The sequence below is a fragment of the Pedococcus sp. P2_E4 genome (genome assembly GCF_056403935.1).
Map to the genome: position 1 here is coordinate 1 of NZ_JBFUEO010000006.1, position 57,671 is coordinate 57,671.

At 71.3% G+C, this 57,671-nt stretch carries 51 protein-coding genes, 2 tRNA genes and 1 riboswitch (1 of these 54 running past the window's edge); of the genes, 21 read left to right on the forward strand and 32 right to left on the reverse strand.

The window, feature by feature from the left end:
- Positions 1-2,231, reverse strand: a 2,231-nt coding sequence (locus tag AC1DV7_RS04680; protein WP_477595077.1) for a polyribonucleotide nucleotidyltransferase, incomplete at its 3' end; no start/stop codon positions are given.
- Between the two features lie 161 nt (positions 2,232-2,392).
- A complete protein-coding gene (rpsO, locus tag AC1DV7_RS04685) occupies positions 2,393-2,662 on the reverse strand; it encodes a 30S ribosomal protein S15 (protein WP_477595079.1) in 270 nt (89 codons plus the stop codon).
- Between the two features lie 174 nt (positions 2,663-2,836).
- Here rpsO and AC1DV7_RS04690 point away from each other — a divergent pair, with 174 nt between their 5' ends.
- Entirely contained in the window at positions 2,837-3,205 is a 369-nt protein-coding gene (locus AC1DV7_RS04690; protein ID WP_477595081.1) for a TfoX/Sxy family protein, read from the forward strand.
- A 76-nt stretch (positions 3,206-3,281) separates the two neighbouring features.
- Here the strand turns inward: AC1DV7_RS04690 and AC1DV7_RS04695 are convergent, their stop codons facing one another.
- From AC1DV7_RS04695 to AC1DV7_RS04730, 8 genes are all read right to left on the reverse strand, one after another.
- On the reverse strand, positions 3,282-4,472 hold the full coding sequence (locus tag AC1DV7_RS04695; protein ID WP_477595083.1) for an acyltransferase family protein: 1,191 nt from the start codon (positions 4,470-4,472) through the stop codon (positions 3,282-3,284).
- Positions 4,430-5,008 (reverse strand): GNAT family N-acetyltransferase, encoded by a 579-nt coding sequence (locus AC1DV7_RS04700; RefSeq protein WP_477595085.1) that lies wholly within the window; start codon positions 5,006-5,008, stop codon positions 4,430-4,432. Before AC1DV7_RS04700 ends, AC1DV7_RS04695 begins: the two co-directional genes overlap by 43 nt.
- Before the next feature lie 55 nt (positions 5,009-5,063).
- Positions 5,064-6,458, reverse strand: a complete 1,395-nt coding sequence (gene lpdA, locus AC1DV7_RS04705) for a dihydrolipoyl dehydrogenase (protein WP_477595087.1) — start codon at positions 6,456-6,458, stop codon at positions 5,064-5,066.
- 46 nt (positions 6,459-6,504) lie between these two features.
- Entirely contained in the window at positions 6,505-8,502 is a 1,998-nt protein-coding gene (gene mrdA / locus AC1DV7_RS04710; protein WP_477595089.1) for a penicillin-binding protein 2, read from the reverse strand.
- Positions 8,496-8,990, reverse strand: a complete 495-nt coding sequence (locus AC1DV7_RS04715; RefSeq protein ID WP_477595091.1) for a hypothetical protein — start codon at positions 8,988-8,990, stop codon at positions 8,496-8,498. Before AC1DV7_RS04715 ends, mrdA begins: the two co-directional genes overlap by 7 nt.
- Position 8,991: 1 nt before the next feature.
- Positions 8,992-9,804, reverse strand: coding sequence for a rod shape-determining protein MreC (gene mreC / locus AC1DV7_RS04720; protein ID WP_477595093.1), 813 nt, complete (start codon positions 9,802-9,804; stop codon positions 8,992-8,994).
- A gap of 3 nt (positions 9,805-9,807) precedes the next feature.
- Positions 9,808-10,842, reverse strand: a complete 1,035-nt coding sequence (mreB, locus tag AC1DV7_RS04725) for a rod shape-determining protein MreB (protein ID WP_477595094.1) — start codon at positions 10,840-10,842, stop codon at positions 9,808-9,810.
- 168 nt (positions 10,843-11,010) lie between these two features.
- Complete coding sequence (locus AC1DV7_RS04730; RefSeq protein ID WP_477595096.1) at positions 11,011-12,270, reverse strand: MFS transporter; 1,260 nt, start codon at positions 12,268-12,270, stop codon at positions 11,011-11,013.
- Between the two features lie 68 nt (positions 12,271-12,338).
- Between AC1DV7_RS04730 and AC1DV7_RS04735 the strand changes: the two genes are divergently transcribed.
- Positions 12,339-12,860 carry a MarR family winged helix-turn-helix transcriptional regulator gene (locus AC1DV7_RS04735; protein ID WP_477595098.1) on the forward strand — a complete coding sequence of 174 codons (522 nt, stop codon included), beginning with the start codon at positions 12,339-12,341 and terminating at the stop codon, positions 12,858-12,860.
- A gap of 49 nt (positions 12,861-12,909) precedes the next feature.
- Here the strand turns inward: AC1DV7_RS04735 and ndk are convergent, their stop codons facing one another.
- Entirely contained in the window at positions 12,910-13,338 is a 429-nt protein-coding gene (gene ndk / locus AC1DV7_RS04740; RefSeq protein WP_477595100.1) for a nucleoside-diphosphate kinase, read from the reverse strand.
- A 41-nt stretch (positions 13,339-13,379) separates the two neighbouring features.
- Here ndk and AC1DV7_RS04745 point away from each other — a divergent pair, with 41 nt between their 5' ends.
- Positions 13,380-14,048: a DUF998 domain-containing protein gene (locus AC1DV7_RS04745; RefSeq protein ID WP_477595102.1), complete on the forward strand. Its 669-nt coding sequence runs from the start codon at positions 13,380-13,382 to the stop codon at positions 14,046-14,048.
- On the opposite strand, the gene AC1DV7_RS04750 is transcribed toward AC1DV7_RS04745, so the two are convergent.
- Positions 14,045-14,437, reverse strand: a complete 393-nt coding sequence (locus AC1DV7_RS04750) for a DUF4233 domain-containing protein (protein WP_477595104.1) — start codon at positions 14,435-14,437, stop codon at positions 14,045-14,047. The two genes, AC1DV7_RS04745 and AC1DV7_RS04750, sit on opposite strands and share 4 nt — an antisense overlap.
- A gap of 197 nt (positions 14,438-14,634) precedes the next feature.
- On the opposite strand from AC1DV7_RS04750, the gene AC1DV7_RS04755 reads away from it, so the two are divergent.
- Positions 14,635-14,766 (forward strand): hypothetical protein, encoded by a 132-nt coding sequence (locus AC1DV7_RS04755; RefSeq protein ID WP_477595106.1) that lies wholly within the window; start codon positions 14,635-14,637, stop codon positions 14,764-14,766.
- 28 nt (positions 14,767-14,794) lie between these two features.
- On the opposite strand, the gene AC1DV7_RS04760 is transcribed toward AC1DV7_RS04755, so the two are convergent.
- A complete protein-coding gene (locus AC1DV7_RS04760; RefSeq protein ID WP_477595108.1) occupies positions 14,795-16,183 on the reverse strand; it encodes a bifunctional folylpolyglutamate synthase/dihydrofolate synthase in 1,389 nt (462 codons plus the stop codon).
- Between the two features lie 52 nt (positions 16,184-16,235).
- Positions 16,236-16,868, reverse strand: coding sequence for a TetR/AcrR family transcriptional regulator (locus AC1DV7_RS04765; protein WP_477595110.1), 633 nt, complete (start codon positions 16,866-16,868; stop codon positions 16,236-16,238).
- Positions 16,869-17,103: 235 nt separating this feature from the next.
- Between AC1DV7_RS04765 and AC1DV7_RS04770 the strand changes: the two genes are divergently transcribed.
- The 3 genes from AC1DV7_RS04770 (at position 17,104) to AC1DV7_RS04780 (ending at position 20,715) form a co-directional block, all read left to right on the forward strand.
- Positions 17,104-17,895, forward strand: a complete 792-nt coding sequence (locus AC1DV7_RS04770) for an SDR family NAD(P)-dependent oxidoreductase (RefSeq protein ID WP_477595112.1) — start codon at positions 17,104-17,106, stop codon at positions 17,893-17,895.
- Positions 17,896-17,991: 96 nt separating this feature from the next.
- Positions 17,992-19,119 (forward strand): DUF5938 domain-containing protein, encoded by a 1,128-nt coding sequence (locus tag AC1DV7_RS04775; protein WP_477595114.1) that lies wholly within the window; start codon positions 17,992-17,994, stop codon positions 19,117-19,119.
- 3 nt (positions 19,120-19,122) lie between these two features.
- Positions 19,123-20,715 (forward strand): acyl-CoA synthetase, encoded by a 1,593-nt coding sequence (locus AC1DV7_RS04780; protein ID WP_477595116.1) that lies wholly within the window; start codon positions 19,123-19,125, stop codon positions 20,713-20,715.
- Between the two features lie 45 nt (positions 20,716-20,760).
- Here AC1DV7_RS04780 and ileS read toward each other — a convergent pair whose 3' ends face one another.
- Complete coding sequence (gene ileS / locus AC1DV7_RS04785; protein ID WP_477595118.1) at positions 20,761-24,063, reverse strand: isoleucine--tRNA ligase; 3,303 nt, start codon at positions 24,061-24,063, stop codon at positions 20,761-20,763.
- 366 nt (positions 24,064-24,429) lie between these two features.
- A riboswitch (cobalamin riboswitch) is annotated at positions 24,430-24,555 on the forward strand.
- 101 nt (positions 24,556-24,656) lie between these two features.
- Between ileS and AC1DV7_RS04790 the strand changes: the two genes are divergently transcribed.
- The 7 genes from AC1DV7_RS04790 to AC1DV7_RS04820 all read left to right on the forward strand — a co-directional run bounded on the left by AC1DV7_RS04790 (position 24,657) and on the right by AC1DV7_RS04820 (position 32,689).
- Positions 24,657-26,306: a prenyltransferase/squalene oxidase repeat-containing protein gene (locus AC1DV7_RS04790; protein ID WP_477595120.1), complete on the forward strand. Its 1,650-nt coding sequence runs from the start codon at positions 24,657-24,659 to the stop codon at positions 26,304-26,306.
- Positions 26,306-27,169 carry a hypothetical protein gene (locus tag AC1DV7_RS04795; protein ID WP_477595122.1) on the forward strand — a complete coding sequence of 288 codons (864 nt, stop codon included), beginning with the start codon at positions 26,306-26,308 and terminating at the stop codon, positions 27,167-27,169. Before AC1DV7_RS04790 ends, AC1DV7_RS04795 begins: the two co-directional genes overlap by 1 nt.
- Before the next feature lie 6 nt (positions 27,170-27,175).
- A complete protein-coding gene (locus AC1DV7_RS04800) occupies positions 27,176-28,267 on the forward strand; it encodes an energy-coupling factor transporter transmembrane component T (protein ID WP_477595124.1) in 1,092 nt (363 codons plus the stop codon).
- Positions 28,264-29,898, forward strand: a complete 1,635-nt coding sequence (locus tag AC1DV7_RS04805) for an ABC transporter ATP-binding protein (protein ID WP_477595126.1) — start codon at positions 28,264-28,266, stop codon at positions 29,896-29,898. Before AC1DV7_RS04800 ends, AC1DV7_RS04805 begins: the two co-directional genes overlap by 4 nt.
- Positions 29,898-30,722 carry an ECF transporter S component gene (locus AC1DV7_RS04810; RefSeq protein WP_477595128.1) on the forward strand — a complete coding sequence of 275 codons (825 nt, stop codon included), beginning with the start codon at positions 29,898-29,900 and terminating at the stop codon, positions 30,720-30,722. Before AC1DV7_RS04805 ends, AC1DV7_RS04810 begins: the two co-directional genes overlap by 1 nt.
- Positions 30,722-32,086, forward strand: a complete 1,365-nt coding sequence (locus tag AC1DV7_RS04815; protein WP_477595130.1) for an FAD-binding oxidoreductase — start codon at positions 30,722-30,724, stop codon at positions 32,084-32,086. The genes AC1DV7_RS04810 and AC1DV7_RS04815 overlap by 1 nt, the downstream gene beginning before the upstream one ends.
- A gap of 66 nt (positions 32,087-32,152) precedes the next feature.
- The gene (locus tag AC1DV7_RS04820) at positions 32,153-32,689 is read left to right on the forward strand and encodes an NUDIX hydrolase family protein (protein ID WP_477595132.1); all 537 of its coding nucleotides are present in this window, start codon (positions 32,153-32,155) and stop codon (positions 32,687-32,689) included.
- 4 nt (positions 32,690-32,693) lie between these two features.
- On the opposite strand, the gene AC1DV7_RS04825 is transcribed toward AC1DV7_RS04820, so the two are convergent.
- Complete coding sequence (locus tag AC1DV7_RS04825) at positions 32,694-33,440, reverse strand: lysophospholipid acyltransferase family protein (RefSeq protein ID WP_477595134.1); 747 nt, start codon at positions 33,438-33,440, stop codon at positions 32,694-32,696.
- A 108-nt stretch (positions 33,441-33,548) separates the two neighbouring features.
- Here AC1DV7_RS04825 and valS point away from each other — a divergent pair, with 108 nt between their 5' ends.
- Complete coding sequence (gene valS / locus AC1DV7_RS04830; RefSeq protein WP_477595136.1) at positions 33,549-36,263, forward strand: valine--tRNA ligase; 2,715 nt, start codon at positions 33,549-33,551, stop codon at positions 36,261-36,263.
- On the opposite strand, the gene AC1DV7_RS04835 is transcribed toward valS, so the two are convergent.
- The 8 genes from AC1DV7_RS04835 to AC1DV7_RS04870 form a co-directional block, all read right to left on the reverse strand.
- A complete protein-coding gene (locus AC1DV7_RS04835) occupies positions 36,194-36,895 on the reverse strand; it encodes a hypothetical protein (RefSeq protein WP_477595138.1) in 702 nt (233 codons plus the stop codon). The two genes, valS and AC1DV7_RS04835, sit on opposite strands and share 70 nt — an antisense overlap.
- A gap of 48 nt (positions 36,896-36,943) precedes the next feature.
- A complete protein-coding gene (locus AC1DV7_RS04840) occupies positions 36,944-37,525 on the reverse strand; it encodes a TIGR03086 family metal-binding protein (protein WP_477595140.1) in 582 nt (193 codons plus the stop codon).
- 8 nt (positions 37,526-37,533) lie between these two features.
- Entirely contained in the window at positions 37,534-38,565 is a 1,032-nt protein-coding gene (locus AC1DV7_RS04845; RefSeq protein ID WP_477595142.1) for a sigma-70 family RNA polymerase sigma factor, read from the reverse strand.
- Between the two features lie 122 nt (positions 38,566-38,687).
- A complete protein-coding gene (gene clpX / locus AC1DV7_RS04850) occupies positions 38,688-39,962 on the reverse strand; it encodes an ATP-dependent Clp protease ATP-binding subunit ClpX (RefSeq protein WP_477595144.1) in 1,275 nt (424 codons plus the stop codon).
- 313 nt (positions 39,963-40,275) lie between these two features.
- The gene (locus AC1DV7_RS04855) at positions 40,276-40,908 is read right to left on the reverse strand and encodes a hypothetical protein (protein ID WP_477595146.1); all 633 of its coding nucleotides are present in this window, start codon (positions 40,906-40,908) and stop codon (positions 40,276-40,278) included.
- A 107-nt stretch (positions 40,909-41,015) separates the two neighbouring features.
- The gene (locus AC1DV7_RS04860) at positions 41,016-41,690 is read right to left on the reverse strand and encodes an ATP-dependent Clp protease proteolytic subunit (RefSeq protein WP_477595148.1); all 675 of its coding nucleotides are present in this window, start codon (positions 41,688-41,690) and stop codon (positions 41,016-41,018) included.
- A gap of 11 nt (positions 41,691-41,701) precedes the next feature.
- On the reverse strand, positions 41,702-42,352 hold the full coding sequence (locus AC1DV7_RS04865) for a ClpP family protease (RefSeq protein ID WP_477595150.1): 651 nt from the start codon (positions 42,350-42,352) through the stop codon (positions 41,702-41,704).
- A gap of 115 nt (positions 42,353-42,467) precedes the next feature.
- A complete protein-coding gene (locus AC1DV7_RS04870) occupies positions 42,468-43,802 on the reverse strand; it encodes an MFS transporter (RefSeq protein ID WP_477595152.1) in 1,335 nt (444 codons plus the stop codon).
- 92 nt (positions 43,803-43,894) lie between these two features.
- Here AC1DV7_RS04870 and AC1DV7_RS04875 point away from each other — a divergent pair, with 92 nt between their 5' ends.
- Complete coding sequence (locus AC1DV7_RS04875) at positions 43,895-45,001, forward strand: LacI family DNA-binding transcriptional regulator (RefSeq protein WP_477595154.1); 1,107 nt, start codon at positions 43,895-43,897, stop codon at positions 44,999-45,001.
- Here the strand turns inward: AC1DV7_RS04875 and AC1DV7_RS04880 are convergent.
- A complete protein-coding gene (locus AC1DV7_RS04880) occupies positions 44,998-45,438 on the reverse strand; it encodes a hypothetical protein (RefSeq protein WP_477595155.1) in 441 nt (146 codons plus the stop codon). The two genes, AC1DV7_RS04875 and AC1DV7_RS04880, sit on opposite strands and share 4 nt — an antisense overlap.
- Before the next feature lie 126 nt (positions 45,439-45,564).
- On the reverse strand, positions 45,565-46,938 hold the full coding sequence (tig, locus tag AC1DV7_RS04885; protein ID WP_477595157.1) for a trigger factor: 1,374 nt from the start codon (positions 46,936-46,938) through the stop codon (positions 45,565-45,567).
- A 126-nt stretch (positions 46,939-47,064) separates the two neighbouring features.
- Between tig and AC1DV7_RS04890 the strand changes: the two genes are divergently transcribed.
- Positions 47,065-48,489, forward strand: coding sequence for a dihydrolipoyl dehydrogenase family protein (locus AC1DV7_RS04890; protein ID WP_477595159.1), 1,425 nt, complete (start codon positions 47,065-47,067; stop codon positions 48,487-48,489).
- Between the two features lie 45 nt (positions 48,490-48,534).
- On the opposite strand, the gene AC1DV7_RS04895 is transcribed toward AC1DV7_RS04890, so the two are convergent.
- Positions 48,535-48,608 (reverse strand) — tRNA-Pro (locus AC1DV7_RS04895).
- Positions 48,609-48,693: 85 nt separating this feature from the next.
- Between AC1DV7_RS04895 and AC1DV7_RS04900 the strand changes: the two genes are divergently transcribed.
- Positions 48,694-48,767, forward strand: a tRNA-Gly gene (locus AC1DV7_RS04900).
- A 17-nt stretch (positions 48,768-48,784) separates the two neighbouring features.
- On the opposite strand, the gene trmB is transcribed toward AC1DV7_RS04900, so the two are convergent.
- Positions 48,785-49,468, reverse strand: a complete 684-nt coding sequence (gene trmB, locus AC1DV7_RS04905) for a tRNA (guanine(46)-N(7))-methyltransferase TrmB (protein ID WP_477595161.1) — start codon at positions 49,466-49,468, stop codon at positions 48,785-48,787.
- A gap of 146 nt (positions 49,469-49,614) precedes the next feature.
- Positions 49,615-51,078: a S8 family peptidase gene (locus tag AC1DV7_RS04910; protein ID WP_477595163.1), complete on the reverse strand. Its 1,464-nt coding sequence runs from the start codon at positions 51,076-51,078 to the stop codon at positions 49,615-49,617.
- A 183-nt stretch (positions 51,079-51,261) separates the two neighbouring features.
- Here AC1DV7_RS04910 and AC1DV7_RS04915 point away from each other — a divergent pair, with 183 nt between their 5' ends.
- A complete protein-coding gene (locus tag AC1DV7_RS04915) occupies positions 51,262-51,768 on the forward strand; it encodes a DUF4395 domain-containing protein (RefSeq protein ID WP_477595165.1) in 507 nt (168 codons plus the stop codon).
- A 52-nt stretch (positions 51,769-51,820) separates the two neighbouring features.
- Here AC1DV7_RS04915 and AC1DV7_RS04920 read toward each other — a convergent pair whose 3' ends face one another.
- From AC1DV7_RS04920 to AC1DV7_RS04930, 3 genes are all read right to left on the reverse strand, one after another.
- Positions 51,821-52,924 (reverse strand): PP2C family protein-serine/threonine phosphatase, encoded by a 1,104-nt coding sequence (locus AC1DV7_RS04920; protein WP_477595167.1) that lies wholly within the window; start codon positions 52,922-52,924, stop codon positions 51,821-51,823.
- 157 nt (positions 52,925-53,081) lie between these two features.
- Positions 53,082-53,549 (reverse strand): ribose-5-phosphate isomerase, encoded by a 468-nt coding sequence (locus tag AC1DV7_RS04925; RefSeq protein ID WP_477595169.1) that lies wholly within the window; start codon positions 53,547-53,549, stop codon positions 53,082-53,084.
- Positions 53,550-53,639: 90 nt separating this feature from the next.
- The gene (locus AC1DV7_RS04930) at positions 53,640-54,266 is read right to left on the reverse strand and encodes a mycothiol-dependent nitroreductase Rv2466c family protein (RefSeq protein WP_477595171.1); all 627 of its coding nucleotides are present in this window, start codon (positions 54,264-54,266) and stop codon (positions 53,640-53,642) included.
- 115 nt (positions 54,267-54,381) lie between these two features.
- Between AC1DV7_RS04930 and pepN the strand changes: the two genes are divergently transcribed.
- Together pepN and AC1DV7_RS04940 are read left to right on the forward strand one after the other, a co-directional pair.
- Complete coding sequence (pepN, locus tag AC1DV7_RS04935; RefSeq protein ID WP_477595173.1) at positions 54,382-56,931, forward strand: aminopeptidase N; 2,550 nt, start codon at positions 54,382-54,384, stop codon at positions 56,929-56,931.
- Positions 56,924-57,671, forward strand: the 5' portion of a protein-coding gene (locus AC1DV7_RS04940) for a mechanosensitive ion channel family protein (protein ID WP_477595175.1). Its footprint extends 185 nt past the window's final position; the window shows 748 of its 933 coding nt (coding positions 1-748); it begins with the start codon at positions 56,924-56,926; its stop codon lies off the right edge, out of view. Before pepN ends, AC1DV7_RS04940 begins: the two co-directional genes overlap by 8 nt.

The following is a 57,671-nucleotide window of genomic DNA, read 5'->3' on the forward strand; positions in this document are numbered from 1 at the left end:
GCGGGGGCCGCGGGGGCCTCGTCGCTCGCCTCGGCGTCGCCGCCCTCACCCTCGGCCGGCACCGCGGCCAGCGAGAGCTTGCCCCGCGGGTCGATCTCCTTGAGCTCGACCTGGACCTTCTGGCCGACGGCCAGGACGTCCTCGACGGCGTCGATCCGCTTGCCACCGACGAGCTTGCGCACCTCGGAGATGTGCAGCAGGCCGTCCTTGCCGGGCAGCAGGGAGATGAACGCACCGAAGGTCGTGGTCTTGACCACGGTGCCCAGGAAGCGCTCGCCGATCTCGGGCATCTGCGGGTTGGCGATGGCGTTGACCATCGCGCGCGCAGCCTCGGCCGACGGTCCATCGGTCGCGCCGATGTAGACGGTGCCGTCGTCCTCGATGGAGATGTCGGCGCCGGTCTCGTCCTGGATCTGGTTGATCATCTTGCCCTTCGGGCCGATGACCTCGCCGATCTTGTCGACGGGGACCTGGACGGCGATGACGCGAGGAGCGAAGGGGCTCATCTCGTCGGGCACGTCGATGGCCTCGTTCATGACGTCGAGGATGTGCAGTCGGGCGTCACGGGCCTGGGTCAGCGCGCCGGCCAGGACCGAGGCGGGGATGCCGTCGAGCTTGGTGTCGAGCTGGATGGCCGTGACGAACTCACGCGTGCCGGCGACCTTGAAGTCCATGTCACCGAACGCGTCCTCGGCGCCGAGGATGTCGGTGAGTGCGGCGTACTGCGTCTCACCGTCGACCTCGTCGGACACCAGGCCCATGGCGATGCCGGCAACCGGGGCGCGCAGCGGCACACCGGCATTGAGCAGCGACAGGGTAGAGGCGCAGACCGAGCCCATCGACGTCGAACCGTTGGAGCCGAGAGCCTCGGACACCTGGCGGATCGCGTAGGGGAACTCCTCGCGGGTCGGCAGCACGGGCATGAGGGCCCGCTCGGCCAGCGCACCGTGGCCGATCTCGCGACGCTTGGGCGAACCCACGCGACCGGTCTCACCGGTGGAGAACGGCGGGAAGTTGTAGTTGTGCATGTAGCGCTTGCGCGTCACCGGCGACAACGTGTCGAGCTGCTGCTCCATGCGGAGCATGTTCAGCGTGGTGACACCCATGATCTGGGTCTCGCCGCGCTCGAACAACGCCGAACCGTGCACGCGGGGCAGGACCTCGACCTCGGCGCCCAGGGCGCGGATGTCGGCCAGGCCACGGCCGTCGATGCGGACCTTGTCCTTGAGGATGCGCTGGCGGATGAGCTTCTTCTGGACCGAGCGGTAGGCAGCCGACAGCTCCTTCTCGCGGCCCTCGAACTTCTCGGCGAGCGACTCCTTCATGGAGTCCTTGATCTCGTCGATGCGGTCCTCGCGCTCCTGCTTGCCCGCGATGGTGAGCGCCTCGGCCAGGTCGCCGGCGACGGCACCCTCGACGGCGGCAAACGCGTCGTCCTCGTAGTCGAGGAAGATCGGGAACTGCTGGATCTCCTTGGCGGACTTGCCCGCCAGCTCGGCCTGGGCCTCGCAGAGAACCTTGATGAACTTCTTGGAGGCCTCGAGGCCCTCGGCCACGACCTCCTCGGTCGGCGCCTGCTTGCCCTCGTTCTTGACGAGGTCCCAGGTCGACTCGGTGGACTCGGCCTCGACCATCATGATGGCGACGTCGTCGCCCGCGATGCGGCCGGCCACGACCATGTCGAACGTCGAGCGCTCGATGTCGGAGAAGTTCGGGAACGCGACCCACTGGCCGTCGATCAGCGAGACGCGGACGCCACCGATCGGACCCGAGAACGGCAGACCCGAGATCTGGGTCGAGGCGCTCGCGGCGTTGATGGCCAGCACGTCGTACTGGTGGTCGGGGTTGAGCGCCAGCACCGTGATGACGACCTGGACCTCGTTGCGCAGGCCCTTGGTGAAGGTCGGGCGCAGGGGGCGGTCGATCAGGCGGCAGGTGAGGATCGCGTCGGTGGACGGGCGGCCCTCACGACGGAAGAACGAGCCGGGGATCTTGCCCGCGGCATACATGCGCTCTTCGACGTCGACGGTCAGGGGGAAGAAGTCGAATCCCTCGCGCGGGTGCTTCCCGGCGGTGGTGGTGGAGAGGAGCATCGTGTCCTCATCCAGGTAGGCGGCGACTGCGCCTCCGGCCTGCTTGGCCAGGCGTCCGGTCTCGAACCGGACCGTGCGGGTACCGAACGAACCGTTGTCGATGGTCGCTTCGGCGAACTGGATCTCTGGACCCTCCATTGGGCCCTCCTTCTTTGTGGTCTAAATGACCCTGTGCATCGTCGTTGTGCACGGGCGTGCTTCTTTGGTCGAACCTGTATGCAGTTGTGTCGGCACCGCTTGCGCGGGCCCCATCACAGGAAAAGCGGCCCTCAGTTGTGAGGGCCGCTCCCTTGCGAAGCTTATCGGCGCAGACCGAGGCGCTTGATCAGCGAGCGGTAGCGCTCGATGTCGACGCTCTCCAGGTAGCGCAGGAGCCGGCGGCGCTGGCCGACCAGCAGGAGCAGGCCGCGACGGCTGTGGTGGTCGTGCTTGTGCTGGCGCGAGTGCTCGGTGAGGTCGAGGATGCGCTGGGTCAGCATCGCGATCTGCACCTCGGGGGAGCCGGTGTCGCCCTCGTGCGTGGCGTACTCGGTCATGATCTTCTTCTTGACGTCAGTGCTCAACGGCATGGGTCGACACTTCTCCTTCGTGGAATCGTTGCGCGGTGCGCCAGGGCTGGTTCACCTGGGCTCTCTGGATCCGCGGCCGGTCTACGGCGGGGTCAAGGCTACCAGCGGGTCGGGTGTGCCCCTAATCGCCGCCGCCCTCCCCCCGGCGCCGCGAATCCGGTGTTGGATGGCGGCATGGACATGCCCAAGCACAGTGACGCCGCCAAGGACCACTTCCGGACCCTCATCACGCAGGCGCCGGGGGTCGAGGTCAAGCCGATGTTCGGCAGCCTCGGCGCGTTCGTCAACGGCAACATGTTCGCGGGGCTCTTCGGGGAGTCGGTCGGGGTCAAGCTCGACGAGCCCGGCCTCGAAGAGCTCCGGGCCCTGCCGGGGACGGGACCGTTCGGACCCGCGCAGCGGCCCATGAACGGCTGGCTGTCGCTGCCGGCGGACCTGCCCGACGAGGACAAGTCCGGCTGGACCGATCGGGCCCGCGACCACATCGCCACCCTGCCGCCCAAGCTCAAGAAGCCCAAGGCGGCAGCCAAGCCCAAGAGCTGAGCCCAACAGCTGAGCCCAGGGGCGCCGGGCCCGGTCCCTCGACGGGCCCGGCCGGCAACCGGTCCCGCCGGGCGGCTCAGCCGCGGGCGCCGACCGGCTCACGCTCGCGGTTCCGGTCCGGCCCGGGACCGGGCTCCGGTTCGGGGCCGCGTGGCCGGCTGGCGCGCGCCTGCAGGAACCGGCGCGCGGGCCGCTCGACGAGGACGTGCATGCCCCACGCGGCGACTCCCAGCACGACCACGATGCCGGCGACGGCCAGACCGGCCGACCACCAGGCCCCGTCACCCCACTCCCGCAGCCACCGCACGACGTCCCGCAGCAGGTAGTGCGTCATGTAGAGGCAGTACGACGCCTGCCCCGCGGCCACCATGCCGGCCCGCGACAGGAGGGACCCGAACCAGCCGGCGCCACTGGCGACCACCGCCACGGTGAGGCCGAGGGCAGGCGCCATCCAGTAGTCGCCACCCGCCGCCGCGGGCACCAGCGCGGGCACGGCGACGACGAGCGGCAGGGCCCACGCCAACCGGCCGAAGCGCGCACCGCCCCGCAGCCAGGCGAGGCACAGGAACATCCCACCGACGAACTCACCGAGGATGCGCACGAAGAACAGCTGCTCGAGGTTGCCGTTGGGCAGGGCGAAGGCCGCGTAGACCCCGAGCATCACGGCATACGAGCCGGCCGCGAGCAGCAGGGCGGACCTGGCCCGCCAGACACGGGCGACGAGCACGAAGAGGACCGGTGCGCAGAGGTACGCGAACCACTCGGAGCTGATCGACCAGGCCGGGCCGTTGAAGCTGGGCCGGTCGTTCCACCAGTTCTGCACCATGAAGACGTTCTGGACGTATGCCGCGGGCGTGCGGCGGTGCCCGCCCTCACCGACGCCGAGGGACCCGACCACCGCGGCCATCAGCAGGTCGACGTGGAGCGCCACCACGTGGACCGGCCACACCCGCGCGAACCGGTTGCGCACGAAGGCGACGCTGCGGGACCACGAGAAGGTGCCCATCGAGTCGGCGTAGTTGTAGGCGAGGATGAACCCGCTGAGCGGGAAGAAGAGGTCGACCCCGAGGTAGCCGGCCCCCATGAAGGTGTCGGCGAACGACAGCCACGGCGCCAGCGCGAGCACGTCGTCCCGGAAGTGGAACAGGACGACCCACACGGCCGCGAGAACGCGCAGGCCGGTGAGGGCGGGCAGCGCGGGGCGCCGACCCGTGGTGGGGGAAGTCAGTGTCCAGACACCGCCGTCGGGGAGCCGACCGTGTTCCACTCGTCGGCGCGCAGCCCGTAGACCGCGAGGTCGGTCCACTGCTCCTTGAACCACGACGCCTTCTCGAACAGGGCCTCGCGACGCATGCCGAGCCGCTCGCAGATGCGCGCGGAGGCGGTGTTCTCGGGCTCGAGCTGGGCCCACACCCGGTGCACCCCCAGCTCCTCGAACGCCGCGCGCACCAGCGCGCGGGCCGACTCGGTGGCGTAGCCCCGGCCCTGCACGTCGGGTGTGAAGACCCAGCCGATCTCGGCCTGCCGGCCGTCGGCGCCGTCGAGCCCGTCGAGGTGGATCAGCACGTCACCGACGACGCGACCGTCGAGCTCGACGGCCAAGGTCAGGATGCGGGACGTGTCGTCGACCCGACCCGCCGTGGCGCGCTCGGCCACGAGGTCCTCCACCTGCTCCCGGGTCTTGGGCTCCCCGGGGATGTACCGCACGACGTCAGGGACCGACCGGTACGCGAAGACATCGTCCTCGTCGCCCGGCCGGAAGCTGCGCAGCAGCAACCGGTCGGTGGCGATGGGAAGGCGCACGCGCGGCATACAGGGGGCTCCGAACTGTCCGGGAGCGGACGGTGAGGTCGTGGGGTCAGAGGTTGATCATGTGGCCGGCGATTCCCTCGACGGCCTCCTTGACGGCCTCGGAGAGCGTCGGGTGGGCGAACACGTTGCGTGCCACCTCGTCGGCGGTGAGGTCCCACTTCTGGGCGAGGGTCAGGGCCGGCAGCAGCTCGGTCACGTCGGGCCCGATGAGGTGGGCGCCGATGATCTCGTTGTGGGTGGCGTCGGCCACCACCTTGACGAAGCCGACCGCGTCGCCGAGACCCATCGCCTTGCCGTTGGCGGAGAACGGGAACTTGGCGACCTTGACGTCGTAGCCCTTGTCCTTGGCCTGAACTTCGGTGTAGCCGAACGAGGCGATCTGCGGCTGGCAGTAGGTCGCCCGCGGGATGAAGTCGTAGTCGACCGGCATCGTCTCGGCGTCGGCCATCGTCTCGGCGGCGACGACGCCCTGCGCCTCGGCGGTGTGCGCCAGCATGAGCTTGCCCGTGACGTCACCGATCGCGTAGACGTTCGGGACGTTGGTGCGGCAGTGGTCGTCGATGACGATGGCGCCACGCTCGGTGGCCACGCCGAGCGCCTCGAGGCCGTAGCCCTCGAGCCTCGGGGCGAAGCCGATCGCCTGGAGCACCTTGTCGGTCTCGATGACCTGCGACTCGCCACCGGCGGCGGGGGACACGGTCACGCGGACCTTGTCGCCGCTGTCGTCGATGGACTCGACCTTGGTGGACAGCATGATGGTGATGCCGAGCTTCTTGTAGTGCTTGAGCAGCTCCTTGGACACCTCGGCGTCCTCGGTGGGGACCATGCGGTCGAGGAACTCGACGATGGTGACGTCGACGCCGAAGTTCTTCATGACGTAGGCGAACTCGACGCCGATGGCCCCGGACCCGGCGATGACGATCGAGCCGGGCAGCTGGTCGGTGAGGATCTGCTCCTCGTACGTCACGACGCGGTCGGACAGCGACGTGCCCGGGATCAGGCGGGTGGTGGCGCCCGTGGCGATGATGAGCTTGTCGAAGGTGACCGTCTGCTTCTCGCCGCTGTTGAGCGCCACGTCCATCGAGGTCGGGCTGGTCAGGGTGCCCCAGCCGTCGATCTCGGTGATCTTGTTCTTCTTCATGAGGAAGTGGACGCCCTTGACGATGCCGGCCGACACGGTGCGCGAGCGTGCGTGCGTCGGACCGAACGACATCGTGGCGTCGCCGACGATCCCGAACTTGTCCTTCTCGTGCTGGAGGATGTGGCTCAGCTCGGCATTGCGCAGCAGCGCCTTGGACGGGATGCACCCGACATTGAGGCAGACGCCGCCCCAGTACTTGGACTCGACCACAGCGGCCCTGAGGCCCAGCTGCGAGGCGCGGATCGCCGCGACGTACCCGCCAGGACCTGCACCGAGAACGACAACATCGAAGTCAGCCATGCGCGCCAGCCTACTGACTGAGGGCCGCGCACCCCACTTCGCCTGCTCACGGCAGCGTGCGCAGCACGTCGTACACCGAGCGTGCTGCGGGTGCCGCCGTCTCGCCGCCCGTGCCGCCCTGGGAGACCACGACGGCCACGGCATACCTCGGTCTGGTGGCGGGCGCGTAGGACACGAACCACGCCGTGTCCTGGGCCCCGAAGGCCTCCGCGGTCCCGGTCTTGCCCGCCACGGGCCAGTCGCGCAAGGGGAAGCCACGGAACGCACCGGCAGCCGTGCCCTCGGACACGACCGCGCGCAGCGAGTCGCGCAGGAACGCCAGGGTGCCGGGAGGGAAGGAGACCTTCCCGGCCGCCGTCGGGGCCAGCTGCTGGTGCCCGCCCGGGCCCTGGAAGCCGCTCGCCACCTGCGGCGTCCACAGCGTCCCGCCGTTCGCGATGGCCGCGTAGGCCCTCGCCATCTGCAGCGGGGTCACGGCGATGTCGCCCTGCCCGATCGCGAAGTTCGCGGCGTCCCCGGCGCGGAACGCGAACCCGCTCTGGCAGTTCTCGACCGCGAGCGCGGAGAGGTACTTCGCCCGGGCGGGGTCGGTGCGGGCCACCTCGGGGTACCCGCTCCTGGCGCGCCGGCAGGTGTCCTCCTTGGTGTCGCGCCAGGTGGCGGCCTTCCACTCGCGGTCGGGGATGCGCCCGGCCTGCTCCCCCGGGAGGTCGATTCCGGTGGGGCGACCGAGCCCGAACGAGTCCGCCATCCGCACGAACGGGTCCTTGGCGTCGGACTTCGCGGCAAGGCCACCCTGGGCCACCCAGGACCGGTAGGCGAAGTCGTAGAAGATGGTGTCGCACGAGATCGCCAGCGCCTTGCGGAGGCCGATCCGCCCGTACGCCCGCGACTCGTAGTTGGCGAACCTGCGGTTGCCGATCGTGTACGACGACGTGCAGTCGTAGGTGCCGGTGAGCGAGTTGCCCGCAGCCACCGCCGCAGGCAGGCTCACGGCCTTGAAGGTCGAGGCGGGCGGGTAGGTCGCGGAGGTCACCCTCGAGATGAGGGGCGTCCCGGCCTGCGGGCGGGTCAGCCCGGCGAGGGCGCTCTCGCTGATCCCCCCGCTCCAGACATCAGGGTCGTATGCCGGGTAGCTCGCTGCCGCGAGCACGGCGCCGTTGGTGGTGTCGAGGACCACGGCGGCAGCTCCATCGGCCTTGAGGCCACGGCGGTGGGCGCTGGCCACGGCCGACCGCAAGGCCCCCTCCGCCGCCCGCTGGACCCTGACGTCGAGGTGGGTGACGAGGTCGCGACCGGTGACGGGGGCCTGCTGCGAGACCTGGGCGGTGACGACCCCGCGGGGGTCGACCGCGACCGTGGTGCGTCCCGGCGTCCCGCGCAGCTCGGTGTCGTACTGCTGCTCGAGACCCGACCTGCCGACCAGGTCGAGGTCGCCGACCAGGCCCTGGGTGGACTCGACCTCCGCAGCCGTGGACCGGCCGAGGTAGCCCAGGACCTGGGCGGCGTTGACCGTCGACTGCTGGGGGTACTCGCGGACCGGTGCGGCGACCACCGCGATGCCCGGGTAGACGTCGGGTCGCTCCAGCAGGCTCAGGGCCCGCGTCGGGTCGGCTCCGGTCACCAGGGGCACCGGGACGAACGGCGAGCCGCCCCAGCAGGCCGGAGCCGGTGGCGCTCCCGGCGTGCCGCAGACGTGCACCTTGTCGACGAGCTGCTGCACCGGGACCCGGAGCACGCCCGCAACCCGCTGCAGCAGCGCCCGGCCACCGTCGGCAGAGTCAGCGATCACGGCCCGGTCGAGCGTCACGACCGTCTCGGAAGTGTTGTCCACCAACGGGATCCCGATGCGGTCGAGGATGCGCCCGCGCAGCGCCGGCTCGCTGACCGTGCGCGTGTTGACGGTCTCGGCCGCTCGCTGGTAGTCGGCGTGCTCACCGATCTGGACCTGGCCGAGCCGGCCCAGCAGGGCGCCCATGAGGCTGACCACGACGAGGCCCAGCACCCACAGTCGCGCCGACTGGTCGCGGGGTCGCCTCACCATGCCCGGCGCCGCCCCAGCCACTGCTCGAGCCGCACCAGCCACGGCACCATGAGGACACAGCACCCGCTGGTGAGGACGAACCAGGCCCCCACGGCCTCCAGCCGGACCGGGGCACCCGAGAGCAGCGCCACGAGCACCCGACCACCCCCGAGCGCCGCCGCGCAGCCGACGCTCACGACGGCCAGCCAGCCCACCGGGCTGATGCCCTCACGGCGTCCCGCGCCGGCGACGAGGCCCACCACGGCATACAGCAGGGCGCTGGTGCCCAGCACGGGCGAACCGGGCGGGACCAGGTCGGTGAGCCAACCGGCGGCCAGCCCGACGAGGGCGCCGCGCGAGGGGCCCACGAGGAGCCCCGCGGCCACCACGACCGGCAGCGCGAGGTCGGGCAGCAGGACCGGCGAGCGCGACGCCACGGTGACCGTCGCGAGCACTGCGACGAGCAGGAGCAGCCCCCGGAGTACGACCACGGCCCTGGTCCGGGGCACGTCAGCCACCACCCGTCGCACTGGGGCGCGGGGTCGAACGCGCCGTCGTGAGCAGGACCCCGACGACGTCGAGGGCGGTCACGTCGACCGCGGGCCGGACGGCCGCTGACGGGGTGAGGTCGCCGGGCGACTGGTCCGTGGCCATGACCTCCCCGACCGGTATGCCGGCCGGGAAGGGTGCGCCGCCCACGCTGCCGAGGGTCTCGAGCCGGTCGCCGGCGTGCAGGGCCCCGCGCTCGACGACGCTCAGGCTGAGCTGGCCCGCCGGCCGGCGGTGGGGGCCCTTGGCTCCGCTGCCGACCGTGCCGAGGACCCCGGCGCTGCCGACCCGGACACCCACGGCGAGGTCGGCGCTGCCGAGGAGGAGCACGTCGGCCGTCCACGGGGCGACCGACACGACCCGCCCGACGAGTCCGTCAGCCGCCACGACGCACTGGTCGAGCCCGATGCCGTCGCGGGACCCCACGTCGATGGTCACGCGCTCCGGCCCGGCTGCCCCCTGACGACCCACGGCGACGACGCGTCCCGGGACCAGGGCGCGGCCGCGGGCGGCGGGTGCGGCGAGCAGGCGCCGCAGCTCGCGAGCGGCTTCGGCGTCCCGGGCGTCGACCTGGGCCTCGACCGCCTGCTCGATCTGCTCCCCCTGGGCCGCGTCCCCGCCCGTGGACATCAGCCTCTGGAGCGGGCCGAACGTCGCACCCCCAGCACTGCGCAGGACACCCGGGCCCGCGGCCCCCGCGAGGTCGGCGACCATGACGACGAGGGTCAGCGCCAGCAGGGCGGTGAGCAGGCGGCGGCGGGACGGTCGGGGCATGGCTCAGTAGCGACGGGTGTCGACCAGGACGCGCTCGAGGGTGCCGAACTCCTCGACGCAGCGGCCAGACCCTCGCACGACGGCGCGCAGCGGGTCGTCGGCGACACGGACCGGGACGCCGAGCTCGTGGCGCAGCCGTTCGTCGAGGCCGCGCAGCAGTGCGCCGCCACCGGTGAGGGTGATGCCGCCGTCGAGGATGTCGCCGGCCAGCTCGGGCGGGCAGACGTCGAGCGTCGCGCGGACGAGGTCGACGATCTGCAGCACGGGGCCCTCGATCGCCCGACGCACCTCGGCGCTGGAGATGGCGACCGTCTTGGGCAGCCCGGTGACGAGGTCACGTCCGCGGACCCGGGTGCTGCCCTCCTCGCGGAGCGGGAAGGCAGAGCCGACGGCGATCTTGATGTCCTCGGCGCTGCGCTCCCCCAACAGCAACGAGTACTCGCTCTTGACGTGCGCGATGACGGCCTCGTCGATCTCGTCGCCGCCCACCCGCACCGAGCGGGCGGTCACGATGCCGCCGAGGCTGATGACGGCGACGTCCGTGGTGCCACCGCCGATGTCGACCACCATCGACGCCGCGGTGTCGTTGACCGGCAGGTCGGCCCCGATGGCGGCGGCCATGGGCTCCTCGATGACGTAGACCCGCCGCGCTCCGCAGCGGACGGCGGCGTCCTCGAGGGCTCGTCGCTCGACCCCGGTCACCTCGCTGGGGACGCAGACCACGATGCGCGGACGGACCAGCCGCGAGGGGCGCACCTGGTCGACGAAGTACCGCAGCATCCGCTCGGTGACGTCGGCGTCGGAGATCACGCCGTCCTGGAGCGGCCGGATCGCCCGGACGTGCCCCGGCGTGCGGCCGAGCATCTCCTTGGCGCGGGTCCCGGCGGCCACGAGCTTGCCGGTGCCGGCCTCGATCGCGACGACGGACGGCTCGTCGAGGACGACCCCCCGGCCCTTCTCGTAGACGAGGGTGTTGGCGGTCCCCAGATCGATCGCGAGGTCCCGACCCAGCGACAACCAACCCCGTGCAGCACCCACGCCGCGATGCTAGGTCGGCCCTCGGCGCAACCGGTGGAGCCGCGCCCGGAGCCCGCCGATAGTGGTGCGCGAGTGACGGGTGTGACGTCGTCGGCGGCGGGTGACCCACCTCGGTGCGTCCGGCCCACGACGGTTCGTGGGCCGGGCGCACTGCGGCAGGCCAGCCCGTCAGGCTGCCAGCGACGCCTCCACCGGTCGCCGAGCCGCGGCGGGCTTGGCGCGCATGGCACCTCGCAGCCGCCACGCCCCGAAGACCGCGAGCAGGCTGATCGCGACGTGCACCCCGATGAAGAGGCTGCCGAGCCCGGCGCCGAGGATCACCCCGGCCACCAGCGGACCCACCGCCGAGAAGCCGGTCTGCAGCGCCGTGAACAGGCCCAGGGTCGTGCCCACCAGGCCCGACGGCGCCAGGCTGGCGGTCAGCGGGTTGAGCACGGGGGCGTACATCGTCTCGCCGACCGCGAAGATGCCGAAGGTGGTCACGAACAGCACGGCCGCCAGCTCGGGCGCCAGCGACGAGGCCGCGAGCACCAGCCACGAGACCGTCCAGACCAGACCCACCCCCATGAGCAGGGTGGCACCGGACCGGTTCGCGGTCACCTTCACGACGACCATCTGCAGGGCGATGATGACGACGCAGTTGACTGCGGCGGCGAGCCCGATGGTGGTCTCCTCGACGTGCAGCACCGTGAGGGCGTATGCCGGGAGGCCGGACTCGAACTGCGCGTAGAAGCCCAGCGCGAGGGTGACGGTGACGAGGGCGGTCCAGCGCAGGGCGGGGATGGCCCAGATCGCGCGGAGGGCCTGGCGGGGGCTGCCGGGACCGACCCCCTGGTGGGCGGGTCCGGCCACGTCGTCCGCGCGCACCGGGGCACCCCAGCGCTGGAGCCCGGCAGCGACGAGCAGCAGCGCCGAGATCACGAACCCGGCCCCAGCCGTCGCGAAGGCCGGCCACATGCCGTCGGCCCGGTCGAGGTCGACGACGTACCCGGCCACGAAGGCCCCGACCGCCATACCGAGAGCCTGTCCGGTGAACTGCCACGCGAACACGCGTCGTCGGTCCGAGCCGCCGACCCAGCGCAGGACGAGGACCGACTGGGCGGGGCCCGCGGCCGTGATGCCCAGGCCGAAGACGAACATGCCCAGCAGGAAGGACGTCGGGCTCCCGGCCCAGACCAGCGAGACGGCGCCTGCGGCGGCGACGAGCTTGGCAGCCACGGCGACCACAACGGGGTCGAGCCGGTCGGCCAGGCGTCCGCCCACCGGAGCCGCCAGGAGCGCGCCGACGGAGAACAGGCTGGACGCGGCCGCCGCGACCAGCGAGCCCCAGCCGCGCGTGGTCGCGGCGTAGGCGTACTGGTAGGGCAGGACGGTGCCCCAGCCGAGCATGGCGACGGCGGAGGCGAGGATCAGGAGGCGGGCGCGCATGAGGAGGTCAACAGTTCTTCGAGTCCGAATATTTCGATATCGAAATCTTAGCATGCGAAGATGCAGCTATGCCCCCGCGGTCGAAGCGCGCCAAGAGCGCCGAGGAGCAGTACCAGGAAGCCGTCGCGACCTATGTCGCCGCCGGTGGCGACGAGTCGGTGCAGCGGGTCATCACCGCCGTGAACTCCGTCAGCCGCAAGCTCGAGCAGTGGTACACCCGGCAGCTGGTGGACCTCGACCTGTCGCACGGCGAGTGGTCGGTGGTGGCCCAGCTCGCCACGTCGGAGGGCAGGCCGGTGACGCCCAGCCGGCTGGCCGACGCCACCAACGTCGCCGCCTCCTCGATGACTCACCGGCTCGACAAGATGACCGAGCGCGGACTGGTGCGCCGCTCCCCCGACCCCGACAACCGGACCCGCGTGCTCGTCGAGCTGACCGACCAGGGGTGGGAGCTGTTCGAGGCGGCCGTCCGCGAGGCGAACGTCGTCGAGTCCGACGTGCTGGCGGGCCTCACACGCAAGGAGCGCGGCCAGCTGGCCGCGCTCCTCGAAGTGGTGATCAGCAGTCTCGACGACCTCGAGACGCCCTAGCGGTCAGACGGCCAGAGGGTCAGAGGTCAGCCGGTCAGGCGGCTTGCGGTCAGAGGTTCGGGAACCAGATCGCGATCTCGCGGGCCGCCGACTCCGGGGAGTCCGAGCCGTGCACGATGTTCTCCTGGACCTTCTTGCCCCAGTCGCGGCCGAGGTCGCCGCGGATGGTGCCCGGCAGCGCGGCCGTCGGGTCCGTGGCGCCGGCGAGTGCACGGAAGCCCTCGATGCAGCGGTTGCCCTCGATGACGACCGCGGTCACCTGGCCGCTGGACATGAACTCGACGAGCGGCTCGTAGAACGGCTTGCCCTCGTGCTCGGCGTAGTGCTCGGCGAGCTGCTCGCGGGTCGGGGTGGTCACCGCCAGGGCGGCGAGGGTGTAACCCTTGGCCTCGATCCGGCGGAGCACCTCGCCGGAGAGGCCGCGGGCGAACCCGTCGGGCTTGACCAGGACAAGGGAGCGTTCGGTCTGCGTCGTCACGGGGCCACCCTACCGAGCCGCCCCTGGGCTACGGTCGCCGAGTGACGGCGAGCGGCGGGAGCGAGCAGCGGTCACCGCGCTGGGCGGTCTGGGCGTGGGCCGCGCAGCCGGCATACCTCGTCGTCGAGGTCGGGGCCGCCGTGTCCACCGGCGTGCTCTACACGCTGCGCGACGACACCATCAGCGCCCTCGGCACCACGTGCACCTACCCGGCTGCGGTCGTGGCGTCGGCGAGCACGGTCGGGGCGGGCGAGGGCTGCTCGTCCGCACCCTGGGTGATGAACGCGGCCTTCGTCGCCTTCGGCGTCCTGCAGGCGATCGGCGCGCTGCCGTGGGTCGCCGGTCGCGGCCGACGGGCATTCGTCGGCTGGCTCTGGCTGGTGGCGGGCCTGGCCTCCGTCGCGGTCGGCCTCCTGCCCGTCGACGTGCACCCGACGGCCCACGCGCTGGTCGCCCTGCCGGTCTTCGTGGCCCAGCCACTGGCCCTGCTGCTGCACCCCCGGCTGGTCCGCGGTCGGGCGTTGCGCGTGACGGGCTGGGCGCTGGCCGCCGTGAGCGTCACGGGAGCAGTCGTCTTCACCGCCCTCCTGGGGCGGTGGGAGTGGGTGGGCGTGGCCGAGCGGGCGGCCATCTGGCCGGCCAAGCTCTGGCTGGCACTGGCGGCGCTCGCGCCGCTGTTCGCCACCCGGGCTCGTCCTGGGGCCGGCTAGGAGGCGGACGCCTGGCGCTCGCGCTCGGCGACCTGGTCCTCGACCCGGCGGCACAGGACCAGGGACCCCACCCACAGGATGAGGAACATCGCGCCGACCACGAGCATCAGCGGAACCACGAACGCCGTCGCGAGAGTGACCGCCTGGATCACCCAGCCCAGGGTCACACCCCAGGGCCGGCGCATGAGGCCGGCCGCGAGGAAGCACAGCACGGCGAGCCCCAGCCCGGTCCAGAGCCACCGGGCGCCACCGCTGTCACCCTCGGCGTCGGCCAGCCCCCGCGCCACCAGCGCGGCCAGGAAGATGACGAGGCCCTGGCTGGCGAGGACGGTGGCCAGCATGCGCCAGGTGAACTTGCCCAGCGCGCCGTAGAGGACGACTCCCCTCATCGGCCACCGCGACCGCTGTCGCGAAACCTGGTGAGCAGCCAGAAGACGACTGCCACCACGAGGACCAGGACGACCAGTTTGCCGATCATGGTCCTGAGGGTATGCCGCGTGGTCCCGTTCGCGGTCCTCCGGGGCGTCCTGAGGGCGTACTGTCGGCATACGGAGCCATTCAGGCTTCCTAGCGCTGGGAGCGCACCATGGCCGACAAGTCACCCCGACAGCACCTGGCCAAGAAGGCCGGCAAGTCCATCAAGGAGAAGCGGGCCGAGAAGCACGCCAAGGCCGACGCCAAGAACCACCTGGACGTCGGGCAGCTGGGCAAGAAGTAGGCACGCAGTACCGGTCGGCCCCAGGGCCTCAGACGTCGGTCGCGCCGAGGAGCATCCTGACCTCGGCCGCCGTCGTCACCGACCCGGTGGCCAGCACCCCGCCGCCGACCCCGCCCTCGTCGGCCAGCCCGGCCGCGGTGTCGAGCGCGTCCGGCAGGTCCTGCACGATCGTGACCCGGTCCTCGCCGAAGATGTCGACGGCCAACTCGCCGAGGTCGTCGGGTCGCATCGCCCGGGGTGAGGTCGTGCGCGAGATGACGACGTGGTCGAGCACCGGCTCGAGGATCTCGAGCATCTCGGTGGCGTCCTTGTCCTTGAGGATCGCGACCACCCCGATGATGCGGGCGAAGTTGAAGGACTGCTCCAGGGCCGTGCGCAGGGCCAGCGCCCCCGCAGGGTTGTGGGCCGCGTCGACGATGACGGTGGGCGACCGCCGGACGATCTCGAGCCGGCCGGGCGAGGCCGCCGTCGCGAGTCCCGCGCGCACGACCTCGGGGTCGAGCCGCTGCTCGGCCCCACCGAGGAACGCCTCGACCGCCGCGACGGCCGTCATGGCGTTCTGCAGCTGGTGCGGCCCGTGCAGCGGGAGAAACAGGTCGTCGTACTCGCCCGCTAGGCCCTGCATCGAGAACTGCTGACCCCCGAGGGCGACGTCCGACGCCCGCACGCCGAAGTCCACCGACTCGACGACCAGCCTGGCGCCGACCTCCTCGGCGCGCGCTCGCAGGATCTCGAGGACCTCGGGGTGGGGTTGCAGCGCGGAGACGACGATCGCGCCGTCCTTGATGATGCCGGCCTTCTCGGTGGCGATCAGCTCGACGGTGTCGCCGAGGAAGTGCTGGTGGTCCAGGTCGATCGGCGTGACCACCGCCACGGTGCCGTCGGCGACGTTCGTGGCGTCCCACCCACCGCCCAGCCCGACCTCCACGATGGCGACGTCCACGGGCGCGTCGGCGAACGCGGCATACGCCACTGCCACCAGGACCTCGAAGTAGGTCATGCGCGGGTCGCCTGCGGCCACCGAGCTCGCATCGACCATCTCGATGAAGGGCAGCACCTCGTCGTAGGCCGCCAGGAACTTCTCCGAGCTGATCGGCTCACCGGACAGGGCGATCCGCTCGGTCATCGAGTGCAGGTGGGGCGACGTGAACCGGCCGGTCTTGACGCCCACCTCACGCAGCAGGGAGTCGATGATGCGGGTCGTCGAGGTCTTGCCGTTGGTCCCCGTCAGGTGGATCACCGGGTAGGTGCGCTGGGGGTCGCCGAGCAGCTCCATGACGGCCCGGATGCGGTCGAGGCTCGGCTGCAGGTCGTGCTCGGGGGCACGGGCGAGGATGGCCTCCTCGGTCTCGCGCATCCGCTTGATGATCTCGAGGTTGTGGGCGGCCTCGCGCTGGGCGGCATCGGGGGCTGGCATGCGCCCGATTGTCCACCACGCCCGGCGCCCCGGACGACTCGCGGTCGGGCGGTCAGGCCCGCATCAGCGTCGCGATGAGCCAGGCGGACTCGGTGCGGAGCCGCTCGGCGGCCCCGGCGTCGCCGGCCAGGTGACGGATCAGGCAGTTCTCGAAGAGTCCGTCGAAGACGGAGTATGCGGTGACCGACGAGACCGCGGGCTCGGTGCCGCCGAGCTCGGCGTGCCGTGAGACGACCCGCCAGATCATCTCCTCGAGCTGGCGGTCGAGGTCGACCACGGTGGGTTGCAGGGCCTGCTCGAACATGGCCTGAGATCGCATGTCGTACCAGAGCCGGTGCATCGCGGTGTCCTCGAGCATGGTGCCCACCAGGGCCTCGGCGAACAGGCCGGCGAGCTCGTCGGCGGTGGCCGACTGCGTGACGATCTCGTCGTAGCGCGTGACGCAGTGCTCCTTGTAGCGGCGCACGCAGTACGTGATGAGCTCGATCTTGTCGCGGAAGTAGTAGTGCAGGACGCCGTGGGAGAAGGCGGTCTTCTGGGCGATCTCGCGCAGGCTGGTGCGGGCGAAGCCCAGCTCGCCGAGGGTCTCGAGGGTCGCGTCCGCCAGCTCGCCGCGGCGTGCCTCGAACTTGTCGACGCGAGCACGCTCGAAGCGCTCGAGCCTGGGCTCCACGACCTGCGTCACGCCGACCTCCTCCTGGGCTCTCGTGGGGGGTCGTGTCGGGTGCTGACCCTCCTCCTGGCGTGCCGAGCATACCGACCACGGCTGTCTTGACGAGTGTCAAGGAAAGTCTTGACAGATGTCAAGATTCGAGAGCACGCTGACCTCACGCCGGCCGGCTGCCGTGACAGCAACGCAGCCGGGCGGCGCCCCAGGCGGCCGACAGGTCCCGCCACCCCCGCCGGCAAAGGAGCCCGCCATGACCTCGATCGACCTCACCGGCCGCAAGGCACTCGTCACCGGAGGGGCCCAGGGCCTCGGCGAGGGCATGGCGGCCGCTCTCGCCGCGGCCGGGGCGACGGTGATGATCGCCGACATCCAGGACGAGGGCGAGCAGACCGCCAAGCGGCTCGGTGACCAGCACGGGTTCGTCCGGCTGGACGTCACCGACGACGAGAACTGGGAGTCGGCGGTAGCCGAGACGGTCGAGCGACTCGGCGGGCTCGACATCCTCGTCAACAACGCGGGCATCGAGATCACCAGCCTCATCACCGAGGTCTCGGCCGACGACATCCGCAAGATGCTCGAGGTCAACATCCTCGGCACGACCCTCGGTCTCAAGCACGGGCTGCGCGCCATGCGACCCGGCGGCGCCGCCGGTCAGGGCGGCAGCATCACCAACGTCGCCTCCGTCGCGGCGACCATCGCGTTCCCCGGCATCTCGGTCTACTCCGCCACCAAGTCCGCGGTCGACCGGCTCACCCGGGTGGCCGCGATGGAGTCCGGCAAGCTCGGCTACGGCGTGCGGGTCAACTGCATCTATCCCGGTCTGGTGCCGACGGCGATGGGCGCGGGTCTGGCCAACGACGTCGCGGCGCTGGGGCTTTTCCCCTCCCCCGAGGCAGCGGTCGGCGCGGTCATCGAGCTGACGCCCTCCGGTCGGCTCGGCCAGGTCGACGACATGGCTGACGCCGTCGTGTTCCTCTCCTCCGACGCCGCCAAGTTCATCACCGGGGCCGGGCTGCCGGTCGACGGCGGCATGGGCATGTGACCCCGCGGCCGGGCGCCCCTCGCGCCGGGCCGCACAGCCGCCACGCGGCATACCCCTCATCGAACTCGAACTCCCCACTCCCGAAAGGCTTTTGGCATGAGTGACAAGCCCGTCATCGTCTACGGCGCGTCCGGCTACACCGGACGACTGATCTGCGAGTACCTGCGCGAGTACAACGTCCCCTTCACCGCGGCCGGCCGCGATGCCGGCAAGCTCAAGTCGTCGATGGACTCCAACGTCGCAGGCATCGAGACCGCGCAGTACGACGTCGCCACCACGGAGCACACGGTCGAGGCGCTCACCGAGCTGTTCTCCGGCGCCTCCGTGGTGTGCAACACGGTGGGGCCCTTCGCGCGGTACGGCCCCGAGGTCGTCGAGGCCTGCCTGGCGGCCGGCGTGCACTACCTCGACACCACGGGCGAGCAGGACTGGGTCATCACCTGCGACGAGAAGTACGGCGCCGACTTCGCGGCGGCCGGTCTCCTGCTGGCACCGGGTGTCGCGCAGATGTACACCACCGGCGAGATCGCCGCGCAGCTGTGCCTCGAGAAGCCGGGGCTCGACACGCTCGACATCGCCGTGTTCTGGGGAGGCAGCCCCACCATCGCCTCGACGCAGACCATCCTCGTCAACGCGGCCATGTCCACCGCCCACTACCTCGAGCAGAACACCTACCAGCCGTGGGACCCCGAGGCCAGGCTCTACCAGCTCGCCATCCCCGGCCAGCACGAGCTCGCCCTGGCCCTGCCCTGGGGAGGCACGTCCCACCCGGTGTGGTTCAAGAAGGACCCCAGGGTCGCCAACGTCCGCGCCCTCGGAGGGGTGTTCAACCGTCCCCTCATGCTCGGCGTGCCACAGATCGTCGCGGCCGCGCTCGAGGCCACCAAGGACATGGACGTCGACGCGAAGTACGACGCCCTCGACGCGACCGCGGCCCAGGTCATGAACCAGATGCCGCCGCGCGAGAACCCCCGCGTCAACAAGTCGCTCGACTCCGTCCACGCCTCGGGTCCCCTCGGGCGCGCGCACTGCGTCATCCACGGCAACAGCAACTACAAGCAGACCGGACTGCTCCAGGCGTATGCCGCGTACTCGCTGCTGCAGCAGCCCCCGCACCGGGTGGGCTTCGCCTCGGCGTCGCAGGCGTTCGGCCACCGCGAGCTGCTCGGGGCGCTGCGGGCGTTCGGCCTGGTCATGGAGCCGGTCCTCACCGTCGAGAGCTGACCCATGCGGATCGTCGACTACCTGGACAAGGGCGCCTCCCTCGGTCCGGACGCCGCCTGCCTCACGACCGACGGCGTGTCGATGTCGTATGCCGCGGTGCAGGCGCTGTCTCGCAGGATCGCCTCGGCGCTGCGCGCCAGCGGGGTGCAGCCGGGCGGCAAGGTCGCGATCCTCTCGGCCAACGACCCCGTCGCGTTCACCTGCGTCTTCGGGATCAGCCGCGCGGGGGCCGTGTGGTGCCCGATCAACCCGCGCAACGAGGCCGCCGAGAACCGTGAGCTGCTCGGCCTGTTCGACTGCGAGGTCCTGCTGTTCCAGGAGTCGTTCGCTCCCCTGGTCGAGCGCATCCGCGACGACCTGCCGAAGGTCCACACCTGGGTCTGCCTCGAYGGCGAGGTGGACGGCGCCCAGGGCTGGGACGACTTCCTGGCCCGGGGCGGCGGCGACGGTGCTGCGGTGGACCTGCCCGATGTGGACCTGCCCCCTGTCGACCATGCCGCGGTCGACCTGTCCGGTGCCGACGACCTGGCCATGATCGTCGGCACCGGCGGCACCACGGGGCGACCCAAGGGCGTGATGCTGACCGGCACCAACCTCGAGACCATGTCGGCCCTCACGCTCATGGGCTACCCGTTCGACGGGCGGCCGGTCTACCTCGCCCTGGCGCCGCTGACGCACGCTGCCGGCGTCCTCTGCTTCCCGATCCTGTGCCTGGGTGGCGAGGTCGTCATCATGCGCAGCCCGGATGTCGGCGGCTTCCTCTCGCTCCTGGAGCGTCACCGGGTCACCCACACGTTCCTCCCGCCGACCTTGATCTACATGGTGCTGGGTCACGACGCCCTCGACGCGACGGATCTCTCGTCGTTGCAGTGCTTCTGGTACGGCGCGGCTCCGATGTCGGCAACGCGGTTGCAGGAGGCGCTCGAGCGCATCGGCCCGGTCATGGCCCAGCTCTTCGGGCAGACCGAGGCGCCGATGATGGTCTCGATGATGCCCCCGGCCGACCACTTCCGGCCCGATGGCTCCCTGGCCGTCGAACGCCTGTCGTCCGCCGGGCGGCCGGCGCCGCTGGTGACCGTGGCCATCATGGACCTCGACGGCCAGGTCCTGGGGCCGGGCGAGCGGGGCGAGATCGTGGTCCGGTCCTCGCTGGTGATGCCCGGCTACTACAAGAACCCCGACGCCACGGCCGAGGCGTCGCGGTTCGGCTGGCACCACACCGGCGACATCGGCTACCTCGACCCCGACAACTTCCTGTTCATCGTCGACCGGGCCAAGGACATGATCATCACGGGCGGCTTCAACGTGTACTCGACGGAGGTCGAGCAGGCGCTCATGCAGCACCCCGACCTCCAGGACTGTGCGGTCGTGGGGCTGCCGGACGAGAAGTGGGGCGAACGGGTCGAGGCAGTGGTCCAGGCACTGCCGGGCCGCAGCGTCGACCCCGCCGAGGTGGTCGCCTTCGTCAAGGCGCGCATCGGCGGGGTCAAGGCCCCCAAGGCCGTCCACGTGTGGTCGGACCTGCCTCGCTCCAAGGTGGGCAAGGTGCTCAAGACCGAGATCAAGACCGGCCTGCGGGCCTCCGAGGACGGCTGAGGCGTCCCAGGCCGGGCCAGGACCGGTGGGTCCGGCCCCCGCGGGTCAGAGCTTCATGACCTTGAGACGGACCGGCTCCCCGTCGCCCACGGTCGCCTCGGTGACGTCCTCGCGGGACGGCAGGGCGTCGAGCTGCGCGGCTGAGCCGAACTGGGTCGCCAGGGTCTCCTGCATGATGAGCCCCTGGTGGGCGATGGTCGCCTCCCACACAGCCTCGGAGCCCGTCACCGTCAGCGAGATCCGGTCGGAGACCTCGAGGCCGGCGTCGCGTCGCGCCTGCTGGACCGCACGGACGATGTCGCGGGCCAGACCCTCCTGGGCCAGCTCGGCCGTCACCTGCGTGTCGAGGACCACGAAGCCGCCGCCGGGCAGCATCGCGGTCGCCCGGGCAGCACCCTGCTGGTCGGCGTCGACCACCGTCTCCAGGGTGTACTCCCCCTCGACCAGCTCGAGCCCACCGGACGTCACGGTGCCGTCGGCCGCCACCGACCAGTCGCCGGACTTGCTGCCCTTGATGGCCTGCTGCACGTCACGACCCAGCCGCGGACCGGCCACGCGGGCGTTCACGCTGAGCCGCTGCGACACGCCGAAGTCGGCTTCGCTGGCCTCGGTGATGTCGCGCAGGGTCACGGTGCGCACGTTGACCTCGTCGGCCACGATCGCACCGAAGTCCTTGAGCGACGCGGCGTTCGCCGTGACCACGGTGAGGTCCTGCAGCGGGAGTCGGACGCGCAGTCCGCCCGCCTTGCGCAGCGACGACGCCGCCGAGCACACCTCCCGCGCGCGGTCCATGGCAGACACCAGCGCCTCGTCGACCGGCAGGTCCGTGGCGTCCGGCCAGTCGGTGACGTGCACCGAGCGACCGCCGGTCAACCCGCGCCAGATCTCCTCGGTCGTGAGGGGCAGCAACGGCGCAGCCACACGGCATACGACCTCCAGCGCCGTGTAGAGCGTGTCGAAGGCCTGCTCCGCGCCCGAACCCGACCCGGTGTCCCAGAACCGCTCCCGCGACCGGCGGACGTACCAGTTGGTCAGCACGTCCAGGAAGCCGCGCGTCGTCTCGCACGCGTTCGCGACCTCGTAGCCGTCGAGCTGCTCCTGCATGGTCGCGACGAACTGCCCGAGCTTGGCGAGCAGGTAGCGGTCGAGCGGGTCCGTGGACGCGGTCGACCACTTCGCCTCGTAGCCCTCACCGCCCCTGCCGTTCCCTCCCTCGGCAGCGTTGGCGTACAGCGAGAAGAAGTACCAGGTGTTCCACAACGGGATGATGACCTGACGGACCCCGTCGCGGATGCCCTGCTCGGTCACGACGAGGTTGCCGCCGCGCAGGATCGGCGACGACATGAGGAACCAGCGCATGGCGTCCGCGCCGTCGCGGTCGAAGACCTCGCGGACGTCCGGGTAGTTGCGCAGCGACTTGGACATCTTCTGGCCGTCGGACCCCAGGACGATCCCGTGGGACACGCAGGCCGAGAACGCCGGGCGGTCGAACAGCGCCGTCGCCAGGACGTGCAGCGTGTAGAACCAGCCACGGGTCTGGCCGATGTACTCGACGATGAAGTCGCCCGGGAAGTGGTGCTCGAACCAGTCGGCGTTCTCGAACGGGTAGTGCACCTGTGCGAACGACATCGAGCCCGAGTCGAACCACACGTCCAGGACGTCCTCGACGCGACGCATCGTCGACTGGCCCGTGGGGTCGTCGGGGTTGGGTCGGGTCAGCCGGTCGATGAACGGCCGGTGCAGGTCGGTGACCTCCACCCCGAAGTCGGCCTCGAGCTCGGCGAACGAGCCATAGACGTCGATCCGCGGGTACGCGGGGTTGTCCGAGCGCCACACCGGGATCGGGCTGCCCCAGAAGCGGTTGCGCGAGATCGACCAGTCGCGGGCGTTCTCGAGCCACTTGCCGAACTGGCCGTGCTTGATGTGGTCAGGGACCCAGTCGATCTGCTCGTTGAGCTCGAGCATCCGGTCCTTGAACTTGGTGACCTCGACGAACCAGCTCGAGACCGCCATGTAGATCAGCGGCATCCGGCAGCGCCAGCAGTGCGGGTAGGAGTGGTCGTAGGTCTCGCGGCGCAGCAGCACCGTGCCCTCGGTGACCGACCCGACGTCGCCCTCGCCACGGGTACGGGCCTTGAGGTGGTCGATGATCATCGCGTTGGCGTCGAAGACCTGCACGCCCTCGTAGTCCGTGACGGGGTACGTGAAGCAGCCGTCGGGACCGACCGGCACGACCGGCTCGATGCCCGCCGCATCCGTGACGATCTTGTCCTCCTCACCGAAGGCGCCGGCGGTGTGGACCAGCCCGGTGCCGTCCTCGGTGGTGACGAACTCCGCCGGGAACACGTGGTGGGCGCGCTCGTGCCCCACGAAGTAGGAGAACGGCGGCGTGAACGAGCGGCCGACGAGGTCGCTGCCCTTGAGCCGCTCCACGACCCGCGACGCCGGGTCGGTCTCGTTGGGGCCGAACAGCTCCTTGGCGTAGGCCGCCAGGCGAGCCTCACCGATGAGGTAGCGCTCGGTCGTCCCGGTGAAGTCGGACTCGACGACGACGTAGTCGATGTCAGGACCGACCATGATCCCGAGGTTGGCAGGCAGGGTCCACGGCGTCGTCGTCCACACGAGCGCGAGCTCGCCGGTCGACAGGCGCATGCCGACGGTCACCGCCGGGTCCTGCCGCATCTGGTAGACGTCGTCGTCCATCCGCAGCTCGTGGTTCGACAGCGGCGTCTGGTCGTTCCAGCAGTAGGGCAGGACGCGGAAGCCCTCGTAGACGTAACCCTTGTCGTACAAGGACTTGAACGCCCAGATGACCGACTCCATGTAGTCGGGGTTGAGCGTCTTGTAGTCGTTGTCGAAGTCCACCCAGCGGGCCTGGCGGGTGACGTACTCACGCCACTCCCCGGTGTACTTCAGCACCGACTCGCGGCACTTGGCGTTGAACTCCTCGATGCCGATCTCGAGGATCTCGTCCTTGGTCTTGATGCCGAGCTGGCTCATCGCCTCGAGCTCGGCGGGCAGCCCGTGCGTGTCCCATCCGAACCGCCGCTCGACCCGGCGGCCGCGCATCGTCTGGTAGCGCGGGATGAGGTCCTTGACGTAGCCGGTCAGCAGGTGGCCGTAGTGCGGCAGGCCGTTGGCGAACGGCGGCCCGTCGTAGAAGACGAACTCGTTGTCGCCGTCGGTGCCGGCCGAGCGGTTCTCGACCGAGGCGACGAACGTGCCGTCCTCGTCCCAGTACTTGAGGACGCGCTCCTCGATCTCGGGGAACCTCGGGGACGCGGGCACACCAGTCGTGCCGGGGTCGCTGGAGACCTTGGGATAGATCGGCTGGGCCTGCTGAGCCATGGTGTCGGCGGTCCTTCGTCAACTCGTGTGTCCACGAGGACGACGTCACCGGGATCTCCCGGCGCCACCGCGGTGCCACCTCGCTTGTCGCCGTCGCGCCCGGGACAACCGGACACGGCACACGACCGCTCTTGCCAGAGGCTGTGACGGGCCCACCCGTCCGGTTCTAGTGAGGAGCCTGGCGGTTTGCCGGGTGCTCCCGTTCTTCCGGAGGCTCACCGGTGATGGCCGGTTCAACGCCTGTGGGAAGCAGTCTAGCGGCCGTGACCAACCGCACGCTGCGCCATTCCCGGTGGGGGTCTGACCGAGCCCCCGGCGGTGTAGTGTGGCGGCGTTGCCCCAGGGCAACACCACGACGCAACCCAGGGGAAGCCGGTCCGATTCCGGCGCTGACCCGCAACCGTGAGCCGCCCACCGAGGCGGGAGCCGGAATGCCTGGAGTGCGGAGCGGCTCCATTTCCGTCGAGGTACGCGGGGCGGAGCCCGGACACCAGTCCGAGGCCGCCCCCGACGTCGCAGCAGCGACGCGGGGGTTTTCACGTTCTCTGGTTGCCGGTGCACCCGTCGCGACACCGCTCGCAAGAAGAGGCACCATGCAGCACACCATCCGTCGGGCCCGCCCGGCCCGCGTCGTCGCGACCACCGGAGGGCTGGCCCTGGCCATCTCCCTCCTGGCGCCCGGAGCGGCCTTCGCCACCACGACCGAGCCGACCGTCACGACGACGGCACCCGCCCCCACGCAGACCACAGACCCGGCCCCCGGGTCGAGCACCCCCTCGACCGGCACCGGCTCGTCCACCACCACCGGGTCCCCGGCGTCGCCGACCTCGCCGACCGGCGCCGGCTCCCCGAGCTCGACCAGCACCACCGCGGGCACGTCGACCGCCACCGCCACCTCCGCCCCCTCCGCCCCGGGCGCTGGCCGCGGGTCGAAGGTTGCCGCCCCCTCCTCGAAGCAGGTCCCGTTCCGCGCGGGGGCAGCCCGCATCGTCCCCGGCACCCCGACCCAGCAGGCCGGGTACGCGGGTGGCTTCATCGTGCGCACCCTGGCCACGCGGGGCAACCACTACAACTACCCCGCCTCGACGTTCTTCGACGGCGGCAACACCATCGACGCGATCCTCGCGCTCGACGGGGCGAAGGTCGGCCAGACCGGTGCGGACGCGGCCCTGGACTACCTCGCGGGCAACGTCAACAGCTACGTCGGCACCCCCACCCCCTCCGACCCGTCCAGCCCCGAGACCTACGCCGGACCGCTGGGCAAGCTCGTCCTCGGGGTCGTGGCCCACGGCGGCGACCCGACCGACTTCGGCACGCAGGACCTCGTGGCGCGCCTCGAGGGGCTCCTCACACCGTCGGGCCGCTTCTCGGACCAGTCGAACTTCGGTGACCCGAGCAACCCTTCGGGCGACTACTCCAACACCATCGGACAGGCCCTCGACATCATCGCCCTGGGCCGTGCCACCGGCTCGGTTCCCGACACGGCCGTGGACTACCTGCTGGCTCAGCAGTGCACGGACGGCGGCTTCAGGGGCAACCTCGACGACGCCCAGGCACCGTGCACCAGCGACACGGACGCCACGGCCTTCGCCGCCCAGGCGCTGGTGGGGCTGCTCGGCGCCCTCGACCCGCAGACCGTCCAGGCGCTGAACAACCTCGCCTCCCGCCAGGCCGCGAACGGTGGGTTCCTCAACCAGGACGGCCAGTACAACGCCAACACCGCCGGCGTGGCCGCCCAGGCCTTCGCCGCCGGTGGCTTCACCGCCCAGCGGGCGCGGGCCCAGTCMTTCCTCGCCGGCCTCCAGCTCGACTGCACCGCGTCGGCGGCACTGCGAGGCGGCATCGCCTTCACGGCGGCCGACCTCGCCACCCTCAAGACGGCGTCGCCGACCTCGACGACCTACACGGCCGCCCTCGACCGCGCCCTGCGAGCGACCCCCCAGGCCGCCCTGGGGCTGGCCGGAGGCTCGCTGCTGACGGTGACCGCCGACGGCGCCACCGCGAGCGCTCCCACGTTGGGCTGCGCGGCGACCTCGACCACGACGACGACCAGCTCCACCACGAGCACGACCCCGACGTCGGCTGACCCGAGCACCAGCTCGGCACCCGCGGGCTCGGCGACGCCGGGCGACCTCGCCTTCACCGGCAGCAACGTCGCACCGATGCTGCTGCTCGCGCTGGCCCTGCTCGTCCTCGGCGCCGGGGCCCTGGTCATCGCCCATCGCAAGGGGGCGCACGCCTGATGCGCTCCGCTGCACGCCTGGTGGCCGCAACCCTGCTGGTCGTCGCCGGCGGCCTCACCCTGCCGGGTGGGGCCGCCCAGGCGGCGGCCTGCTCGGGCACGTCGGGCGTGACCGTGGTGATCGACTACGGCTCGAGCAGCACCACGCTCTGCTCGCCGGGCGACCCGTCCAGTGCGGGTGCCGCCCTGCGGGCCGTCGCGGGGGTCGACTACGTCCCCATGTACGGCCAGGGCGTCGTCTGCAAGATCAACGGCGTCCCGTCCAGCCAGACGTGCCAGCGCATGCCGCCCTCGAGCGCCTACTGGGCCTTCTTCCACGCGAGCCGCGGTGGCTCCTGGACGTACAGCTCGGTGGGGGTGGCCGACTACAACCCCGCACCCGGCTCTGTCCTCGGATTTGCGTTCGGCAGCGGCGGGGCGCCCAGCACGGCACCTCCGGCGGCGTCGGCGCCCGCTCCCAAGCCGTCGCCGAAGCCCGCTCCCAAGCCGTCGCCGAAGCCGAGTGCGTCGAGCTCCAGCAAGCCCGTCACCCCCCACGCCACGTCGGGCAGCGCCGCGAAGCCCGCGGGCACGAGCCCCGGCGCGACGTCGCGAAGCTCCGGGACCACCCCCGCGACCAGCAACGCGACCACGAACGCTGCAACCACGACGGCTCAGGGGACGACCACGACGACCTCTCCCGACGCCTCGGGGAGCACGACGGCGACCACCCCCGGCGGCAGCACGGGTGAGGGCACCACCCGGGCCGCATCGACCACGGCCGGCCAGGGTTCGCCCGCGACCCTGCTCGCCGGGGTCGGCCTGGTCGCCCTCCTGGGCGCCGCCGCGGCATACCTCACCCTGCGCCGCCGCGCGCAGCAGTAGGCGCGGGTGAGCAGGCTCGGCACGCCGCTCCCCCGGCACCTGCACCCGGTCGCGTGGTGGCTCTGGGCGATCGGGATGGCCGTCGCCTGCTCGCGCACGAGCAACCCGCTGCTGCTGGGGCTCGCGGTCGGCGTGGCCGGGGTCGTCGTCGCGGCCAAGCGCGGCAGCTCGCCCTGGGCGCGGGCGTTCCGGCTCTACCTGGTGCTCGGCGGCTTCATCGTGCTGTTCCGGGTGGTCCTGCACGTCCTCGTCGGCTACAAGTTCGGCACGATCGGCCTCTTCCGGCTGCCCAGCGTCGACCTGCCGGGCATCACGCTGCTCGGCCCGCTCTACCTGGAGGGGCTCCTGGCCGCCGCCGCCGAGGGCCTGCGGCTGGCCAGCCTCATCGTCTGCATCGGCGCTGCCAACGCGCTGGCCAACCCCCGACGCCTGTTGCGCGCCCTGCCCAGCGCCCTGCACGAGGTCGGGACGGCCGTGGTCATCTCGGTGACCGTGGCGCCCCAGCTGGCCGAGAGCGTCCAGCGGGTGCGCCGGGCGCGGGTGCTGCGCGGTGAGGGCGGCACGGGTCTGCGGTCCGTGGGGCGCGTCGCCCTCCCGGTCCTGCAGGACACGCTCGACCGGTCGCTCAAGCTGGCCTCGGCGATGGACTCGCGCGGCTACGGCCGCAGGGTCGCCCAGACGGCGTTCGCCCGCCGGGCCACCGCGGCCCTCACCCTCGGGGGCCTGTGCGGCTCGGCCATCGGCGCCTACGGCCTGCTGGACACCCAGGCACCTCGCGTCATCGGCCTGCCCCTGCTGGTCGGCGGGCTGCTGCTGTGCGGCCTGGGGCTGTGGGTGGGCGGCAAGGCGGTTCAACGCAGCACCTACCGCCCCGACCCGTGGGGACCGACCGAGTGGGCGGTGACGGCCTCCGGCATCCTCGCCGCGGCACTGATGGTCGTCGCCGGCCGGGTGGACCCTGCCGCGATGACGCTGCCGGTGCAACCACTGGCGATCCCGGGCCTACCCCTCGCCGGGGTCGCCGCGTTCGTCGTCGGACTGCTGCCCGCCTTCGTGGCCCCCGACCCTCCCTCGACCCGGCGGGAGGTGCGCGCGTGACCTCCCCCCTCGTGTCCTTCCGCGACGTGTCCATCCGGTATGCCGGGACGTCCCTTCCCGCACTGCGCTCGGTGTCGTTCGACCTCGACGAGGGCGAGCTCGTCCTCGTCGTGGGGCGTACGGGGGCGGGCAAGTCCACCCTGCTCGGGGCGGTCAACGGCACGGTGCCGCACTTCACCGGCGGCCACCTGTCGGGCCGCGTGCTCGTCGCCGGGCACGACACCCGCGACCACCGCCCGCGCGACCTCGCCGACGTGGTGGGAGTCGTGCGCCAGGACCCCACGGCCGGGTTCGTCACGGACACCGTCGAGGAGGAGCTGGCGTACACGCTCGAGCAGCTCGCCGTCGATCCCGCGGCGATGCGCCGGCGGGTCGAGGAGGTCCTCGACCTGCTCGGCATCGCCGACCTGCGGGACGCCCCTCTCCAGGACCTGTCAGGGGGCCAGCAGCAACGGGTCGCGATCGGCTCGGTCCTGACCGCGGGCCCGCGCCTGCTGGTCCTCGACGAGCCGACCTCGGCGCTCGACCCCACGGGTGCCGAGGAGGTGCTGGCCACCCTGTCCCGGCTCGTCCACGACCTCGGGCTGACCGTCGTCGTGTCCGAGCACCGGCTCGAACGCGTCATCGGCGCGGCAGACCGCATCCTCGAGGTCGGCTCCGACGGATCGGTGCTCGCCGGGGAGCCGCGAGCGGTCATGGCGACGGCGGTCCTCGCACCGCCGGTCGTCGAGCTGGGCCGGTGGGCCGGCTGGTCCCCCCTGCCCCTGACCATTCGGGAGGCCCGTCGCGCCGCGGGGGCCCTGCGTGCCGACCTGGCCGCCGAGTCGACCAGCCAGCCAGCGGCCGCCTTCACGGGTCGGAATCACGCCCACGTCGTCGCCACCGGCCTCTCGGTCACCCACGGGGGCGTCGCCGCGGTCCGGGACGTGGACCTCGCACTGCACGGAGGCGAGGTCACGGCGCTCATGGGTCGCAACGGCGCCGGCAAGTCCTCGCTGCTGTGGGCCCTGCACGGGTCCGGCCCCCGGTCGGCCGGTGAGGTGCACGTGGGCGGCGTCGACCCGGCGACCGAGACGCCGACCGCCCGCCGCACCCGGATCGGCCTGGTCCCGCAGAGCGCGCCCGACCTGCTCTACCTCGACTCGGTCGCGGCCGAGTGCCACCAGTCCGACCACGAGAGCGGTGCCGTGCCCGGCACGGCCCGCGGCCACCTCGACCGGCTCGCACCCGGCATACCGGATGACACGCACCCGGGCGACCTGTCGGAGGGGCAGCGGCTCGCCCTCGTCGTGGCCATCCAGCTCACGGCGGCGCCGAGGGCGCTGTTGCTCGACGAGCCGACCCGCGGGCTGGACTACCCCGCGAAGGCAGCCCTCACGCGCGAGCTGCGACGGCTGGCGGGGGACGGCGCCCTCGTGGTCGTCTCGACGCACGACGTCGAGTTCGCGGCTCACGTCGCCGACCGCGTCGCCGTGATGGCCGAGGGCCGGATCGTCGCCGACGGTCCTGCGACCGACGTGCTGTGCGACTCACCGGCGTTCGCGCCGCAGGTGGCCAAGGTCGTGGCACCCCACCGGCACCTCACCGTCGAACAGGTACAGGTCGCCCTCACCGCCAAGGGGGTGTCGTGATGGCGTCCGCACGCCAGGTGATCGCCCTGCGGCCCCGCTCCACGGCAGCCCTGGTGCTGGTGTCCGTCGCCGGACTGCTGGCCTTCGGCTGGCCACTGTTTGCGAGCGCGGACTCCCGCCTCGGCCAGAACGCCGACGCCCCGCTCGTGTTCGCCCTGCTGATCCCGCTGTTGATGGCCGTGGTGCTGTTCGAGATCAGCGAGGGCGGCCTCGACGTCAAGGCCGTTGCCATCCTCGGGGTGCTGTCAGCGGTGGGCGCGGCCCTGCGACCCCTCGGGGCGGGCACGGCCGGGCTCGAGACGGTGTTCTTCCTGCTCGTGCTCGGGGGGCGCGTGTTCGGCCCCGCCTTCGGCTTCGTGCTGGGCTCGACGACCTTGTTCGCGTCGGCCCTCATCACCGGGGGCGTCGGGCCCTGGCTGCCCTACCAGATGCTCGGTGCCGCGTGGGTTGGCTTGGGCGCCGGGCTGCTCCCCCGCGCGAGCGGTCGCCGCGAGATCGTCCTGCTCGCCGCCTACGGTGCGGTGGCGGGCTTGGTCTACGGCGTCGCGCTCAACTTCTCGTTCTGGCCGTTCGCGACCGGGCTCGCGGGTGACCTGTCCTTCGTCCCCGGCGCCGCCCCGTGGGAGAACCTCCGTCGCTTCGGCGTGTTCTCGCTGGCCACGTCGGTCTGGTGGGACGTCGGCCGTGCCGTCACCAACGTGACGCTCATCGCCCTCACCGGTCACGCCGTGCTGTCCACGCTGCGTCGTGCAGCACGCCGCGCGGCCTTCGACGCCGAGACCACCTTCGCCCAGGAGCCTGCCTCGCGGCATAGCCTGTCGTGATGAGCGACCTGGCCGCGATCGCCGACCGCTTCGTCAAGGACGCCGACGTCCGGGCGACCTATGCGCGGGACGAGTCGCTCGGCGTCGAGCCACCGGAACGGTTCGAGGTCGTGCGCGCGCGAGACGTCTCGGACGTGGTGGACGTGCTGGCGTACGCCGCCGGCACCGGCACCCCCGTCGTCCCCCAGGGGGCGCGCAGTGGGCTCGCCGGCGGCGCAGTGGCGATCGAGCACGGCATCGTGCTCAGCCTCGAGGCCCTCGCCACCGTGGTGGAGGTCGACCCCCTCGAGGCGGTCGCCGTCGTCCAGGCCGGGGTCGTCACAGCCGACCTCAAGGCGGCCGCGTCGGCAGCGGGCCTGTTCTATCCGCCCGACCCCGCCTCGTCGGCGTTCTGCACGATCGGAGGCAACGTCGCGACCAACGCCGGGGGCCTGTGCTGCGTCAAGTACGGCGTCACCGCCGACTACGTGCGCAGCCTCGAGGTGGTGCTCGCCGGCGGCGAGGTCATCACCACGGGTCACCGCACGGCCAAGGGGGTGGCCGGGCTCGACCTGACGGGGCTCTTCGTCGGCTCCGAGGGCACCCTCGGTGTGGTGACCCAGGCCGTCGTGAAGCTGCTCCCGGCGCCCGATCCCGCCCTCACCGTGCTGGCGACCTTCGACTCCCTGACCACCGCGAGCGCCGCGATCGTCGCCCTGCGGCTCGACCGGCACCGGCCCAGCCTGCTCGAGCTGCTCGACGACGCGTCGATCGAGGCGATCCAGGCCACGGGTGACTTCGGCTTCCCCGAGGGGTGCGCCGCCGCCCTCATCGTCCAGGCGGACCGGCCGGGCCACACCGGTGAGGACGTGCAGCGGTATGCCGAGCTGCTGCAGCAGGCGGGCGCGACCGAGGTCGCCGTGGCCGACGACGCCCAGGAGAGCGAGGCACTGCTGGCGGGCCGGCGAGCCCTGCACCACGGCCTGGTCGCCAAGGGCCGGCACTTCATCGAGGACGTCTGCGTGCCCGTCGGTCGCCTCACGGACCTCATCGCGGCAGGTCACGAGATCTCCGCGCGCACCGGGGTCGAGATCACCATGTCCGGCCACGGCGGCGACGGCAACCTGCACCCCTGCTTCTTCTACGACGACGACGCGAGCCGGCACCGCGCGGAGGTGGCCTTCGGTGAGCTCGTGGCGGCGACCCTCTCGATGGGCGGAACCATCACGGGCGAGCACGGGGTCGGCGCCCTCAAGGCCCGGTGGCTGCCCGGCGAGGTCGGGGCAGCCTCGATCGCGAGACAGCGGGCGATCAAGGCACTCTTTGACCCGGTGGGAGTCCTCAACCCCGGGCGGGTCTACTGGTCCGCGCACGACCCGGCCTGACGCCCCGCCGTCCTGCGGGCGGACCCTCCCGCCCCGGACGCGCACCGGCTGGTAGAAACTCATGGCATGAGCTCCCTCGAAGTCGAGAACAGTGCCGCCTGGCTGTCCAGGGAGGAGCTCGACGCCGCGCGGGAGCGGTTGCCCATCCTCTATGTCGACGCCGTGCCGGTGCGGGTCGACGAGCGCGGCGCAGTGGCGGCGGTCGGGCTGCTGCTGCGGGCCTCCGACGGCGAGATCAACCGTGAGCTCGTCGCCGGGCGCGTGCTCTACCACGAGCGCGTCCGCGATGCCCTGATCCGGCACATCGAGAAGGACCTGGGCCCAATGGCCTTGCCCCAGATCCCCGCCAGCCCCCAGCCGTTCACTGTGGCGGAGTACTTCCCGACGCCCGGGGTGACGCCGTTCCACGACCCGCGCCAGCACGCCGTGTCGCTGGCCTTCGTCGTGCCCGTCGCGGGTGACTGCCAGCCCCAGCAGGACGCCCTCGACCTCGCCTGGCTGACGCCGGAGGAGGCGCTGGCCCCCGGAGTCGTGGAGGACATGGACAACGGGCACGGGGTGCTGCTGCGCCAGGCGCTGGCGCACCTCGGCCACCGCGTCTGACGGCTCAGCGCTTGGCGCGTCGCTGCCGCCGCTCGGCCTTGTCCAAGGCGTCGGCTTCCTCGAGGGTCGGCGCCGTGCCGCCGAGCCGGACCGGCAGCAGGTGCTTCTCGTCGTCGGGCCAGGCGGGGTAGCGCTCCTGGTCCCGGCGCAGCTGGGCATCCATCGCGGCGCGGATGCGGGCCGTCGCGTCGTTCGCGTTCTCGTCCGGCCCGACGACGATCGGGGGCCCGACGGTGATCAGCAGCGGCACGTGGTGGCGGCCCATCCGCTTGGGCTGGCCCTTGGTCCACACCCGCTGCGAGCCCCAGATCGTCACCGGCAGGACCGGCACGCCGGCGCCCTGGGCCAGGCGGACGGCACCCGACTTGAAGGCCTTGATCTCGAAGGACCGCGAGATCGTCGCCTCGGGGAAGACGCCGATGATCTCACCGGACCGCAGCGCGGCGAGGGCGGCGTCGAAAGAGCCCTGACCAGCCTCACGGTCGACCGGGATGTGCTTCATGCCCCGCATCAACGGACCCGCAACGGGGTTCTTCCAGATCGACTTCTTGGCCATGAAGCGCACGAACCGGCCGACCTCGGCACCCGGCAACCCGGCATACGTGAAGTCGAAGTAGCCGGTGTGGTTGATCGCCATCACGGCACCACCGTGGCGCGGGATGTTGTCGAGCCCGCTCATGCTGATCTTGAGGCCCTGGGCGGCGAACAGGGCACGGGCGAACCCGATCACGGGGGTGTAGACGGGTTCCATGCCGCCAGCCTAGGGCGCGGGCGCGCGCAGCAGGGCCACAAGGTGGGTCTGGTCACCTCCGGGCAACCGGTTGGTGACCGGCGCGTCCGGGATGGGAAGATTCACGCCATGACCGACGCACCCACCACGCCTCGCGCTGCCTCCATCCCCGACCGCCCCTCCATCGACGGGCTCGAGGACCAGTGGACGCAGGTATGGCGGGAGCAGGGCACCTACGCCTTCGACCGCGCAGCGGCCCGCGAGCGCGGCCGTGAGGCGGTCTTCTCGATCGACACTCCCCCGCCCACGGCGTCCGGCTCGCTGCACATGGGTCACGTGTTCTCCTACACGCACACGGACTGCATGGCGCGCTACAAGCGGATGGCCGGTTTCGAGGTCTTCTACCCGATCGGCTGGGACGACAACGGCCTGCCGACCGAGAAGCGCGTCCAGAACTACTACGGCGTGCGCGGCGACGCCGCCCTGCCGTACGACCCGTACTTCACCCCTCCGCACCAGGGCGACGCCAAGAGCCTCAAGGCCGCCGACGCCGTGCCGATCTCGCGGCAGAACTTCATCGAGCTGTGCGACGAGCTCACGGTCAAGGACGAGGAGGCGTTCGAGAGCCTGTTCCGCCGGATGGGCTTCTCGCTCGACTGGGACATCTCGTACCGCACGATCGACGACCACTCCCGGGCCACCGCCCAGCAGTCCTTCCTGCGCAACCTCGCGCGCGGTGAGGCCTACCAGTCCGAGGCACCCGGTCTGTGGGACGTCACCTTCCAGACCGCCGTGGCCCAGGCCGAGCTCGAGGCCCGCGACTACCCGGGCGCCTACCACCGGGTGGCGTTCCACGGCGCCGACGGTCCGATCCACATCGAGACCACCCGCCCCGAGCTGATCCCGTCGGTGGTGGCCCTCATCGCCCACCCCGACGACGAGCGGTATGCCGGGTTGTTCGGCTCCACGGTCCGCTCGCCCCTGTTCGGGGTCGAGATCCCCGTGGTGGCGCACCCCGCGGCCGAACCCGACAAGGGCGCCGGCATCGCCATGTGTTGCACGTTCGGTGACCTCACCGACGTCCTGTGGTGGCGCGAGCTGCAGCTGCCGACGCGCTCGATCATCACCCGGTCGGGGCGGATCCAGGCCGAGACGCCCGAGTGGATCGTCGGCACGCCGGGCGAGGCGCTGTTCGCCGAGCACGTCGCCGGCAAGACGACCTTCAGCGCCCGCGAGGCGATCGTGTCCGCGCTGCGCGAGTCGGGCGACCTCGACGGCGAGCCCACGCCCACCCAGCGCAAGGCCAACTTCTACGAGCGCGGCGAGAAGCCGCTCGAGATCGTCACGTCGCGGCAGTGGTACATCCGCAACGGCGGTCGCGACGCCTCCCTCAACGCCGAGCTGATCGAACGTGGCCGCGAGATCGACTTCCACCCGCCGTTCATGCAGTCCCGCTTCGAGAACTGGGTGAGCGGCCTCAACGGCGACTGGCTCATCTCGCGCCAGCGCTTCTTCGGTGTCGCCATCCCGGTCTGGTACCCGCTCGACGACGCGGGCGACCCGGTGTGGGACAAGGTCCTGGTGCCCCGCGAGGACCAGCTCCCGGTCGACCCCGCGGCGCAGGCCCCCGAGGGCTACGACGAGTCGCAGCGCGGCCAGGCCGGTGGCTTCATCGGCGACCCCGACATCATGGACACGTGGGCGACCTCGTCGCTGTCGCCGCAGATCGCCGGTCACTGGCGCGACGACCCGGAGCTGTTCGCGACGATCTACCCGATGGACGTCCGTCCCCAGGCGCACGACATCATCCGCACCTGGCTCTTCGCGACCGTCGTGCGCGCGCACCTCGAGTTCGGCTCCGTCCCGTGGCGCAACGCCGCGATCAGCGGCTGGATCCTCGACCCCGACCGCAAGAAGATGAGCAAGTCCAAGGGCAACGTCGTCACGCCCGAGGACGTCGTCAAGGAGCAGGGCGCCGACGCCGTGCGCTACTGGGCGGCCAGCGGTCGCCTCGGCGCGGACGCGGCCTACGACACCGGCCAGATGAAGGTCGGGCGACGCCTGGCGATCAAGATCCTCAACGCCAGCAAGTTCGCCTTGTCGTTTGGCGGAGCCGAAGCAACGGCGTTTGGCGGAGCCGAGGCAACGTCGTTTGGCGAAGCAACGGCGTTTGGCGGAGCCGAGGCAACCAGTCAGAGCAGCGGCGAGGTGCAGGGCGACCTCGCCGGTGCCGTCACGAACCCGCTCGACCGCGCGATGCTCGCTGCCCTGCGCGACGTCGTGGCCAAGGCGACGGCCGGCTTCGAGGCCTGGGACTACACCCGCTCGCTCGAGGTCACCGAGACGTTCTTCTGGACGTTCTGCGACGACTACCTCGAGCTGGTCAAGGACCGCGCGTACGGCGGTCGCGGCGAGGCCGAGGCTGCGTCGGCGAGGGCGGCCCTGCGGACGGCCCTCGACGTCATGCTGCGCCTGTTCGCGCCGATGCTCCCCTACGTCACCGAGGAGGTCTGGTCCTGGTGGCACGACGGCTCGGTGCACCACGCGACGTGGCCGACCGTCGACGAGGTCGGTGCCGAGGACGGCGACGCGACCCTGCTCGCCGCAGTCGGCGAGGCCCTGGCGGTCGTGCGCAAGGTGAAGTCCGAGGCCAAGGTCGGCATGCGGGCCGAGGTGGCCAACATCGTGCTCGCCGGTCCCGCTGGCTGGGGCGACCGGGTGGCCGTGGCCGAGGGTGACCTGCGGGCCGCCGGGCGCATCACGGGTGACCTGACCTATGCCGAGGCCGAGACACCTGAGGCGCGCGACGCCGAGCTGATCCCGGTCGAGAAGCCGAAGGCCTGAGCTGTCCGGATGCCGTTGGGCTGCACCGTGATCCACGGGACGTCCCACCCGGCGATCCGCAGCTTGCGGTCGGCGAACCTGCCCTCGTCGAGCAGGGTGACCTGACCCGTCGCGGGGTCGTAGACGTCCAGGACGCGGTCGCCGTCACCCGGCAGCACGAGGGTCACGTGCCGGGGCAGCGTCGCGTTGCCGATGTAGAGCAGGGCAGGCTCGCCGTCCGCCACCACGTCGACGAGGCGGCTGTGCACCTCGCGCAGCCGCCCTTTCGTGAGGGGGCGCACCACGCGGAGCTCGTACTGCGTGCCGCGCCGGGACGCCCCGAACTCGAGTTCCTTGCGAGCCCCCCACGGCGGGGTGCCCAGGGCTCGCGGCCAGGGCGCGTTGAGGCGCCCTCCGCCGGCGAACAACCGGTTCGTGCGGCTCATGACGACCCGCTCGTATGCGGCGAACCTCGCCTGCTCGGTGTCGCCGGCCGGTGCGTCCGAGCGGGGTCCCACGCCGGTCGTGATCCAGCGGGCGAACTCCGGGTTCACGAGCATCCGCGCCACGGTGAGGCAGGCCGACCCGCACGTCACCGGGCTCTGCTGCACGGGACCGACGTCGCCATTGCGAAGCCGGTATGCCGATGCCATGGCCCCATCCTGTCCGGAGACCGGGGTGGTCGTCCACCGGGTCGCGTCTCAGGCGCGGCGCCCGGCGTGGGCCAGCAGCCGTTCCTGAGGGCTGGCCCAGTCGGGCACCACGAGGGCCGGCCCGAACGGCTCAGGCCGGTCGTCGTCGGTGACGTGGTCACGCGCCACGGGCCACAGGTCCATCGCCAGCCCGGGAGGGATCGGGCGATCCACTCCCACCGCGGTCGCGACGTCCCAGCCGTGCACGGTGATCTCGAGGGCCCCGGCAGCCCCGAGCAGCTCGCGGGGGACGGTGAACGCACCCACGGCCACCCCGCCCACCGGTTCGGGGTGCCAGTGCGACAGCAGTCCGCAAGCCCGGCGGGAGATCGTGTCGATGAGCTCGCTGCCCACCGCGTCGTTGTCGGCGCGCACGAGCGAGAGCGTGCGGGCCTGCGCCGCCTCGGCGAACGCCAGGAGCGAGTCGTCCATGTGGCGCAGCAGGTCGAGCAGGCTCCACTCGCGGCACGGGGTCGGGCGGTCGAGGTCTGCCTCGGTCACCAGGAGCAGGCTCCCCCTGGTGTACGCGATCGCGCGCTCGAGCAGCTCGAGGGCGGTGGGCGGCCGGCTCGGTCCGGTCGCGGTGTTCACCGTCAGCCTCACGAAGGAACGGGGTGGTCCGCCGGCAGCGACGCCGGCAGGCCGAAGGTCTCGAACAACGAGGGTTCGAAGAACGCGGCGACGTGGGCGACGAGGCCGCCTCGGATGGACAGGACCTGGAGGTGGAAGGGCGTGAACGTGCCGTCCGGCTGACGCATGTAGAGCCCGAAGGCAGGCTGGCCGTTGGCGCTGGTCGCCAGCATCGGCATGTCGTGAACCCCGCCGGGGCACTGGGTGTCGATGAGCCGCCCGATGTTCTCGGCACCGGTGTACCAGCCGGTGAACGGCGGCATCTCCCACACGGCATCACGGGTCAGCATGCTGACGATCGCACTGATGTCCTTGTCCCAGAACGCCTGCACGTAGCGGTCCAGTAGGGCGCGCTGGTGCTCGTCGAGGTCGTCCTCGACGGTGTCGGCGGTCACGTCGGCCTTGGCGAGCTGGGCGTGCGCCCGCTGGAGCGCGCTGTTGACGGCCGCCTCGCTGGTCTCGAGCGCCTCGGCGACCTCGCTGGCCCTCCACCGCAGGACGTCGCGCAGGATGAGGACGGCTCGTTGCCGCGCGGGCAGGTGCTGCAGGGCCGCGACGAACGCGAGCCGGATGCTGTCCCGCTCGGCGACGATCGTCGCCGGGTCGCTGGCGTCGGCGCCGACGAGCGGGTCCGGCGCGGGCTCGAGCCACGAGACCTCGGCCGACTGGGCCAGCTGGTCACCGGCGTCGCTCGACGGGGCGCCCAAGCCGGTCGGCAGCGGTCGCCGGTCCTTGCCCTCCAGGGAGGTGAGGCAGACGTTCGTGGCGATGCGGTACAGCCAGGTGCGCACCGAGGACCGCCCCTCGAACGCGGCGTAGCCACGCCAGGCCCGGATGTAGGTCTCCTGGACGAGGTCCTCGGCGTCGTGGATCGAGCCGGTCATGCGGTAGCAGTGCGCCGTGAGCTCACGACGGTAGGCGTCGGACAGCTCGGGGAAGCCCTCCACCGCGGGGGCCTGCGGGGTCGTGCTGGTCGCGACGCGCTCGGTCACCTCGGACATGCAGTCTGCCTCCTGGTCGGGCCCGCGGGCTCGGTCGACGCCTCTCAGCGTAGGCACCAGGGAGTGCCTGTGTGTACCGACTCCTTCAGGACCGAAAACTCATCGGTCCTGCGGACGACCGGTCAGGCGGAGCGCTTGCGCGTGCGCTTGGGCTCCTCGTCGCGACGGACGATCGTCGGCAGCACGTTGTCGAGGACGACCTCGCGGCTGACGACCACGCGGGAGATGCCCTCGTCGCTGGGGACGTCGAACATCACTGGCATGAGCACCTCCTCCATGATCGCGCGCAGGCCACGGGCGCCCGTGCCGCGCTTGAGGGCCTGGTCGGCGATGGCCTCGAGGGCGTCGTCGGTGAACTCGAGCTCGACGTTGTCGATCTCGAACATCTTCTTGTACTGCTTGACCAACGCGTTGCGCGGCTGGGACAGGATCGTCACGAGGGCGGACTGGTCGAGCGGGCTGACCGTCGTGATGACGGGGAGCCGGCCGATGAACTCGGGGATGAGGCCGAACTTCATGAGGTCCTCGGGCATGACCTCGTGGATCGACTCGGCGAGGTCCTTGGGCGTGTGCAGCTCGGAGCCGAAGCCCAGGCCCTTCTTGCCGTTGCGCGACTCGATGAGCTTCTCGAGGCCGGCGAACGCCCCACCCACGATGAACAGGACGTTCGTCGTGTCGATCTGGATGAACTCCTGGTGGGGGTGCTTGCGGCCACCCTGCGGCGGGACGCTGGCCGTCGTGCCCTCGAGGATCTTGAGCAGGGCCTGCTGGACACCCTCACCGGACACGTCGCGGGTGATGCTGGGGTTCTCGGACTTGCGGGCGATCTTGTCGACCTCGTCGATGTAGATGATGCCCGTCTCGGCCTTCTTGACGTCGTAGTCAGCGGCCTGGATCAGCTTGAGCAGGATGTTCTCGACGTCCTCGCCGACGTAGCCGGCCTCGGTCAGCGCCGTCGCGTCGGCGATGGCGAACGGGACGTTGAGCATGCGCGCCAGCGTCTGGGCGAGGTAGGTCTTGCCACAGCCCGTGGGGCCGATCAGCAGGATGTTGGACTTGGCGATGTCGACCGACTCGGCGTCCTTCTTGCCGCCGGCCTCGCCCGCCTGGATCCGCTTGTAGTGGTTGTAGACCGCGACGGCCAGCGAGCGCTTGGCGACGTCCTGGCCGACCACGTAGTTCTCGAGGAAGTCGAAGATCTCCTTCGGCTTGGGCAGCTCGTCGAGGCCCAGCTCGGAGGACTCGGCGAGCTCCTCCTCGATGATCTCGTTGCACAGGTCGATGCACTCGTCGCAGATGTAGACACCGGGGCCGGCGATGAGCTTCTTGACCTGCTTCTGGCTCTTTCCGCAGAACGAGCACTTCAGCAGGTCGCCGCTCTCTCCCATGCGTGCCACGCGACGTCCTCCGAACCTTGTGTGGGTCGGTGCCCACGGGGATGCACTTGCAGTGGTGGATCAACGGTCCGACGGTACCCGCCGGACCCCACCATTCTCTCCATTGAATCGCCCGCGTCGCGCCGAAGTCGCCCTTGTCCGCTGAGGGCGGACAGGACGTGCAGAGGGACCGGCACGTGCCCGATGTGCTGCCACTATGGCCACTCGGCGCGGGCCTGACCCTGCCTCCCCGACCGCCGTCAAGGGGTCTTTGGAGGGTTGTCGGGGTCTGGACCCCGGCAACCCTCCAAAGACCCACCGCTGCGACGGGCCTCTAGGAGCGTCGGCGGCCACGCACGAGGACCAGGACGAGGCCTGCGCCCAGCACCAGCGCGAGCACCGACCCCCCGACCAGTGGCACCAGCCACGCGGTGTCGCCCGCTGACGGGTTGCGCTCCCCGGGCAGCTCGCGGGTCGGCCCGTCAGGGGGGTTGGCATCCTGGGTCGCAGGCGCGGCACGGGGTGCAGCCCCCTGGCCGGCCACGCGCTGCACGTCGGCCACGAGGTCGGTGGTCGCCGGGCCGGAGCCGCCACACAGCCCGGACCACAGCTCGCCGTCCTTCTCCTGGGCGAACAGGACGTACTCCCGCCCCGGCTCGACCCCCTCGAGCCCGCAGCTCGCCCCGGACGCAGCCGACTGGACGAACGTCGTCCCCGCCGCCTCGCCCTTGAAGACCCGGGCGACCCTCACCGTGTAGACGGCGGCGTCGGCGCTGGACGACAGCCGCGAGGGCAGGTCGACGTCGGAGACGGTCCCCTGCACCACGACGTCGGCACCGGCGACCGACTGGGCCGGGGTCAGGCCCACGCAGGAGCAGGCCATGGCGGCGCCACCGGGCACGACGAGCAGTGCGGCGACGACGGCGACGACCACCAGCAGGACTCGCTTCATGGCGGTGGGACGCACCCCACCAGTGTGCCGTTCCCGGCACCCCTCAGACAGGTATGCCGCCCGCTCGAGGTGAGCGGGCGGCATACCGACCGGGAGTGGCGGGGACGAGCCCCGTCGGCGCGTCAGTCGTCGTTGGAGGCCTTGCGCGAGGCCAGCACCTCGTCGATGAGGCCGTACTCCTTGGCCTCGGCGGCCGAGAGGATCTTGTCGCGCTCGATGTCCTTGCGGACCTGCTCGGGCGTGCGGCCCGAGTGCTCGGCCCAGGTCTCCTCGAGCCAGGTGCGCATGCGCAGGACCTCGTTGGCCTGGATCTCGATGTCGGACGCCTGGCCGTAGTCGCCACCCGCCAGCGCGGGCTGGTGGATGAGGATCCGGGCGTTCGGCAGGGCGAATCGCTTGCCCTTGGCACCGGCGCTCAGCAGCACGGCGGCCGCCGAGGCCGCCTGGCCGACCACGAACGTCTGCACGTCGGGGCGGATGTACTGCATGGTGTCGAAGATCGCCGTCATGGCCGTGAACGAGCCGCCGGGGCTGTTGATGTACATCAGGATGTCGCGGTCGGGGTCCTGGGACTCGAGCACGATCAGCTGCGCGATCACGTCGTCGGCCGAGGCGTCGTCCACCTGCACGCCGAGGAAGATGATGCGGTCCTCGAACAGCTTGGTGTAGGGGTCGAGCCGCTTCATGCCGTAGGAGGTGCGCTCCTCGAACTGGGGCAGGATGTAGCGGCTCGAGGGCTGCGCGTACGAAGGGACGTGCAGGCCGCCGTGCATGGCGGGGTTGGTGTTGTAGTTCATGTCTGCGTCCCTCACTTGTCCCCGGTGACCGGGTTGTCGTCGGTGGCGCTGCGGCCGCCTGCCTGGGCTGCGCTGCTGAACACGTGGTCCACGAAGCCGTAGGCCTTGGCCTCCTCGGCGCTGAACCAGCGGTCGCGGTCGGAGTCCTCCTCGATCTGCTCCTTGGTCTGACCCGTGTGCTCGGCGATCAGCTCGGCCATCTGCTTCTTGACGTAGAGCATCTGCTCGGCCTGGATCTTGATGTCGGAGGCGGTGCCACCGATCCCACCGGACGGCTGGTGCATCATCACGCGGGCGTGCGGCGTGGCGTAGCGCTTGCCGTGGGTGCCGGCGGAGAGCAGGAACTGGCCCATCGACGCGGCCATGCCCATCGCGACCGTCGCGACGTCGTTGGGGATCCACTTCATCGTGTCGTAGATCGCCATCCCCGCGGAGATCGAGCCGCCCGGGCTGTTGATGTAGAGCCAGATGTCCTTGCCGGGGTCCTCGGCCGCGAGCAGCAGCAGCTGGGCGCAGATGGCGTTCGCGTTGTCGTCGCGGACGTCCGACCCGAGGAAGATGATCCGCTCCTTGAGCAGGCGGTTGTAGATGTGGTCGTCCAGACCGCCCTGCGGGCCCTCGCCCGCGGCGACGATCGTTCGTGTCTCGGCGCTGCTCACCATGTCTCCATCACTAGAGGTTCGTGCTTGTCAGTGACCCTAACGCGCACGTGGTGACCCACAGTCCCCGAATCACGCCGTGTTCGCCCTGAGCGCACACGGCTTGAGCGGACACGGCTCAACCGAGCGGACGCTGCGGCTCCGGCGCTCGGTGCTGGTCGCCCCGCGACTCGCCCAGCGACTCGCCCAGCGACTCGCCCAGCGACTCTCCCTGAGGCTCACCCTGTCCGGATGGCCGGGCTCCCCCCTGCGGCTCCCGGGTCGCGGGAATGACCAGCATCGCGAGGAAGACCATGGCGGTGACCGCCATGAGGGAGCGCAGCACCGTGAAGTGGTCGCCGAGGAACCCCAGCAGCGGCGGGCCCGCGATGAACGCCGTGTAGCCGATGGTTGCCACGACCGACATCCGCGCGCCGGCCCGGGCCGGGTCGTCGGCCGAGGCGCTGATCCCCACGGGGAAGCCCAGCGAGGCACCGACACCCCAGATCGCCGTGCCGACGTAGGCCAGCACCGGGTTGCCGAAGATGACGAGCACCGAGCCGACCGCGGCCATCACGAACGTGATCCGCAGCACCGGGACCCGGCCGTACCGGTCGAGCAGACCGGTGCCGAGGATCCGCCCGAGCGTCATGAAGGAGAGGAACACCGCGAACGCCAGCACGCCGGCCCAGGCGGGCACGTCGTGTCCCTCGACGAAGGCCACGGCGATCCAGTCGTTGGCGGTGCCCTCGGTGAACGCCGCGGCGAGCACCACGAGCCCGATCATCAGGGTGCGCGGCTCGAGCCAGGCCGAACGCGGCTTGGCGACCGTGGCACCCGGTGCCGGGGTGTCGTCGGCGCCGGCGGGGACGTCGTGCTCGGTGGTGCGGGGCAGGAACGCGCGCACGCCCCACCACCCGAGTGTCCCGGTGAGCAGCAGGGCCCCGATGAAGTGCGGCACCAGCGGGACGCTGGCCCACGACATGAGCGAGCCGACCAGGGCCGCCAAGACGGTGCCCGCGGAGAAGGCCGCGTGGAAGTGCGGCATGACGGTCTTGCCGAGCAACCGCTCGACGGTCGCGCCCTCGAGGTTCATCGCCACGTCCCAGAGACCGACGCCCATGCCGAGGAAGAACAGCCCCACGGCCATGACGGGCCGCGAGCGCGCGACGTCCACGGCGAGCCCGACGACGACCAGCCCGACACCACCGACCACCATGCCGGTCACGACCGTGCGGGCGGCACCGATCCGGTCGGCGACCCTGCCGGCGAACGGCAGGGCCAGGACCGAGCCGCAGGACGCGGCGAACAGGGTGAGGCCGAGCTCGCCGGCACTCAGGCCGAGCTCGGCCTTGCTGTCGGCGATCCGCGAGGCGAACGAGGAGAAGATCACCCCGGCCAGGGCGAAGATCACGAACACCGCGGTGCGGGCGGTGCGGACGCGGGTCTGGTCGGGGGCGGCGGTCTGGGTCACAGGAGGTCTCACTGGGAAGCGGCGCGGGTGGGAAGGGTACGGTTCACGCTATCGAATCGTTTCGATCGAATCGATTCGATAGTCTGTCCCCCGTGACCACCACTCGTCAACCTCGCCCCACCCTGCGCGCCGTCGCGCAGGCGGCCGGCGTCTCGACCTCGACGGCCTCGCTCGCGTTCAGCGGCAAGGGACCGGTGGCGGCCGAGACCGTGGCGCGGGTGCGGGCCGCAGCGGAACGACTGGGGTATGCCGGGCCCGACCCGCTGGCCTCCTCGCTGCGCCAGGGACGGTCGGGCGTGGTCGGGGTCGTCGTGGAGGGGCGCCTGCTGCACGCGTTCCGCGACCCGTTCGCCGTGAGCGTCCTCGACGGTCTCTCGCAGGTGCTTGACGAGGTCCCCGCGGGGATGTTGCTGATCGCCCAGCCGCCGGGACACCCGGAGCGGATCATCACCCAGCTGTCCGCCACCGCGCTCGACGCGGTGATCTTCTCGCTGTGCGGACCCGCCACCAACCCGGCGGTCGAGCACCTGGCGGCCCGCGGCATACCGATGCTGGGCGACGGCTCCCCCACGGACCCGCGCGTCGTGCAGCTGAGCCTGGACAACCGCGGGGCCACGGCGGCCCTCGCCACGCACCTGCGCGACCTCGGCCACCGCCGGGTCGCGCACCTGATGATGCCGCTGCGGCACGGCAGCCCGACGGGGGTCGTGGGTCCAGAGGAGCTCGACCGTGCCACGTTCCTCGACAGCCTGGACCGCGCGCACGGGTTCATCGACGTCTTCGGGTCGCACCAGCTGTTCGCGGCCACTGCGCTGCCGGACGTCGAACAGGGTGCCCGCGCGGCCCGGGCGCTGCTGGAACGGGCCGCCCGGCCGACGGCCGTCGTCGCCCAGTCCGACCTGCTGGCGGTGGGTGTCGTGCGCGCGGCCACCGAGCTGGGGCTGCGGGTGCCCGAGGACGTCAGCGTGACCGGGTTCGACGGGGTGGAGCTGCCGTGGTTCGCCGGGCGGCTGACCACGATGGACCAGCACGGTGAGGCCAAGGGCCGGCGACTGGGTGAGCTTGCCCGGCGCCTGCTGGACGGCGAGCGACCGGACGACGAAGTGGCCCCCACCACGCTCAGGGTGGGCAGCACCACGGCTCCCCCGGCCCCGGTGGACGTGGGACCGGCTGCAGCCGCTGGGTCGACGCGGGGCTAGACGTCGGCGGGCAGCCGGCCGGCGTCGCCCGCATGCTCGGTGGTGGCGACGTCCTCGACCACGGCGGCCTCGGCGACCACGTGGACGGTCACGTAGTGCCCCTGGTCCCCGACCGTCACGGCTCCCTCGAACTCCATCATCGAGTCCGTGCACTCCACCGAGTGCGCCTCCCACACGAAGGATCCCGTGATGGAGCGCCAGAGCCGTTCCAGGCCCATCCCGGCCTCCCACGGCATGATCTGCTCCGCACACCGGCACAGCCCGATCACCATCTGGTTGGGGTCGTCGGTCCGACCCATCTCGACCCGCTCGAAGAGCCCGCTCCCCGACAGCGCCTGGTCGAAGTCACGCTGCAGCGCCATCGCCTGCAGCTCCCCCGCCGGGCGCGCATTCTCCTGCGCGGCCAGGCGCAACCTGTGGAACCCCGCCTTGTCCATGCCGCAATGGTCCGGTCACGGCCTCGTTCGCGCGTCATCCAAATGACGTATGCCGTGCTCCCGGGTGGGGGCACGGCATACGTCAATCGGCGGGCCGCTGCGCGGCCGGCGTCCGGTCAGGTGACCTCAGGCGTGGTCGTGGCCCTCGTGGTCGCCGTGGTCGTGGTCGTGGTCGTGGCCGGCGTGGTCGTGGCCCTCGTGACCACCCTCGAAGAGCTGCGAGGCGACATCGGTCGAGGTGACCTCGTTGAGGTCGACCTTCTGGCCCGCGGTGTCGACGACGGTGGCCTTCTCGAGGACAGCGGCCAGCGCCTTGCGACGGGCGACCTCGGCGTACATCGCCGGGACCTGGCCCTGCTGGTCGATGGCCTGGGCGAACTGGTTCGGGTCCATGCCGTACTGCTGGGCCGACATCACGAGGTACTCGATGAGCTCGGGTTGCTCGACCTGGACCTGCTCGCGCTCGGCGATCGCGTCGAGGAGGAACTGGGCCTTGAGCGCCTTGCGGGTGGACTCGTCGACCTCGGCGCGGTGCTCGGCGTCCTCGAGGCGGTCCTCTCCCTCGAGGTGCGCGTTGACCTCGGCCTCGACGACGCCGTCGGGCACGGGGATCTCGACGGTGTCGAGCAGGTGCTCGAGCACCTTGTCGCGGGCCTGGACGCCCTGCTCGAACTTCTTGGCGCGCTCGGCCTGCTTGGTGACGTCCTCGCGCAGCTCCTTGAGGGTGTCGAACTCGGAGGCCAGCTGGGCGAAGTCGTCATCGAGAGCCGGGAGCTCGCGAACCTTGACGGACTGGACGGTGACGGTGACGTCGGCGTCCTCGCCCTCGCGGTCGCCGCCCGCCAGGGGTGCGGTGAAGCTCTTGGTCTCGTCGGCGGTCATGCCGACGAGGGCCTCGTCGAGACCGTCGAGCATGTTGCCCGACCCGACCTCGTAGGAGATGCCCTTGACCGAGTCGATCTCCTCGTCGCCGATGCTGGCGTCGAGGTCGATGGAGACGAAGTCGCCGTTCTCGACCGCGCGCTCGACGCCCTTGAGGGTGCCGAACCGCTCCTGGAGCGAGATGAGCCGCTCCTCGACGTCCTCGTGCGAGGCCTTGGCCTCGTCGACCTCGACGGTGATGCCGCTCCAGTCCTCGGGCAGCGTGACCTCGGGACGGACGTCGACCTCGACGGTGAACTTGAGGTCCTGGCCGTCCTCGGCCGGCACCTCGGTCACGTCGACCTCGGGCTGGCCGATCGGGCGCACCTTGTTGTCCTCGACGGCCTGGCCGTAGAACTGCGGGAGGGCCTCGTTGACGGCTTCCTGCAGCACGGCGCCCCGGCCGACCCGCTGGTCGATGATCCGGCTCGGGACCTTGCCCTTGCGGAAGCCGGGCACCTGGATCTGCGAGCCGATGGTCGCGTACGCCGCGTCGAGGCTCGGCTTGAGCTCCTCGAACGGGACCTCGACGGTCAGCTTGACCCGGGTCGGGTTGAGGGTCTCGACGGCACTCTTCACTGCGTGGTTCTCCGAAATCGTGGGGGGTCGGTCTGCTGGCCTCGGCGTCGCGCGCTGGGCGGGCGGGCCAGTCAGTCATCGTAGCCGCAGCCCGCGCTGACGCCGAATGCCGCATATGGTCACGACATGAGCGACGAGTTCGACGTCATCGTGGTGGGTGGTGGCCCGGTGGGTGAGAACGCCGCCGACCGGGCCCACAAGGCGGGGCTCACGGTCGCCCTCGTGGAGAAGCACCTGGTGGGCGGGGAGTGCAGCTTCTATGCCTGCTCCCCCAGCAAGGCCCTGCTCCGCCCGATCCACGCGACCAGGGCGTCCCAGCGGGTGCAGGGGTCCGAGGGCGCCCACCTCGACCCTGCCGGGGTCCTGGCGCGCCGTGACGCGTGGGTCAACCGGATCGGCACCAGCGACCGGTTCGACGACGGCGGACAGGTGGGCTGGCTGGACCACGTCGGCATCACCCTGGTGCGGGGCGACGCCCGACTCGCCGGGGCGCGGGTCGTGGAGGTGGGCGACCGCACCCTCAGGGCGCGGCAGGCCGTGGTCCTCGCGACCGGCTCGGTCCCGCTCGTGCCGGACGTGCCGGGACTGCGCGACGCGAACCCGTGGACCAACCGGGAGGCCACGACCTCCCGGCGGGTTCCCGACCGCCTCGCGGTGATCGGTGGCGGGGTCGCGGCGTGCGAGCTGGCCCAGGTCTACGCCGCGCTGGGCTCGGCGGTGACCGTCCTGGCCCGCTCGAGTCGGCTGCTGCGTCGCTCCGAGCCCTTCGCGGGCGAGGCCGTGGCCGACGCCTTGCGCCGCGACGGGGTCGACCTGCGCCTCGAGGTGTCCGCCACGGCGGTGAGCCGCCTCGGACCCACCGGCGAGGTCACCCTCGAGCTCGACGACGGCACCACGCTGGTGGCCGACGAGGTCCTCGTGGCCACGGGCCGCGTGCCCGCGACCGACGGGCTCGGGCTCGACTCCGTGGGCGCCGAGACGGACGAGGACGGGTTCGTCGTGGTTGACGAGCGCATGCAGGTCGCCGGGGTGCCCGGGGACCAGCCCTGGCTGTATGCCGTCGGAGACGTCAACGGGATCGCGCTGCTCACGCACATGGGCAAGTACCAGGCTCGCGCCGTGGGCGACCTCGTCGGCGCCCGCGCCGCAGGGCGCGAGCCCGACGAGCGCCTCACGGTTCCCTTCGCGACCGACCTCGGCTCGCCCCAGGTCGTCTTCACGGACCCGGAGGTGAGCAGCGTCGGGCTCACGGCCGAGCAGGCGCAGGACCGCGGCCTGCGCGTCCGGGTCGTCGACGTGCCGATGGATGCGGCGGCCGGCTCGGGGCTCCAGGCGGAGGGATACCAGGGCCAGCTGCGGATCGTCGTCAACGAGGACGCAAGGGTCCTCGTCGGGGCCACGCTCGTCGGGCAGGACGTCGCCGAGCTGCTCCACGTCGCGACGCTGGCAGTCGTGGCACGAGTTCCCCTGGACCGGCTGTGGCACGCTGTCCCGTCGTACCCGACGATGAGCGAGATCTGGCTGAGGGTGCTGGAGAAGTACGGCCTGTAGGCCGTTGCCACCGTCGTGCCCAGGATCCCCGCGCAAGCACCTCAGTCGGGGTAGCCGGATTTGAACCGGCGACCTTCCGCTCCCAAAGCGGACGCGCTACCAACCTGCGCCATACCCCGTCGATGGCGAGCCGATTTCTGGCCACACGATCGCGGGCATTAGGCTAACGCCTCGGACCAGACGCCCTGACGGCGGCCGGTCACCGCGGGTGTAGCTCAATGGTAGAGCCCTAGTCTTCCAAACTAGCTACGCGAGTTCGATTCTCGTCACCCGCTCCACCAGGCCCCTGCCCCGGTCACGTACCGGGTGCGGGGGCCTCGTCGTGCCGCAGGGCGGCGCGGAACTCGCTCACGGTGCGCCCGGCCGCCAGGCCCTTCGCCTCGAACCCGTCGTGCGGGCGCCATACCGGCCGCTCGCCCTCGGTGACCACGAACCGGCCGTGCGCCGCGAGCTCGGCGCGGGCGTGCACGGCATACACGGGGTGGTCGGTGGCCACGAGGAGGTGACCGTCCGGGCGCAGCCGGCTGGCCACCAGGTCGAGCGTGTGCGCCGCGAGGAAGCGTCGCTTGGTGTGCTTCGACTTCGGCCACGGGTCGGGGAAGAACAGGTGCACGGCGGCCAGTGACCCCGGCGCGACCCGCTCGGTCAGCAGCGCGACGGCATCACCCTGGTGCATCCACAGGTTCGTGAGGCCGAGGCGGTCCGCCTCGGCGAGCATCCGCGCCAGCGCCGGGGTGAACACGTCGACGGCGAGCACGTCGTGTTCGACGTGGTGCTGCGCGTAGGCGAGCGCGGCGGCCCCGTGACCACACCCGATCTCGAGCACGACCGGCGCGTCCCGGCCGAACGCTGCAACGGGGTCGAGCGGGCCGTCGGGGATGGCGTGCCGCGGGGCGAGCTCGTCCATGCGGGCCAGCGTCAGCGCGGAGAGGCGCCCGCGCCGTGCGTTGTAGCTGCGCACGTGTCCGCTGGAGTCCACGCCGACCACCCTAGGCGGCTGCCCCGGACCCGGGGAACGGCGGTGGCCCGCCCCTCAAGTGGGGGAACGGCGGTGGCCCGGCCCCTCACGTGAGGGACCGGGCCACCGGTGTGCCCTGGTCAGGTGACTGACCCGCGGTCATCAGGTCAGGGCGTCACAGCGTCCAGGGCGTCGATCATGCCGGAGCCGTAGTAGCCGTCACCCTTGGCGCCACCCTCGCAGGTGGCGTCGTCGACGCCGTCACGGTTGGCGTCGTAGAAGGTGGGGCAGGCCAGCCCGTCGGACTCGCGCCCGAGGGTCGTGATGGCCTGCTTGGCGTCCAGCGTCGAGTCCGTGGAGCGGACGAGCGCCATGACCCCGGCAACGTGGGGACCGGCCATCGAGGTGCCCTGCTTGTAGCCCCAGCCGCCGTTGGTCACGGTCGAGAGGATGCGGCCGTTGCGGTCGGGGGTGCTGGCCGGAACCCGCGAGTCACCACCCGGAGCGGCGACGTCGATGACGCCACGACCGTAGTTCGAGTAGTACGACTTGACGTTCGTCGGGCCCGTGGCGGAGACCGTCACGACGTTGTCGAGCTCGGCGGGCATGTCGTAGCACTTGTGGTTGGTGTAGCGGACCTCGGGCGCGGGCACGTTGTTCGGGCTGCCCGTGTCGGTGATCGGCTTGGAGAGGTCCCAGGCGGAGTTGCCGGCGGAGGCGACGTTGGCGACGCCCTTCTTCTCCGAGTACTTCAGCGCCCGCTCGACGGCGGTGATGACCGCGCGCTCGCCGATGTCGGCCTTGCACCAAAGGAAGTACGGGTCGATGAAGTAGCTGTTGTTGGTCACCTGCATGCCCTTGTCGGCTGCCCACAGGAAGCCGCAGATGGCGTACTCGGGGTAGATGTAGCCGGCGTCGTCGACGACCTTGACGGAGGCGAGCTTGACGTTCGGCGCCACCCCGACGATGCCGACGCCGTTGCGGGCGGCCGCGATCGTGCCCGCGACGTGGGTGCCGTGGTCGGAGGTGGTGGGCTGCCACGCGGTGGGGCTGGTGTTGGGCACGCCACCCTTGCCGATGCAGCTGACCGACTGCGAGGGGTCGACGTTCGCGGCCAGGTCGGGGTGGTCGGCCTCGATGCCCGAGTCGAGCACGCCGACGGTGACGTTGCGCGACCCGTCAGTGAGCTGGTGGGCCTGGTCGGCCTTGATGGCCCGCATGTCCCACTGGTTCGCGTTCAGGGGCTCGGTCGCGTCGTTGCCACCGGCAGTGCCGGTGCCCGGGCCCGAGACCGCGCCATCGGGGACCACTGCCGACGGCGGAAGGAAGGCCTGGAGCGCGCGGGTGGGGCCGGCAGCCACGATCCCGGCACCGGCACGGGTCTGGTCGTCGAACGTGTCGTCGCTGGCCTCGGCGATGACGACCCCGATCTGGGGCCACGCCTGCAGGACGGTGCCACCGGMGGCGAGCGTTGCTGCCGTGGCCTTGTCGGTGCCGGTGCCGCCCTGCACGACGACGAACGACGTCGAGCTGGCCAGCGGTGCGGCGCTGGCGGGGCTGGTGGCGATGACCGCCACCCCGCAGGCGGCGACCGCTGCGGCGGCGATGAGTTGGTGACTGCGTGGGTTCACGAAAGTCCTCCTCCGAAGGGATCGGCCCGATCGGGCCACCGCCGACCCTCTCAGGGGCGCAAAGGAGGAGGCAACGGGTGTTTTGTCAACACTTGGTATGGGTTCCAGCCGGCGACCGCGAGCGTCGAAGGCTCGTTCTGGGACGGGTAGATAACGCACGCTTATGTAATCCATAATGCATGCATGCGCATCTCACGCTTCCCCTCCATCCTGGACGACGTCACCGTCCGCCTCGTCGCGGGCGTGGTCCTCGTGCTCGGGGTCACCGCCCTGGTCGCCCACCAGTGGTGGCTGTATGCCGTGCTGGCCGTCGACTTCGCCCTGCGGTCGGGGTGGGGGCCCGGAGCCAGCCCGATCGCCCGACTGGTCCAGACGGTGATCCKCCCGCGCGTCCCGGCAGCGCCGCGCTACACGGCCGGACCGCCCAAGCGCTTCGCCGCTGCCATCGGCGCGGTGCTGACCGTCGCCGCGACGGGGCTCTGGCTGGCCGGCACGACCCTGCCGGTCGTGGTCATCGGGGTGGTGATGGTGGTGTTCCCCGCCCTCGAGTCCCTGGCCGGGATCTGCGTGGGCTGCATCGTGTTCGGGTGGCTCATGCGGCTCGGACTGATCCCCGAGTCGATCTGCGTGGACTGTGCAGACATCACCAAGCGCGCGGCAGCCAAGCAGGCCGCCGTCGCGCAGGCCTGAGCCGGAGGCCCGTCAGCGACGCCGGAGGCCCGTCAGCGACGCCCCAGGCCCGTCAGCGACGCCAGACGAGGACGGCCGCCCGGTCGTCCGTCTCGCCCGCCCGCGCGGCGATGCACATCTTCTCGGCCATGCCCTCGAAGCCCCGGCTGATCATGCCCTCGGCCGTCCCGAGCATGCGGTCGATGCCGTCGCGCAGGTCGCGGTTGCGGGTCTCGATGACGCCGTCGGTGTAGAGCAGCAGCGCATCGCCACGCGACAGAACGCCGCGGGCCCGCGGGAAGTCCAACCCCTCAGTCACGCCCAGCACCGGGCCCTCGTCACCCTCGAGGACCTCCCAGCGGCCGGAGCCGGCGCTGAACCGCACGGCTGGCGGGTGCCCTGCCGAACCGAGGCTGAACTCCCCCGTCGTCAGGTCGATCATCGCGTGGGCCGCCGTGGCGAAGCCCTCGTCCCAGTGCTGTCGCAGCAGGTAGTCGTTGGCGGCCGGCAGGAACCGGTCGACCGGCATCGAGCCCAGCAGGCCGCCGAACGCGCCGGACAGCAGCAGTGACCTGGTGCCAGCGGCGATGCCTTTGCCAGACACGTCGACGAGCACGAGCTCCAGCACGTCGCCGGAGCGGTTGGTCACCAGGAAGTCCCCAGAGAACGAGTCGCCGTACGCCGAGAGGACGGACAGCTCGGCGCCCCACCCGGCCGGCATCTCGGGCAGCTCACCCTGCGTGCGCAGGCGGTCGCGCAGGTCGACGAGCATCGTCTCGCCGAGGTTGCCCTGGACCCCGAGCCGGGCCCGCGAGGCGGCCACCCAGAACATGATGAACATGACGATCGCCAGCACCACGTAGGCGCTGTAGAGGGCACCCGGCGACAGCACGGTGGGCAGCTTGTCCTGGACGGTGTAGGCGCCGGCGACGAGGATGCAGACGTCGGCGAACAGCAGTAGGCGCGGGGTGAGGAACAGACCGGCCACCACGGCCACCGGGACGTACGCCGAGAACGGCACGACCTCCCACATCCACATCGCCCAGCACAGGAACGCCGCGGCCGCGATGATCCCCACGGCGGTGCTCGCTCGCTCGAACCTCGCCCACCGCGACCGTCCACGCGCCACCCGCGACAGCAGGGAGCGGCGGGCGAACACCGTTCGGTCGAGCTCCACGTCAGAGGTCCTTTGGCAGGGGATGGCGTGCGGCAGGTGCCGGCCGTTGGGCGTCGGGGGAACTGGCTGTCCCCGTCGAGCAGGCAGGAGTCCCTGCCACGGTGCGGGTACCTGCCAGCCTAATCGGCCACCCCGGCCCGTTCGGGCAAATCCCGGATCAGGGCGCCGGGGGCAGGGTGCCGTCCTGCTCGTAGGCGGCGACCATGTCGATCCGGCGCTGGTGCCGAGCGGCCCCCGAGAAGGGCGTCGCGAGGAACGCCGCGACCATCGCCTTGGCCTCGTCGACGGTGTTCATCCGCCCTCCGATCGAGATCACCTGGGCGTTGTTGTGCTCGCGGGCCAAGGTCGCCAGCTCGGTGTTGTAGCACAGGGCCGCGCGGATCCCGCTGACCTTGTTGGCCGCCATCTGCTCACCGTTGCCCGACCCGCCGAGCACCACGCCCAGGGAGTCCGCGTCGGCGGCGACCGCCTCGGCAGCCCGCAGGACGAAGACCGGGTAGTCGTCCTCGGCGTCGTAGTCGTGCGGGCCGTGGTTGGTCACCTCGTGACCCTCCGCCGCCAGGAACGTGACGAGCTCACCGAGCAGCTCGTATGCCGCGTGGTCGCCGCCGATGTGAACGCGCATGGGTGCTCCTCAGGGTGTGTCGACCGGCCGTGGGCCGGCCGGTGCAGCCACCGGCCGTGGGTCGGGGCGCTGCACAGCGGTTCGGGTCGCTCAGTCGAAGATAGGGCCAACGGTGCGGCTGCGCTTGAGCTCGAAGAAGCCCGGGGTGCGCGACACGAGCAGGCAGCCGTCCCAGAGCAGGCCGGCGGCCTCGCCCCGGGGCGCCGGCGAGACGACCGGGCCGAAGAAGGCCTCGCCGTCGACGCTGATCACCGGCGTGCCCACGTCGTCGCCAACCAGGTCCATGGCCCGCTGGTGGCTGGCCCGCAGCTCCGTGTCGTGGGCGTCGCTCTCGGCGAAGTCGGCGAGCTCCGGCGCGAGACCGACCTCGTCGAGCGCCGAGGCGACCACCGTGGCGTAGTCCCGCTCACCGCCGAGGTGGATGAGGGTGCCCATGGCGTCGTAGAGCGGCTTGACGACCTTGTCGCCGTACTCCAGCGACGCAGCGATGATCACGCGGACCGGGCCCCAGCCGCGGTCCATCATCGAGCGGTAGTCCTCGGGCAGGTCACGGCCCTCGTTGAGCACCGAGAGGCTCATCACCGACCAGGTCACCTCGACGTCGCGGACCTGCTCGACCTCCATCATCCATCGGGAGGTCATCCACGCCCACGGACACAGCGGGTCGAACCAGAACTCGGCGGACGATCGGGACAGGGAAACCTTGTCGGCACTCACACGCACAATCCTGCCATTCCTCCTCCGGACGGCCGAATCGGGTGCCTCGACCACTGGGCGCGCGTGCGAGGATGGCGGCGATCCCCGTGACACCTCGCCTTCCAGGAGCTCCCCCGTGCCCGGCACCAACCTGACGCGCGACGAGGCCACCGCCCGCGCTGCAGCCATCTCCGTCGACCACTACGACGTCACCCTCGACCTCACGACCTCCGAGACGACGTTCCGGAGCACCAGCACCGTCACCTTCCGCAGTGGCAATCCCGGCACGAGCACGTTCATCGACCTGATCGCGCCCTCGGTCGAGGCGATCACGCTCAACGGCGAGGCGCTCGACCCGGCGACGCACTACGACGGCGCACGCGTCACCATCCCGGCCACCGCGGAGCACAACACGCTCACGGTCGACGCCACGGCGGCATACATGAACACCGGCGAGGGGCTGCACCGGTTCGTCGACCCGGTCGACGGCGAGGTCTACCTCTACTCGCAGTTCGAGGTCGCCGACTGCCGGCGGATGTTCGCCGTCTTCGAGCAGCCCGACCTCAAGGCGACGTACGCCTTCACGGTCACGGCGCCGTCGCACTGGCACGTCGTGTCCAACTCCCCGACGCCCGAGCCGACGCCCGTGCGCGAGGGCGTCGCCACCTGGGCCTTCGCCCCGACCGCCTCCATGTCCTGCTACATCACCGCCCTGGTCGCCGGACCGTATGCCGTGGTGCGCGACGAGGTGCAGAGCCGCCGTGGGACCGTGCCCCTCGCGATCTTCTGCCGGCAGAGCCTGCTCGAGCACCTCGACGCCGACAACATCTTCGACTGCACGAAGCGCGGGTTCGCCTTCTTCGAGCAGGAGTTCGACTGCGAGTACCCGTTCGAGAAGTACGACCAGCTGTTCTCGCCGGAGTACAACATGGGCGCCATGGAGAACGCCGGCGCGGTCACCATCAACGAGATCTACATCTTCCGGGCCAAGGTGACCGAGCACCTCGTCGAGCGTCGCGCCCTCACCCTGCTCCACGAGCTGGCCCACATGTGGTTCGGCAACCTCGTGACCATGAAGTGGTGGAACGACCTGTGGCTCAACGAGTCCTTCGCGGAGTGGGCGTCCACGACCTGCCAGGCCGAGGCGACCCAGTGGCGGACCGCGTGGACGACGTTCGGCACCTCCGAGAAGGCGTGGGCCTACCGACAGGACCAGCTCTCGTCGACGCACCCCATCGTGGCGCCGATCCGCGACCTGCAGGACGTCGAGGTCAACTTCGACGGCATCACCTACGCCAAGGGCGCCTCGGTGCTCAAGCAGCTCGTCGCCTACGTCGGGCGTGACGCCTTCCGCGACGGCCTGCGGGCGTACTTCGCCAAGCACTCGTGGGGCAACACCACGCTGCAGGACCTGCTCGGCGAGCTCGAGCGCACGTCTGGTCGCGACCTCGGGTCCTGGTCGAAGCTCTGGCTCGAGACCGCAGGGGTCAACACGCTGCGACCGGTGATCGAGACCGACGACCAGGGGCTGGTCTCGCTCGCCCGTATCGAGCAGACCCACGCCGAGCACTACGCGACGCTGCGCCCGCACCGCCTCGCCGTGGGGCTGTACGACGTCGACGGCGACGAGCTCGTGCGGACCGACCGGCTGGAGCTGGACGTCGATGGCGAGGTGACCGAGCTGCCCCAGCTCATCGGTCGCCCCGTCCCCGACCTCCTCCTCGTCAACGACGACGACCTCGCCTACGCCAAGATCCGGCTCGACGAGCGCTCGCTCGGCACCGCCCTGGCCCACCCCCGCGGCTTCGCCGACAGCCTCCCCCGCGCCCTCGTGCTGGGAGCAGCCTGGGACATGACGCGCGACGCCGAGATGGGTGGCAGGGACTTCGTCCGGCTCGTCCTGGCGTCCTTGCCCGGCGAGACCGACTCGACGCTGCTGCGGACCCTGATCGGCCAGCTGTCGACCACGCTGCACTACTACGTGGCACCCGCGAACCGCGCCGAGGCCATCGCCGACGCAGTCCGTGCGCTGCGCGGCCTGGCCGAGCAGGCGGAGCCGGGCAGTGACGCACAGTTCCAGCTCGTCGGCGCGTATGCCGCCCTGCAGCAGGGCGGCGACGACGCGGCCCACGTGCGGTCCCTGCTCGAGGKCGAGGCCAGCCTCGAAGGGCTGACCATCGACACCGAGATGCGCTGGCGGCTGCTCATCGCGCTGGCCCGCAGCGCGGCGACCACCGAGGACGAGATCCGCGCAGAGCTCGACCGCGACAACACGGCGACCGGTCGCGAGCGGGCCGAGCAGGCCCTCGCGGCGCTGCCGACCCCCGAGGCCAAGGCCACCGCGTGGCGCCGAGCCGTCGAGGAGCGCACCCTGCCCAACTCGGTGATCGAGGCCGTCGGCGCCGGGTTCGTCGACGTCGACGACCCGAGCCTGCTGGAGCCCTATGTCGAGCGCTTCCACACCATGCTCGACAGTCTCGGCGAGTCCACGTCGCACGCGATCCTCGAGATCATCGTCACGTGCTTCTATCCGAGTCGGCTGGTGTCGCCGGCGCTGCACGACGCGACCCAGGCGTGGCTCGATGCCAACCCCGCCGCCCCGGCAGCACTGAAGCGCCTCGTGGTCGAGAACCGCGACCCGGTGGCCCGTGCGCTCAAGGCCCAGGCTCGCGATGCCCATGCGTGAGGCAGCCCTGCAGACCCTGGAAGCCCTCGCCAACCTGCGCCCACAGCAGGTGTGGGACTGGTTCAGAGGCGAGCCACTGCTCATCCTCGTCACCGTCGTCGCCGCCCTCGTCCTGCGCTGGTTGGTACTGCGCTCGATCGGCCGGGTCGTCCGCATCACCATCGCGCGCTCGGACGCCCGGCGGGCCAAGGAGCCGGGTCGTGCCGGGCGGGCCCTCGCCCAGGCGACCGGGCTGGCCCACGAGCGGCACCTCCAGCGGACCCTCACGATGGGGTCGCTCCTGCGCAGCATGGTGACCTTCGTCGTCGGCCTCATCACCGTCCTGACGGTGATGGCCATCATCGGCCTCCCGCTCGCCCCGCTGCTCGCCTCGGCCGGCGTCGGTGGCGTGGCCCTCGGCTTCGGCGCGCAGAGCCTCGTCAAGGACTTCCTCTCCGGGATCTTCATGATCCTCGAGGACCAGTACGGCGTCGGTGACGTCATCGACACCGGTGAGGCCACCGGCACGGTCGAGGAGGTGTCACTGCGGGTCACGCGGCTGCGTGACGGCACCGGTGTCGTCTGGTACATCCGCAACGGCGAGATCATCAGGATCGGCAACAAGAGCCAGGGCTGGGCCACGGCCCTCGTCGACATCCCGGTCTCCTACACCGAGAACCTCGAACGCGTCATCCCCGTCATCCGCGAGGTGGTGCACGCGCTCGAGACCGAGGAGGCGTGGCAGGACGTGCTCCTCGAAG

Excerpts from the sequence above, each read along its gene's own strand:
- rpsO (WP_477595079.1), bottom strand. The coding sequence starts at position 2,662 with ATGCCGTTGAGCACTGACGTCAAGAAGAAGATCATGACCGAGTACGCC.
- AC1DV7_RS04690 (WP_477595081.1), top strand. The coding sequence starts at position 2,837 with ATGGACATGCCCAAGCACAGTGACGCCGCCAAGGACCACTTCCGGACC.
- lpdA (WP_477595087.1), bottom strand. The coding sequence starts at position 6,458 with ATGGCTGACTTCGATGTTGTCGTTCTCGGTGCAGGTCCTGGCGGGTAC.
- mrdA (WP_477595089.1), bottom strand. The coding sequence starts at position 8,502 with ATGGTGAGGCGACCCCGCGACCAGTCGGCGCGACTGTGGGTGCTGGGC.
- mreC (WP_477595093.1), bottom strand. The coding sequence starts at position 9,804 with ATGCCCCGACCGTCCCGCCGCCGCCTGCTCACCGCCCTGCTGGCGCTG.
- AC1DV7_RS04730 (WP_477595096.1), bottom strand. The coding sequence starts at position 12,270 with ATGCGCGCCCGCCTCCTGATCCTCGCCTCCGCCGTCGCCATGCTCGGC.
- AC1DV7_RS04735 (WP_477595098.1), top strand. The coding sequence starts at position 12,339 with ATGCCCCCGCGGTCGAAGCGCGCCAAGAGCGCCGAGGAGCAGTACCAG.
- AC1DV7_RS04750 (WP_477595104.1), bottom strand. The coding sequence starts at position 14,437 with ATGAGGGGAGTCGTCCTCTACGGCGCGCTGGGCAAGTTCACCTGGCGC.
- AC1DV7_RS04755 (WP_477595106.1), top strand. The coding sequence starts at position 14,635 with ATGGCCGACAAGTCACCCCGACAGCACCTGGCCAAGAAGGCCGGCAAG.
- AC1DV7_RS04760 (WP_477595108.1), bottom strand. The coding sequence starts at position 16,183 with ATGCCAGCCCCCGATGCCGCCCAGCGCGAGGCCGCCCACAACCTCGAG.
- AC1DV7_RS04770 (WP_477595112.1), top strand. The coding sequence starts at position 17,104 with ATGACCTCGATCGACCTCACCGGCCGCAAGGCACTCGTCACCGGAGGG.
- AC1DV7_RS04775 (WP_477595114.1), top strand. The coding sequence starts at position 17,992 with ATGAGTGACAAGCCCGTCATCGTCTACGGCGCGTCCGGCTACACCGGA.
- ileS (WP_477595118.1), bottom strand. The coding sequence starts at position 24,063 with ATGGCTCAGCAGGCCCAGCCGATCTATCCCAAGGTCTCCAGCGACCCC.
- AC1DV7_RS04795 (WP_477595122.1), top strand. The coding sequence starts at position 26,306 with ATGCGCTCCGCTGCACGCCTGGTGGCCGCAACCCTGCTGGTCGTCGCC.
- AC1DV7_RS04810 (WP_477595128.1), top strand. The coding sequence starts at position 29,898 with ATGGCGTCCGCACGCCAGGTGATCGCCCTGCGGCCCCGCTCCACGGCA.
- AC1DV7_RS04815 (WP_477595130.1), top strand. The coding sequence starts at position 30,722 with ATGAGCGACCTGGCCGCGATCGCCGACCGCTTCGTCAAGGACGCCGAC.
- AC1DV7_RS04820 (WP_477595132.1), top strand. The coding sequence starts at position 32,153 with ATGAGCTCCCTCGAAGTCGAGAACAGTGCCGCCTGGCTGTCCAGGGAG.
- AC1DV7_RS04825 (WP_477595134.1), bottom strand. The coding sequence starts at position 33,440 with ATGGAACCCGTCTACACCCCCGTGATCGGGTTCGCCCGTGCCCTGTTC.
- valS (WP_477595136.1), top strand. The coding sequence starts at position 33,549 with ATGACCGACGCACCCACCACGCCTCGCGCTGCCTCCATCCCCGACCGC.
- AC1DV7_RS04835 (WP_477595138.1), bottom strand. The coding sequence starts at position 36,895 with ATGGCATCGGCATACCGGCTTCGCAATGGCGACGTCGGTCCCGTGCAG.
- AC1DV7_RS04845 (WP_477595142.1), bottom strand. The coding sequence starts at position 38,565 with ATGTCCGAGGTGACCGAGCGCGTCGCGACCAGCACGACCCCGCAGGCC.
- AC1DV7_RS04860 (WP_477595148.1), bottom strand. The coding sequence starts at position 41,690 with ATGAACTACAACACCAACCCCGCCATGCACGGCGGCCTGCACGTCCCT.
- AC1DV7_RS04865 (WP_477595150.1), bottom strand. The coding sequence starts at position 42,352 with ATGGTGAGCAGCGCCGAGACACGAACGATCGTCGCCGCGGGCGAGGGC.
- AC1DV7_RS04880 (WP_477595155.1), bottom strand. The coding sequence starts at position 45,438 with ATGGACAAGGCGGGGTTCCACAGGTTGCGCCTGGCCGCGCAGGAGAAT.
- AC1DV7_RS04890 (WP_477595159.1), top strand. The coding sequence starts at position 47,065 with ATGAGCGACGAGTTCGACGTCATCGTGGTGGGTGGTGGCCCGGTGGGT.
- AC1DV7_RS04925 (WP_477595169.1), bottom strand. The coding sequence starts at position 53,549 with ATGCGCGTTCACATCGGCGGCGACCACGCGGCATACGAGCTGCTCGGT.